This window comes from Azohydromonas australica DSM 1124 (assembly GCF_000430725.1).
Taxonomy (GTDB): Bacteria; Pseudomonadota; Gammaproteobacteria; order Burkholderiales; family Burkholderiaceae_C; genus Azohydromonas; species Azohydromonas australica.
Map to the genome: position 1 here is coordinate 56,023 of NZ_KE387204.1, position 56,317 is coordinate 112,339.

At 71.3% G+C, this 56,317-nt stretch carries 48 protein-coding genes and 3 pseudogenes (1 of these 51 cut by a window edge); 18 read left to right on the forward strand and 33 right to left on the reverse strand.

Annotated features, from left to right (window positions below):
- The first annotated feature begins 176 nt into the window (after positions 1-176).
- From H537_RS44750 to H537_RS44755, 3 genes are all read left to right on the forward strand, one after another.
- Positions 177-2,033 (forward strand): sensor histidine kinase, encoded by a 1,857-nt coding sequence (locus H537_RS44750; protein WP_238446761.1) that lies wholly within the window; start codon positions 177-179, stop codon positions 2,031-2,033.
- Positions 2,030-3,472 (forward strand): sigma-54-dependent transcriptional regulator, encoded by a 1,443-nt coding sequence (locus tag H537_RS0122130; RefSeq protein WP_051243094.1) that lies wholly within the window; start codon positions 2,030-2,032, stop codon positions 3,470-3,472. The genes H537_RS44750 and H537_RS0122130 overlap by 4 nt, the downstream gene beginning before the upstream one ends.
- 448 nt (positions 3,473-3,920) lie before the next feature.
- The gene (locus H537_RS44755; RefSeq protein WP_051243095.1) at positions 3,921-4,895 is read left to right on the forward strand and encodes a transglycosylase SLT domain-containing protein; all 975 of its coding nucleotides are present in this window, start codon (positions 3,921-3,923) and stop codon (positions 4,893-4,895) included.
- Positions 4,896-4,961: 66 nt separating this feature from the next.
- Here the strand turns inward: H537_RS44755 and H537_RS44760 are convergent, their stop codons facing one another.
- Positions 4,962-6,041 carry a hypothetical protein gene (locus H537_RS44760; RefSeq protein WP_051243096.1) on the reverse strand — a complete coding sequence of 360 codons (1,080 nt, stop codon included), beginning with the start codon at positions 6,039-6,041 and terminating at the stop codon, positions 4,962-4,964.
- Between the two features lie 111 nt (positions 6,042-6,152).
- A complete protein-coding gene (locus H537_RS0122145) occupies positions 6,153-7,226 on the reverse strand; it encodes a hypothetical protein (protein WP_051243097.1) in 1,074 nt (357 codons plus the stop codon).
- An 81-nt stretch (positions 7,227-7,307) separates the two neighbouring features.
- Between H537_RS0122145 and H537_RS0122150 the strand changes: the two genes are divergently transcribed.
- Positions 7,308-9,239, forward strand: coding sequence for an acyl CoA:acetate/3-ketoacid CoA transferase (locus tag H537_RS0122150; RefSeq protein ID WP_028999590.1), 1,932 nt, complete (start codon positions 7,308-7,310; stop codon positions 9,237-9,239).
- A 15-nt stretch (positions 9,240-9,254) separates the two neighbouring features.
- Here the strand turns inward: H537_RS0122150 and H537_RS0122155 are convergent, their stop codons facing one another.
- The 12 genes from H537_RS0122155 to H537_RS0122210 form a co-directional block, all read right to left on the reverse strand.
- The gene (locus tag H537_RS0122155) at positions 9,255-10,478 is read right to left on the reverse strand and encodes a YbfB/YjiJ family MFS transporter (protein WP_084150874.1); all 1,224 of its coding nucleotides are present in this window, start codon (positions 10,476-10,478) and stop codon (positions 9,255-9,257) included.
- Between the two features lie 355 nt (positions 10,479-10,833).
- Positions 10,834-11,364, reverse strand: coding sequence for an STAS domain-containing protein (locus H537_RS0122160; protein ID WP_043459623.1), 531 nt, complete (start codon positions 11,362-11,364; stop codon positions 10,834-10,836).
- The gene (locus tag H537_RS0122165; protein ID WP_043459625.1) at positions 11,357-12,523 is read right to left on the reverse strand and encodes a SpoIIE family protein phosphatase; all 1,167 of its coding nucleotides are present in this window, start codon (positions 12,521-12,523) and stop codon (positions 11,357-11,359) included. Before H537_RS0122165 ends, H537_RS0122160 begins: the two co-directional genes overlap by 8 nt.
- 49 nt (positions 12,524-12,572) lie before the next feature.
- Positions 12,573-12,956 (reverse strand): response regulator, encoded by a 384-nt coding sequence (locus H537_RS0122170; RefSeq protein WP_028999594.1) that lies wholly within the window; start codon positions 12,954-12,956, stop codon positions 12,573-12,575.
- Positions 12,953-15,013, reverse strand: a complete 2,061-nt coding sequence (locus H537_RS44765) for a PAS domain S-box protein (RefSeq protein ID WP_051243098.1) — start codon at positions 15,011-15,013, stop codon at positions 12,953-12,955. Before H537_RS44765 ends, H537_RS0122170 begins: the two co-directional genes overlap by 4 nt.
- 136 nt (positions 15,014-15,149) lie before the next feature.
- On the reverse strand, positions 15,150-15,602 hold the full coding sequence (gene rpiB, locus H537_RS0122180) for a ribose 5-phosphate isomerase B (protein ID WP_028999595.1): 453 nt from the start codon (positions 15,600-15,602) through the stop codon (positions 15,150-15,152).
- Positions 15,603-15,623: 21 nt separating this feature from the next.
- Entirely contained in the window at positions 15,624-17,390 is a 1,767-nt protein-coding gene (gene dhaL, locus H537_RS0122185) for a dihydroxyacetone kinase subunit DhaL (RefSeq protein ID WP_028999596.1), read from the reverse strand.
- A complete protein-coding gene (locus H537_RS0122190; protein ID WP_028999597.1) occupies positions 17,390-18,268 on the reverse strand; it encodes a sugar phosphate isomerase/epimerase family protein in 879 nt (292 codons plus the stop codon). Before H537_RS0122190 ends, dhaL begins: the two co-directional genes overlap by 1 nt.
- A 16-nt stretch (positions 18,269-18,284) precedes the next feature.
- Positions 18,285-19,544: a TRAP transporter large permease gene (locus tag H537_RS0122195; protein ID WP_028999598.1), complete on the reverse strand. Its 1,260-nt coding sequence runs from the start codon at positions 19,542-19,544 to the stop codon at positions 18,285-18,287.
- A 1-nt stretch (position 19,545) separates the two neighbouring features.
- The gene (locus H537_RS0122200; RefSeq protein ID WP_043459627.1) at positions 19,546-20,070 is read right to left on the reverse strand and encodes a TRAP transporter small permease; all 525 of its coding nucleotides are present in this window, start codon (positions 20,068-20,070) and stop codon (positions 19,546-19,548) included.
- A 246-nt stretch (positions 20,071-20,316) separates the two neighbouring features.
- Positions 20,317-21,300, reverse strand: coding sequence for a TRAP transporter substrate-binding protein (locus tag H537_RS0122205; protein ID WP_028999600.1), 984 nt, complete (start codon positions 21,298-21,300; stop codon positions 20,317-20,319).
- An 88-nt stretch (positions 21,301-21,388) separates the two neighbouring features.
- Positions 21,389-22,138: an SDR family NAD(P)-dependent oxidoreductase gene (locus tag H537_RS0122210; RefSeq protein WP_028999601.1), complete on the reverse strand. Its 750-nt coding sequence runs from the start codon at positions 22,136-22,138 to the stop codon at positions 21,389-21,391.
- Between the two features lie 131 nt (positions 22,139-22,269).
- Between H537_RS0122210 and H537_RS0122215 the strand changes: the two genes are divergently transcribed.
- Positions 22,270-23,157, forward strand: coding sequence for a LysR substrate-binding domain-containing protein (locus H537_RS0122215; RefSeq protein ID WP_028999602.1), 888 nt, complete (start codon positions 22,270-22,272; stop codon positions 23,155-23,157).
- A 166-nt stretch (positions 23,158-23,323) separates the two neighbouring features.
- Positions 23,324-23,746, forward strand: coding sequence for a hypothetical protein (locus tag H537_RS0122220; protein ID WP_028999603.1), 423 nt, complete (start codon positions 23,324-23,326; stop codon positions 23,744-23,746).
- A gap of 73 nt (positions 23,747-23,819) precedes the next feature.
- Here H537_RS0122220 and H537_RS0122225 read toward each other — a convergent pair whose 3' ends face one another.
- The 4 genes from H537_RS0122225 to kynU form a co-directional block, all read right to left on the reverse strand.
- On the reverse strand, positions 23,820-24,119 hold the full coding sequence (locus tag H537_RS0122225; protein ID WP_028999604.1) for a hypothetical protein: 300 nt from the start codon (positions 24,117-24,119) through the stop codon (positions 23,820-23,822).
- A 224-nt stretch (positions 24,120-24,343) separates the two neighbouring features.
- Entirely contained in the window at positions 24,344-25,789 is a 1,446-nt protein-coding gene (locus H537_RS0122230) for a DUF3999 family protein (protein WP_028999605.1), read from the reverse strand.
- The gene (locus H537_RS44770; protein ID WP_051243099.1) at positions 25,786-28,680 is read right to left on the reverse strand and encodes a DUF2339 domain-containing protein; all 2,895 of its coding nucleotides are present in this window, start codon (positions 28,678-28,680) and stop codon (positions 25,786-25,788) included. The genes H537_RS0122230 and H537_RS44770 overlap by 4 nt, the downstream gene beginning before the upstream one ends.
- Before the next feature lie 64 nt (positions 28,681-28,744).
- Positions 28,745-29,995: a kynureninase gene (gene kynU / locus H537_RS0122240; RefSeq protein ID WP_028999606.1), complete on the reverse strand. Its 1,251-nt coding sequence runs from the start codon at positions 29,993-29,995 to the stop codon at positions 28,745-28,747.
- A gap of 141 nt (positions 29,996-30,136) precedes the next feature.
- Here kynU and H537_RS0122245 point away from each other — a divergent pair, with 141 nt between their 5' ends.
- The 7 genes from H537_RS0122245 (at position 30,137) to H537_RS0122275 (ending at position 34,958) form a co-directional block, all read left to right on the forward strand.
- Positions 30,137-31,870, forward strand: coding sequence for an ABC transporter ATP-binding protein/permease (locus H537_RS0122245; protein ID WP_028999607.1), 1,734 nt, complete (start codon positions 30,137-30,139; stop codon positions 31,868-31,870).
- Positions 31,871-31,881: 11 nt separating this feature from the next.
- Positions 31,882-32,346 carry a GNAT family N-acetyltransferase gene (locus H537_RS44775; RefSeq protein WP_051243100.1) on the forward strand — a complete coding sequence of 155 codons (465 nt, stop codon included), beginning with the start codon at positions 31,882-31,884 and terminating at the stop codon, positions 32,344-32,346.
- Between the two features lie 196 nt (positions 32,347-32,542).
- Complete coding sequence (locus H537_RS44780) at positions 32,543-32,971, forward strand: gamma-glutamylcyclotransferase family protein (RefSeq protein ID WP_051243101.1); 429 nt, start codon at positions 32,543-32,545, stop codon at positions 32,969-32,971.
- 80 nt (positions 32,972-33,051) lie between these two features.
- The gene (locus H537_RS0122260) at positions 33,052-33,462 is read left to right on the forward strand and encodes a carboxymuconolactone decarboxylase family protein (RefSeq protein WP_028999608.1); all 411 of its coding nucleotides are present in this window, start codon (positions 33,052-33,054) and stop codon (positions 33,460-33,462) included.
- A gap of 29 nt (positions 33,463-33,491) precedes the next feature.
- Positions 33,492-33,941 (forward strand): GNAT family N-acetyltransferase, encoded by a 450-nt coding sequence (locus H537_RS0122265; protein WP_043459629.1) that lies wholly within the window; start codon positions 33,492-33,494, stop codon positions 33,939-33,941.
- Between the two features lie 126 nt (positions 33,942-34,067).
- The gene (locus tag H537_RS0122270; RefSeq protein WP_028999610.1) at positions 34,068-34,517 is read left to right on the forward strand and encodes a CopD family protein; all 450 of its coding nucleotides are present in this window, start codon (positions 34,068-34,070) and stop codon (positions 34,515-34,517) included.
- Positions 34,518-34,526: 9 nt separating this feature from the next.
- On the forward strand, positions 34,527-34,958 hold the full coding sequence (locus tag H537_RS0122275) for a hypothetical protein (protein WP_028999611.1): 432 nt from the start codon (positions 34,527-34,529) through the stop codon (positions 34,956-34,958).
- Between the two features lie 15 nt (positions 34,959-34,973).
- Here H537_RS0122275 and hutI read toward each other — a convergent pair whose 3' ends face one another.
- The 6 genes from hutI to ahr form a co-directional block, all read right to left on the reverse strand.
- Positions 34,974-36,209, reverse strand: coding sequence for an imidazolonepropionase (gene hutI, locus H537_RS0122280; protein WP_028999612.1), 1,236 nt, complete (start codon positions 36,207-36,209; stop codon positions 34,974-34,976).
- Positions 36,210-36,214: 5 nt separating this feature from the next.
- Positions 36,215-37,765, reverse strand: coding sequence for a histidine ammonia-lyase (gene hutH, locus H537_RS0122285; RefSeq protein ID WP_028999613.1), 1,551 nt, complete (start codon positions 37,763-37,765; stop codon positions 36,215-36,217).
- Between the two features lie 49 nt (positions 37,766-37,814).
- Entirely contained in the window at positions 37,815-39,506 is a 1,692-nt protein-coding gene (hutU, locus tag H537_RS0122290; RefSeq protein ID WP_028999614.1) for a urocanate hydratase, read from the reverse strand.
- Between the two features lie 93 nt (positions 39,507-39,599).
- Complete coding sequence (locus H537_RS0122295; protein WP_043459631.1) at positions 39,600-40,133, reverse strand: acyloxyacyl hydrolase; 534 nt, start codon at positions 40,131-40,133, stop codon at positions 39,600-39,602.
- A gap of 156 nt (positions 40,134-40,289) precedes the next feature.
- Positions 40,290-40,502 carry a hypothetical protein gene (locus H537_RS0122300; RefSeq protein WP_028999616.1) on the reverse strand — a complete coding sequence of 71 codons (213 nt, stop codon included), beginning with the start codon at positions 40,500-40,502 and terminating at the stop codon, positions 40,290-40,292.
- 99 nt (positions 40,503-40,601) lie between these two features.
- Positions 40,602-41,618 (reverse strand): NADPH-dependent aldehyde reductase Ahr, encoded by a 1,017-nt coding sequence (ahr, locus tag H537_RS0122305; protein ID WP_028999617.1) that lies wholly within the window; start codon positions 41,616-41,618, stop codon positions 40,602-40,604.
- 667 nt (positions 41,619-42,285) lie between these two features.
- Here ahr and H537_RS44785 point away from each other — a divergent pair.
- A complete protein-coding gene (locus H537_RS44785) occupies positions 42,286-42,558 on the forward strand; it encodes a hypothetical protein (RefSeq protein WP_064736023.1) in 273 nt (90 codons plus the stop codon).
- A gap of 143 nt (positions 42,559-42,701) precedes the next feature.
- On the opposite strand, the gene H537_RS0122315 is transcribed toward H537_RS44785, so the two are convergent.
- On the reverse strand, positions 42,702-43,238 hold the full coding sequence (locus H537_RS0122315) for an MOSC domain-containing protein (RefSeq protein WP_028999618.1): 537 nt from the start codon (positions 43,236-43,238) through the stop codon (positions 42,702-42,704).
- 6 nt (positions 43,239-43,244) lie between these two features.
- Positions 43,245-44,993: a ProQ/FINO family protein gene (locus tag H537_RS49585; protein ID WP_051243102.1), complete on the reverse strand. Its 1,749-nt coding sequence runs from the start codon at positions 44,991-44,993 to the stop codon at positions 43,245-43,247.
- 81 nt (positions 44,994-45,074) lie between these two features.
- On the opposite strand from H537_RS49585, the gene H537_RS44800 reads away from it, so the two are divergent.
- Positions 45,075-47,294 (forward strand): helicase-related protein, encoded by a 2,220-nt coding sequence (locus tag H537_RS44800; RefSeq protein ID WP_043459633.1) that lies wholly within the window; start codon positions 45,075-45,077, stop codon positions 47,292-47,294.
- A 30-nt stretch (positions 47,295-47,324) separates the two neighbouring features.
- Here H537_RS44800 and H537_RS56855 read toward each other — a convergent pair.
- The 6 genes and pseudogenes from H537_RS56855 to H537_RS44810 form a co-directional block, all read right to left on the reverse strand.
- Positions 47,325-47,417 (reverse strand): annotated as a pseudogene (locus H537_RS56855) (PEPxxWA-CTERM sorting domain-containing protein); the annotation flags it as partial.
- 42 nt (positions 47,418-47,459) lie between these two features.
- A pseudogene (locus H537_RS55855) lies at positions 47,460-48,494 on the reverse strand (hypothetical protein); the annotation flags it as partial.
- Positions 48,495-48,800: 306 nt separating this feature from the next.
- Positions 48,801-48,893: pseudogene (locus tag H537_RS56860) on the reverse strand (PEPxxWA-CTERM sorting domain-containing protein); the annotation flags it as partial.
- Positions 48,894-50,279: 1,386 nt separating this feature from the next.
- Positions 50,280-51,413 carry a DUF3466 family protein gene (locus H537_RS54575; protein ID WP_169517069.1) on the reverse strand — a complete coding sequence of 378 codons (1,134 nt, stop codon included), beginning with the start codon at positions 51,411-51,413 and terminating at the stop codon, positions 50,280-50,282.
- 11 nt (positions 51,414-51,424) lie between these two features.
- The gene (locus H537_RS54580) at positions 51,425-51,592 is read right to left on the reverse strand and encodes a hypothetical protein (protein WP_169517070.1); all 168 of its coding nucleotides are present in this window, start codon (positions 51,590-51,592) and stop codon (positions 51,425-51,427) included.
- A 67-nt stretch (positions 51,593-51,659) separates the two neighbouring features.
- Positions 51,660-54,293 (reverse strand): sensor histidine kinase, encoded by a 2,634-nt coding sequence (locus tag H537_RS44810; RefSeq protein ID WP_169517071.1) that lies wholly within the window; start codon positions 54,291-54,293, stop codon positions 51,660-51,662.
- Positions 54,294-54,451: 158 nt separating this feature from the next.
- Between H537_RS44810 and H537_RS0122350 the strand changes: the two genes are divergently transcribed.
- Entirely contained in the window at positions 54,452-54,643 is a 192-nt protein-coding gene (locus H537_RS0122350; protein ID WP_028999622.1) for a hypothetical protein, read from the forward strand.
- Between the two features lie 277 nt (positions 54,644-54,920).
- Positions 54,921-55,595, forward strand: coding sequence for a hypothetical protein (locus tag H537_RS0122355; RefSeq protein ID WP_043459636.1), 675 nt, complete (start codon positions 54,921-54,923; stop codon positions 55,593-55,595).
- Positions 55,596-55,680: 85 nt separating this feature from the next.
- On the opposite strand, the gene H537_RS0122360 is transcribed toward H537_RS0122355, so the two are convergent.
- Positions 55,681-55,929: a CBU_0592 family membrane protein gene (locus H537_RS0122360; protein ID WP_043459767.1), complete on the reverse strand. Its 249-nt coding sequence runs from the start codon at positions 55,927-55,929 to the stop codon at positions 55,681-55,683.
- Between the two features lie 331 nt (positions 55,930-56,260).
- On the opposite strand from H537_RS0122360, the gene H537_RS56565 reads away from it, so the two are divergent.
- On the forward strand, positions 56,261-56,317 hold the start of the coding sequence (locus H537_RS56565) for a methyl-accepting chemotaxis protein (RefSeq protein ID WP_051243104.1). The gene runs 1,530 nt beyond the window's last position; only the first 57 of its 1,587 coding nucleotides appear in the window; it begins with the start codon at positions 56,261-56,263; its stop codon lies beyond the right edge, outside the window.

The following is a 56,317-nucleotide window of genomic DNA, read 5'->3' on the forward strand; positions in this document are numbered from 1 at the left end:
GCCGCACCCTGAACGGCGAGACCGTCGCCGAGGCCGAGGAGCCCGAAGCCGTGCTCGACGCGCAGGAAGCGCACATGCCCGCGGCGGCCCGCTGACCGCGGCTTTGCGCCTATGCTGCGCGCCGCCGTGGCCAGCCTTTGGGGCCGGTCGCGCGGCGCGCAATGCTTTGGAATGACGTGAAACCCCGCACCCTGCTCGCCTGGAGCACCGCCGGCCTGGCGCTGGTGGCGGCCGCGGCCTTCACCGGCCACCGCCTGGCCTGGCGCAGCGGCCTGGCCTCGCTGCAGCAGCAGGCCCAGCACCGGCTGGAGCTGGTGACCACCGGGCTCGACGCGCAGCTCGCGCGCTTCGACTACCTGCCCTCGCTGCTGGAGACCACGCCGCAGGTGCTGCAGCTGCTGCGCACGCCCGGGGACGAGGGGCTGCGCCGCGACGTGAACGCCACGCTGCGCGGCATCAACGCCACCGCCGGCGCCGACATGCTCTACGTGATCGGCCGCGACGGCCTGGTGCTGGCCGCGGGCGACGCCGGGCAGCCCGGCTCGCCGCTGGGGCTCGACCTCTCCTTCCGGCCCTACGTGCGCGACGCGCTGGCGCGGCAGCGCGGGCGCTTCTTCGGCGTGGGTGTCTCCAGCGGCAAGCCGGGCTACTACCTGTCCTTCGCGCTGGCGCCCAAGCCCGGCTTCGAGGCGCCGCAGCAGCCGCCGCTGGGCGTGGCGACGGTGAAGGTCAGCCTGGAGGCCACCGAGCAGGCCTGGCGCAAGCTGCCCGGGCAGGTGCTGGCGCTGGACGAGCACGGCGTGGTGATCCTGGGCACGCGCGACGACTGGAAGTACCGCCCGCTGCAGCCCCTGCCCGCCCCCGTGCGGCAGGAGGCCGCGCGCACGCGCTCCTACGGCGGCGCGCCGCTGCAGCCGCTGGACTGGCGGGTGCGCGAGACGCTGCCTGATACGGGCGGACAGCTGCTGGCGCTGCAGGGCGGGCGCTACCTGGCTACGGAGCGGCTGCTGCAGCGCACGCCCTGGCGGCTGGTGGTGCTGGACGACCTGGCGCCGCTGCAGGCCGAGGCGCGGCGCATGGCGCTCACCGGCGCACTGGCCGGGCTGCTGCTGCCGCTGCTGGCCTTCGCCTGGATGCAGCGCCGGCGCGTGCTGGTGCAGCAGCGCGCCAGCCGCGTGGCGCTGCAGATGGCCTACGACAGCCTGGAAGCGCGCGTGGTGGAGCGCACCGCCGAGCTGCGCGCGGCGCAGAACGAGCTGGTCCATGCCGGGAAGATGGCGCTGCTGGGCCGCATGTCGGCCGGCATGGTGCACGAGCTGAACCAGCCGCTGGCGGCCATGCGCACGCTGGCCGACAACGCCTGCGTGCTGCTGCAGCACGGCCGCACCAAGGACGTGGAAGGCAACCTGCAGCGCATCGCCCGGCTGGTGGACCGCCTGGGCGCGCTGACGCAGCGCCTGAAGACCTTCGCCCACAAGTCGCAGCTGCCCGCCGCGCCGGTGGCGCTGCAGCCGGTGGTGGGCAACGCGCAGTTCCTGCTGTCGCGCCGGCTGCGCGAGGCGGGGGTGGAGTTCGCGGTGGACATCGACCCGCCCGGGCTGAAGGTGCTGGCCGACGAGGCGCGCACGGAGCAGGTGCTGGTGAACCTGATGGCCAATGCCGTGGACGCCATGGAGAGCCGCGCCGCGGACCCCGGCGACCCGCTGCCGCCGCGGCAGCTGAGCGTGCGCGCCCGGGCGGACGGGGCGAACGCGCGCATCGAGGTGGAGGACAGCGGGCCGGGCATCAGCGGGGACATCCTGCCGCGCCTGTTCGAGCCCTTCGTCACCAGCAAGCCCGCCGGCCAGGGCCTGGGGCTGGGCCTGATGATCTCGGCCCACATCGCGCGCGAATCGGGCGGGACGCTGCAGGCCGAGAACCGGGCCGAGGGCGGCGCGCGCTTCATCTTCACCTTGCCGCTGGCGCGGGCCGAAGCCGCCGCTGCGGCATCCTCCCCGCCTGACCTTCCCGTTTCCGACCACCACGCCACATGACCGCTGCCGACGCCCTGAACCCCGCCGACTCCACCCCCATCCGCGTCCTGCTGGTCGAGGACGACGAGGACGTGCGGCTGGGCAGCGCGCAGGCGCTGATGCTGGCGGGCTTCGACGTGATCGAGTGCGGCAGCGTCGAGGAGGCGCGGCCGCACGCGACGGCCGGCGCGCCGCTGGTGGTGCTGTGCGACGTGCGGCTGCCGGGCCTGAGCGGGCTGCAGTGGCTGCCGGAGCTGCAGGCGGCGGATGCGCAGCTGCCGGTGATCCTGGTCACGGGCCACGGCGACATCGCCATGGCCGTGGACGCCATGCGCCAGGGCGCGTGGGACTTCATCGCCAAGCCCTGCAGCGCCGACACCCTGGTGGCGGCCGTGCGCCGCGCCGCCGACAAGCGCCGGCTGAGCCTGCAGGTGGAGCAGCTGCGCGCGCAGCTCGAAGGCCGCCGCGGCGTGGAGGCCACGCTGCTGGGCGGCTCGCTGCTGATGGAGCGCGTGCGCGCCAAGGTCGCGGCGCTGGCCGCCACCTCCGCCGACGTGGTGATCTACGGCGAGACCGGCACCGGCAAGGAGCTCATCGCCCGCTGCCTGCACGAGCAGGGGCCGCGCCGCAACGCCAACTTCGTGGCGCTGAACTGCGGCGGCCTGCCCGAGAACCTGGCCGAGACGGAGCTGTTCGGCCACGAGGCCGGCGCCTTCACCGGCGCGAGCAAGGTGCGCATCGGCAAGCTGGAGCACGCCAAGGGCGGCACGCTGTTCCTGGACGAGATCGAGAGCATGCCCATGGGGCTGCAGGTGAAGCTGCTGCGGGCGCTGCAGGAGCGCAGCATCGAGCGGCTGGGCTCCAACGTGCCACGGCCCATCGACTGCAGGGTGGTGGCCGCGGCCAAGGAGGACCTGCAGCGCGCCAGCGAGCGGGGCACCTTCCGGGCCGACCTGTACTACCGCATCGGCGTGGCCTTCATCGAGCTGCCGCCGCTGCGCGCTCGGCGCGAGGACATCCCGCTGCTGTTCGAGCATTTCACGCTGCAGGCCGCCAGCCGCTACCACCAGAGCGCGCCGATGGTGACGCCGGCGCAGCTGGCGGCGCTGATGGCGCATCCCTGGCCCGGCAACGTGCGCGAGCTGCGCAACGTGGCCGACCGCTTCGTGCTGGGCCTGCTGGACGACAGCCTGCTGCCCGGCGGCGGCGTGGCCCCGTCCGCCGCGGCGATGGCGCCGCCCCCGGGCGTGCCCGCGGCGGCGGGGGCCGAGCCGGCCGCGACGCGCACGCTGCCGGAGCAGGTGGAGGACTTCGAGCGCGCCGTCATCACCCAGGCATTGCGCCGGCACGGCGGCGAGATCAGCGCCGCCGCGCGCACGCTGGGCGTGCCCAAGCAGACGCTGCACGACAAGCTCAAGCGGCTGAACCTGTCGGCGGCGGCGTTCAAGGCCGAGGGCTGATTTCCTTCCGGGCCGCGCTCGGCGGTCCGCCCGGCCGCGCGCCTGATGCGCGTGGCCCACAGCCCATGCCGGGCTGGCAGCATTTCCTGCCCCTTTCGGCCCCGTTCATCCGCAGGGCCCCGCGGCCTCGGGCACGGCCTCCTCCCGGGTTGATTTCCGCGGCTGCGCCGCCTAATTCATCACCCCAGAGAGGGATGGCGCCCTCTTACGGCGGCAGTTGAGGCCGCCTTGCACCGCCCTCGCTTGCCGCGCACCGGTCGCCGCATCAATCGTTTGCTCCGGGGGTTGTCCGCGACTGCGGGGATGCCGAACCTCCCTTCCTCCGCTGTACGACGCCCCTGGCGCCGCCCATGACCTCACCACGGCCGCCTGTCAATCGCTCCAAGTACCGATTCCCTGCCTGCCGTTCGCCGCTTCGGCCGTTTCACCGCTTGAGGAGCCAGCGCCCATGAGTCCTGCCGTGCTGAAACGCTGCGCCGCAGCCGCCCTGCTGATGTTGTCCGGCGCCGCCGCGCTGGCCGCCGCGCCGCGGGAGGACGCCGAATCGCGCATGCGCATGGCACTGCTGCTGCGCGCCGATGCCGAGCGCTACGAGAAGGGCGACGGCGTGCCGCGCGACGACGCCTTCGCTGCGGCGATGTACTGCCGCGCCGCGCGCGCGGGCGATGCGGAGTCGCAGTTCCGCCTGGGCTGGATCTACGCCTACGGCCGCGGCGTGCCGCGCAACGACGCCTGGGCCGCGCACATGTTCCAGCTCGCCGCGGACAAAGGCATTCCGCAGGGCGCGGAGATGCTCAAGCGCATGCTCAGCGGCGTCGCGCCGGAGCAGCCCGACTGCATGCTGCCGCCGGCGCCGCCGCCGGCCGTCATCACCATGATCAACGGCAACGCGCGCCCGGGCCTGGTGACGGACCCGGCGCAGCGCACGCGGCTGTTCGATACCGCGCCGAAGAAGATGGTGGAGCTGGTGAAGAAGCTCGCGCCGCAGTACCGCATCCAGCCCGAGTTGGCGCTGGCGATCATGCAGGCCGAGTCCAACTTCAACCCGGCCGCCGTCTCGCCCAAGAACGCGCAGGGGCTGATGCAGCTCATCCCCGCCACGGCCGAGCGCTTCAACGTGCGCGACCCGTTCGACCCGGTGCAGAACGTGCGCGGCGGCCTGGCCTACCTGCGCTGGTTGCTGGCGTACTTCGAGGGTGATCTGAAGCTCGTGGCCGCCGCCTACAACGCCGGCGAGGGCACGGTGGACCGCCACCTGGGCGTGCCGCCCTACGAGGAGACGCGCGGCTACGTGGACCGGGTGCTCTCGACAGCAGGCCTGACGAACCATCCCTTCGACGCCAGCGTGACGCGCCCGTCGCCGCGGCTGGAACTCATCCGCAAGCCGCGGGTGGAGACGGTGAGCCAGCGGCGGGGGCGGTAGGCCGCCGGCGGCTTGCGCCCTTGGCCGCCGGGGTCGGCGCCCTCCCCGGCACGCCGTCGGCACTCCTCACGGATTGCCGCCCACCTTCTGCTCCTCCACCTGAAACACCTCCGGCGTGTTCGGCCCCACGCGCACCTTGATCCACTGCATCCTGGGCGCGCCCCAGGTCTGCACGCGCGTGAGGTTGGGCAGCGGCGGCTCGGTGGAGCCTTCGCGCATCCAGGGCCGGTCCACCAGGAACACGTGGTCGTCGCCCTGCAGCAGCAGCACCGGGCGGCCGAAGGCCGCGGCGCGCTCGCGCAGCTTGTCCAGCACCGGCTGGAAGCCCAGGCGCTCCAGCGTGCCCGGCGCGGCCTCGAAGCGCGGATTGGCGTGCCACGCCAGCACCACGCCCGCCGCGCGGATGCGCGTGGCCTCGTCGAACACCCGGTCCAGCCACGCCAGGTTGGCCGCCTGCCGCGACTCGACCTCGGCGCCGCGCAGCGCGTTGGTGCCCTTGACGCCGTCGCTGGGGTCCAACGCCATCCACGACACCAGGCCGTTGCGGCTGCCCACCACGTGCAGCGTGGCCACCACCACGCCCTCGCGCTCGAACATCACGTTCTCGACGAAGGCCGCGTGCGCCGGCTGCTCGCGCGCCTGCGAGCGCACGGACATCGGCCGCTGGCCCAGAGTGCGCCCCGGCTCCGGATAGGCCAGGCGCCGCAGCAGCGCCAGCCGGTCGGTGGGCACGTAGCTGCCGTTGCTGGGGCGGTGGCAGTCGGTCCACTCGTTGTCGCCGGGGGTGTAGACCAGCGGCGGCGCCACCCGCCGCAGCTGCTGCAGCCGCCCGCGCAGCAGGTTCTCGTCGCAGCGCTCGCCGCCGCCCTTGATGTCGCCCACGTGCAGCACGAAGGCCAGGTCCCGGTCGGCGTTGAGATCGTCGATGAGCGTGTCCACGGGCTTCACCTCGCGCGGGCTGTAGGGCATGTCGCCCATGAGCGCGAAGCTGAAGCTGCCGCGCTGCGGCGCGCGCTCGCGCACCGTTGCGGCATCGGGCTGGGCACAGCCGCCCAGCAGCGCCGCCACCAGCGCCAGCCCGGCCAGCAGGCGCCGCGGTACGGCACGCGGAGCGGCGGTCGAAACTGAAGGATGGTGACGGTGCATGCAGGACTCCCAGGAAATCAGCCGCGTATGCTGCCAGCGCCGGCGACGGCGACCTTCGCGGAAGCGGCGGCGGCGCCCGCCTTCACGCTGCCGGGCGCCCGGCAGCCGCTCTCACGGATTGCCCTTCACCCGCCGCGGCACGACGTCAAACACCTGCTGCGCGCCCGGCGCCACGCGCACCTTGACCCAGTGCACGTGGGGACTGCCGTAGCTCTGCACGCGGGTCACGTTGGGCAGCCGCGGCTCGGCCGCACCCTCGCGGTTCCAGGGCTGGTCCATGTGAAAGCCGTGGTAGTCGCCATGCAGCAGCAGCACCGGGCGCCCGAAGGCGGCGGCGCGCGTGCGCAGCCGCTCCACCACCGCGTCGAAACCCTGACGCTTCGGGATGCCCGCCTGCATCTCGATGCGGAGGTTGGCGTGCATGGCAACCACCACCGCCGCGGCGCCGCGGCGCTGAGCCTCGCCGAACAGGCGGTCCAGCCACGCCAGGTTGGCCGCCTGCCGCGTCTCGAACTCGGTGCCGCGCTGGGCGTTGGTGCCGCTGACGTTGTCGCGGTAGTCGACGCCCACCCACGGCAGCAGGTCGTTGCGGCTGCCCACCACGTGCAGCGTGGCGAAGAGCACGCGCTGGCGCTCGAACATCACGTTCTCGACGAAGGCGGCGTGCGCCGGGTCCTCCAGCGCCTGCGAGCGCACCGCCATGGGCTGCCGGCCCAGGCTGCGCCCGGGCTCGGCGAAGAACAGCCGCCGCAGCAGTGCCAGGCGCTCGGTGGGCACGTAGCCGCCGTTGAGCGGGCGGTGGCAGTCGGTCCACTCGTTGTCGCCTGGGGTGTAGACCAGCGGCGCGCGCACCTGCTGCATCTGCCGCAGCCGCTCGCGCAGCAGGCCGTCGTCGCAGCGCTCCGCGCCGCTCTTGATGTCGCCCACGTGCAGCACGAAGGCCAGCTCGGCATCGGCATTCAGGGCCCGGATCAGCGCGTCCACCTGCGGCACTTCGCGCGTGCCGTAGGGCACGTCGCCGATGAGCGCGAAGGCGAAGCCGCCCGGTGCTGACGGCGCCGGCGCGGCGCCAGCGCCCACCCAGCCGCCGCCCAGCGCCGCGGCGGCCCCCAGCCCGGCGAGCAGGCGCCGCCGCGCCGTACGCGGGACATCGGAGGCTGGGTGGGCGGGGCGGTCGTGAACCATGCGGTAGGCGCGGGCTGTGAATCGGGCCGCGTATGCTGCCAGCGCCGGCGACGGCGACCTTCCCAGTCCCAGGAGAAGCGCATGCGACACAGGGAAACGACCTTCCGCCCCGCCGACAAGGTGGTGACCGCCGAGGAGGCGGTGCAACTCATCCCCGACGGCGCCACGGTGGCCACGGGCGGCTTCGTGGGCATCGGCTTCGCCGAGAACCTGGCGGTGGCGCTGGAACAGCGCTTCACGAGCACCGGCACGCCGCGGGACCTGACGCTGGTCTACGCCGCCGGACAGGGCGACGGCGCCAAGCGCGGGCTGAACCACCTGGCGCACGAAGGGCTGCTCAAGCGCGTCATCGGCGGGCACTGGGGCCTGGTGCCGGGGCTGCAGCGGCTGGCGGTGGAGAACCGCATCGAGGCCTGGAACCTGCCGCAGGGCGTGATCTCGCAGCTCTTCCGCGACATCGCTGCCGGCAAGCCGGGACAGCTCTCGCGTGTGGGCCTGGGCACCTTCGTGGACCCGCGCCACGGCGGCGGGCGCGTCAACAGCCGCAGCACCGAGGAACTGGTGCGGCTGATCGACCTCGATGGCGAGGAGGTGCTGCTCTACAAGACCTTCCCCATCGGCGTGGCGCTGCTGCGCGGCACCACGGCCGACCTGGACGGCAACGTCACCATGGAACGCGAGGCGCTGACGCTGGAGGTGCTGTCCATCGCCATGGCCGCGCGCAACAGCGGCGGGCTGGTGATCGTGCAGGTCGAGCGCCTGGCCGAGCGCGGCTCGCTGCACCCGCGGCAGGTGAAGATTCCCGGCGTGATGGTCGATTGCGTGGTGGTGGCCGAGCAGCCCGAGCTGCACATGCAGACCTTTGCAGAGCCCTACAACCCGGCCTATGCCGGCGAGGTGCGGCTGCCGGCGCAGCGCGTGGCGCCGCACGCGGACACCGGCAGCGCGCCGCTGGACGCGCGGCGCATCATCGCCCGCCGCGCCGCGCTGGAGCTGCGGCCCGGGGCGGTGGTGAACTTAGGGATAGGCATGCCTGAAGGCGTGGCGGCGGTGGCGGCGCAGGAGCGGGTGATCGACCTCATCACGCTCACGGCCGAGCCCGGCGTGGTGGGCGGCATCCCGGCGGCGGGCCTGAGCTTCGGCGCGGCGGTGAACCCGCACGCGGTGATCGACCAGCCCTACCAGTTCGACTTCTACGACGGTGGCGGGCTGGACATCGCCTTCCTGGGCCTGGCGCAGGCCGATGCGCAGGGCAACCTCAACGTCAGCCGCTTCGGCACGCGGCTGGCGGGCGCAGGGGGCTTCATCAACATCAGCCAGAACGCGCGCAAGGTGGTGTTCGTGGGCAGCTTCTGCGCCGGCGACGGCTCGGTGGCGAAGTTCGTGCAGGAGGTGGAGCAGCGCACCTACGCCGGGCGCGAAGCCCTGCGCCGCGGGCAGGAGGCGCTGTACGTGACCGAGCGCTGCGTGTTCCGGCTGCACGAGCGCGGGCTGCAGCTGGTGGAGATCGCGCCGGGGGTGGACCTGGAGCGCGACATCCTGGCGCGCATGGCCTTCGTGCCCGTCATCGAGGCGGCGCCGCGGCAGATGGAGGCGTGCATCTTCGCGCCGGGTCCGATGAAGCTGCGCGAGCGGCTGCTGGCGCGCCCGCTGGCCGAGCGGCTGCACCTGGACGCGGACAGCGGCACCTTCTTCGTGAACTTCGAGCGCCTGGCGGTGCACAGCAGCGAGGACATCGAGGCGGTGGAGCGGGCGATCACGCAGCGCCTGGAGCCGCTCGCGCGCAAGCTGTGCGCGGTGGTGAACTACGACCATTTCCAGATCGACGCCGCGCTGGAGGACGACTGGGCAGCGATGGTGCAGCGCACGGCCGGGCGCTTCTACTCGAAGGTCACGCGCTACGGCAGCGCCGGCTTCGTGCGCGCACGGCTGGCACCGGCGCTGGCGGCGCGGGGGGTGGATCCGCAGGTGTATGCGACCGCCGAGGAGGCGCGGGAGCAGCTGAAGGGCTGAGGCGGGCGCGCCGCTTCAGGCTTGCGGCTTCAGCGGCCGCTGCCCCAGCGCCAGCACCGCCCCCAGCGCCAGCGCCGCGGCGGAGCAGATGAAGCCGCGCGGCAGACCGCCGGGGCCGTCGGCGAGCCAGCCCACCAGCGTCGGGCCGGCGATCTGCCCGGCGGCGAAGACGATGGTGAAGGCCGCGATGCCCGCGGGCCACAGCGCCGGCGGCAGGTTGCGCCGCACCAGCGCCGTGGTCGAGGCCACCACCGACAGGAACACCGCGCCGAACACCGCGCCCGACACGAACACCGGCAGCGGATGGGCGCTGAGCACCGGCAGCAGCGTCGCCAGCGCCAGCAGCCCGTTGAGCAGCGCCAGCGCCCCGCCTGCGCGGGCGCGCTGCAGCAGCCCGGCCCAGAGCCACGACGAGGCCACCACGCCCGCGCCCAGCAGCACGTAGAAGCCGGTGCGCCAGCCCGACGAGAGGCCCTGCTCGCGCAGCAGCGCGATGATGAAGCTCATGTAGCCGATGTAGCCCAGGCCGAACATCAGGTAGCCGGCCAGCGCGAAGGCCAGCGGTCCCCAGTGCAGCCGCTCGCGCGCCCCGGCGGCGGCGCTCGCACCGGGCGCGGCACGCAGGCGGCGCGTGGTCGCCGCGGTGGAGAGCGTCGCCGCCAGGGCCGCCGCGCCCAGGGCCAGCCAGGCCCAGGGCCAGTCCGGCGGCGTGGCCACTGCCAGCGGCACCAGCAGCGCGGAGGCGACGATGCCCAGCCCCGTGCCGCCGTAGTACAGCCCCAGCAGCAGCCCCGCGTGCCCGGACTGCGCCGCCAGCCGGGCCGCCATCAACCCGCCGGAGACGAAGCTCGCCGCGCTGGCCACGCCGGTGAGCAGCCGCAGCGCGGCCAGCAGCGCGTCGTGCCGCACTGCGCCGTGCAGCGCCAGCAGCAGCGCCGCCGCGAAGCCGCCCCCCAGCAGCAGCCCGCGGGCGTCGTGCCGGGCCAGCGCGCGCGGCGCCAGCAGCGCGCCCAGCAGGTAGCCGGCAGCGTTGGCGGTGTTCATCGCGCCGCCGGTGAACCAGTTCCAGTGCAGGTCCGCCGCCATGGGCGGCAGCAGCAGCGCATAGGAAAAGCGCGCCAGGCCCAGCGACACGGCGGCGGACAGGGCCAGGCCGAGGGCGGGCGCGAGGGAGGCGGCGAGCGGGTCGGCGCCGGGAGCGGCAGCGGCGGCTTGGGAAGGCGGCAGGGGGCGGCTCATGAGGGGCATTGTGGGCGGCCCTCTACTTCGCCATTCCCGCGCAGGCGCATTGCCGCTGTCCAAGAAAAGACGAAACGTTTCCGCAGGACGAAGTACGGGGGCGGCCTCTCTACTCCGTCATTCCCGCGCAGGCGGGAATCCAGGCGGCCCCACGTCAGCGCGGAGCCTGGATGCCGCGAACCAGCATCCAAGCCCCGACATTCGTCCCGATCTGCTGGCGGCGACTTGGGGACCGCCTGGACTCCCGCCTCCGCGGGAGTGACGAATCAAGGGGCGAAACGTCTCGACCAGCAGGATGCGACAGAGCTTTGAGTCCCCCGAACAGCACGCTGCAAGCTCACTTCAGTCTTCCCTTTCACGACACCCCGCCCCGCCTTTCCGCCTGTTCCAGCTCCAGGATCGCCACCACGTCCTTGAACTGCTCGCGGTTGCGCTCGTTGAGGTTCATCAGCGCCTGGTGCGCCTCCAGCACCGTGCTGGCCAGGGTTTCATCGTTGGCCTCGTCCGCGTCGCCTTCCGCGACGGTGAAGCCTTCGAGCACGACGGGCTTGCCGTCCGGGCCGACCAGGTTGAACTCCTCGTCGAAGCCCATGCTCATCAGCACCTCGCTGATGTCGGGCCGGCCGGTGACGAGGGTGGCGCGCGGGGCGCCCACCTGGCGCAGCCGGTTGTTGAGCCGCGCCAGCAGCCCCAGGTGCGTGCTGTCGATGGCTTCCGTCTCGCTCAGGTCGATCACGAAGCCCGCCGGCGCCGGGTCCTCCTCGAACAGCTTGCGCAGCCAGGCGTCCAGCGCGGGCGCCAGCGGGTAGCGCACCTCGCCCAGCAGGCGCAGCACGTGGATGCCGCCGCTGCGGGCGTGAAGGATCCGTCCTCCGGCTTCAGGCATGGTGATCGATCTCCAGCAGGGCGATGTCGTCGATGCGCTCCACGGGCTCCTGCAGCCCTAGGCGCTGCATGAAGTCCTCCAGGCGCTGTGCCGCATCGCCCACCTGCGGCAGCAGCGCCTCGGCGCGGCGCGTGTCCTGCGCCGGCAGCAGCTCCAGCACCCCGTCGGAGGCCAGCAGCAGCCGGCACCCCGGCGGCAGCCGCACGCACTCCTCCGCGTAGCGCGCGCTCTCGAACAGGCCGATCGGCCGCCCCCGGTGTGCCAGGAACCGAGCCGACTGCCCGTCGTGCAGGATCGGATACGGGAAGTGCCCCGCGTTGCTCCAGCACAGCGAGTGCTCGCGCCGGTCGATGACGCCGTAGAGCATGGTGGCGTGCTTGTCCAGTTCCTCGGCGCAGAAGTCGCGGTTGAGCTGCGACAGCGCGAGCGCCGGGTGCAGGATGGTCGGGTCGCGCTCGCGCGCATGGGCGCGCAGGTAGCGCCCCACCAGCGTCTTGAGGATCACCGCCACGAAGGCCGAGGCCGCGCCGTGGCCGGCCACGTCGGCGAGGTAGAAGCCGATGCGGTGCTCGTCCAGCGGGAAGTAGTCGATGAAGTCGCCCGAGAGGTAGGCCGAGGGCAGCAGCCGCCGCGTGAAGCGGTACTCGCCGAAGGCCAGCCCGTCCGGCGGCAGCAGCCGCTGCTGCAGCGAGCGCGCGGCCTCCTCGTCGTCCTGCAGCTGCCGCACGGTGTGCGCGAGCTGGCGGTTGATGGCCTCCAGCTGCGACTGGTAGTCGCGGTTCTGGCGGATGAGGCGGGCGCGCTCCAGCGCATGCGTGATGGCGGTGTCGAGCACGCCGAAGTCGGCGATGGGCTTGGTGATGTAGTCCCAGGCGCCGCACTTGAGCGCCTGCACCGCGTCGCCCACCTGCGCCGCGCCGGAGATCACCAGCACCGGCGTGTCGGGCGCGCGCGCGTGCAGCGCCGCCACCACTTCCAGCCCGTCCATGTCGGGCAGGCCTAGGTCGCACAGCACCAGCTCGGGCTGCTCGCGATCGAAGGTTTCCAGCCCGCTGCGGCCGTCGGCGGCCTGGATCACCTCGTGGTCGCAGTCCTCCAGGTACGCCGCCAGGCTGCGGCGGATGCCGCTGTCGTCGTCGATGCTCAGGATGCGGGTCATGTGCGGCAGCAAGGCAAACGCCGGGCCTCGGAGCGCCGCGGCCGCGCGCTCACTGCGCCCCGGCCAGCCGCCGCACCGTGGCCGCCAGCGGCGTCATGTCGCGCAGCGGCTTGTGCAGCAGCGGGATCTCGCCCAGCGCCCCCAGCTCGTCGGGCAGCTCGTACTCGGCCGAGCCGGTGTGCATGGCGAAGCGCAGCCCGGGACAGCGCTCGGCCAGCCGCGCCACGGTGGTGGCGCCGTCGATGCCGGGCAGGCGCACGTCCATGATGCAGACGTCGTAGCAGCGGCCCGTGCCCACGTGCTCCAGCGCCTCCTCGCCCGAGGTCACGACCGTGACCTCCATGCCGTCGTCCTCCAGGAAGGCCTGCACGCACAGCGCGATCACGGGCTCGTCGTCCACCACCAGCACCCGCAGCACGGCGTCGCCGCTCATGGCCGCAGCCCTCCCTGGCGCAGCGGCAGCCGGATCGTGAAGCAGCTGCCCTCGCCCGGCGTGGACTCCAGCGCCAGGCTGCCCTTGTGGTGGTCGGTGATGATGAAGTAGGACACCGACAGCCCCAGCCCCGTGCCGATGCCCACCGGCTTGGTCGTGTAGAAGGGCTCGAAGATGCGCCGCTGCGCCGCGGTCTCGATGCCCGGGCCGTTGTCCTCGATGTCGATGCGCACCGCGTCGTCCTCGCGCGCCGTGCGCAGCGTCAGCCGCGAGGGGCGCCGGCCGCCCTCGGCCATGGCCTGCGCCGCGTTCTTCACCAGGTTCAGCAGCACCTGCTCGATCTCCGTGCGCGCGCAGGGGACCGCGGGCAGCTCGGGGTCATAGTGGCGCACCACCTCGATCTGCTTGAAGTCGTACTGCTTCTTGAGGTCGTAGTCGCTGGCGGCCAGGCGCACCACGGCGTCGAGCATCTGGTCCACGCGCTCGGGCGCGAAGTTCGATTCGGCGCGGCGACTGAAGGCCAGCATGTCGGCCACGATGCGCCCGGCGCGCTCGCCGGCCTCCTGGATCGCCTCGACGAAGCTGTCCAGCCCGCGCGCGCCCAGGTAGCGCTGCAGCGCGTCCAGGTCCAGCCCCACCTCCTCGGCGATGCGGCGGTTGGCCGGCAGCTCCACGCCCAGGCGGCGGCGCAGGTTCTGGCAGCTCTGCAGGATCACGCCCAGCGGGTTGTTGATCTCGTGCGCCATGCCCGCGGCCAGGCCGCCCACGGACATCATCTTCTCGGTCTGCACCATCATCTGTTCCATGCGCACGCGCTCGCTGACGTCGTCCACGCGGATCACGGCGCCCACCGCGCCGTTGGCGGTGAGCGGGTAGGTCATCACGTCCACGAAGCGCGTCTCGCCCTCGTGCACCACGGGCTGGCGCTCCGCGCGCACCGGCGCGCGCTCGGCGATGGCGCGGCGCACGTTGTGCATCTGCTGCGCATACTGCGGCAGCAGCTCGGCGAAGCGCCGCCCCAGCGCCTGCGCCGCGGCCATGCCGGTGACGCGCTCGGCCGAGGCGTTCCACTCCGTGACGCGGCCCTCGCCGTCCACGCTCACCAGCATCGACGGCATGGAGTCGATGATGTTCTTGAGGTAGGCACGCATGCGCTGCAGCTCGTGCTCGCTGCGGCGATGGCTGGTGAGGTCGTGCATGGCGCCGACCATGCGCAGCGCCCGTCCCGAGGCGTCGCGGATGACGTAGCCGTGGTCGTCGATGTAGGCCCAGCTGTCGTCGGCGCGCAGGAAGCGGTATTCCTCGTGCCAGCCGGTGCCGCCGCCCTCGACCACGGCATGCATGCCCATCACGACGCGCTCGCGCTCCTCGGGATGGATGTGCGCGGCCCACCAGTCCAGCGAGGGCTCGACGGCCTCGGCCGGGTAGCCGAACAGCGCCGTGACGGCGTCGTTCCAGCGCAGCGTGCCGGCGGCAAGGTCCCAGTCCCACACCGCGTCCACCGTGGCGCGCGCGACGATGCGGAAGCGCTCGTCGCTCTCCGAGGCCGAGGCCTCGGCGCGCGCGAGCTCGTCGGTGCGCCAGCCCAGCTCCAGCTGCGCCGCCGCCAGCTGCCCCAGCGTGCGCAGCGCGCGGCGCTGGGCGTCGCTGAGCAGGCGCGGACGGTGGTCGGCCACGCACAGCAGGCCCGAGAGCTCGCCGTGCAGCGGCAGCCGCACCGCGGCGCAGAAGCGCACCCGCAGGTCGCCGCAGGCGAAGGCCTTGCCGCCCAGGCGCGGATCGGTCTTCACGTCCGCGACCACCAGCAGCTCCTGCTGCTGCGCCAGGGCGCGGAAGGGGGCGGTCAGCGGACAGTCGCCCCCGCTGTCCAGCCCGGCACGCCCTACGAGGCGCGGGCCCTGCCCGTCGGTCAGGCTGACAGTGGCGATCGGCGCCGCGCACACCAGCGCGGCCACGGCGGCCAGCTCGTCCAGCACGGCGGCGGACGCGGTTTCGGAAGGGGGATGGTCCGGCGCACGCAGGGCGCTGGCAGGTTGGGAGTGGGGCAGCACGCTCATCGGAATGCGGGGATTGTTCCCCCGCCCCCGCTGCCCCGCTAAACCGGGCGCGGAATGCAACCGGTGCCAGTCCGGTTACAGCCTGTCAGCGGCGCCCGGGGTGCCTGGAGGCTTCCCGGCGGCCGGCAGGCCCGGCTCAGGCCGCGGCCCGGGCGCTGTCGAAGGCGTTGATGAGGTCCACCTTGGGCTGCGAGCGCCCGCCGTCGAAGCTGGCGCGCAGCCAGGTGTCGACGATGGCCTTGGCCAGCTCGGGGCCGACCACACGCGCGCCGATGGTGATGATCTGCGCGTCGTTGCTGCGGCTGGCGCGCTCGGCGGAATAGGTGTCGTGGCACTGCGCGGCGCGGATGCCGGGCACCTTGTTGGCGCAGATGGCCATGCCGATGCCGGTGCCACACAACAGCAGCGCGCGCGGGAAGTCGCCCGCGGCCACGCGCTGCGCGACCTCGAAGGCCATGTCCGGGTACAGCACGGGCTCGTTGTCGTGGGTGCCGAAGTCCGTCACCTCGTGGCCCTGGGCCAGCAGGTGCGCCTTGAGCGCGTTCTTCAGGTTGCAGGCCGCTTCGTCGCAGCCGATGGCGAGTTTCATGGTCGTGTCTCCGAAAAAGCTTCAGTTCGCCAGCTGTTCCTGCAGCGAGCGCCCCATCGCCTGCAGCAGCAGACAGCAGGAGGTGGCGCCGGCGTCGAGCACGCCGATGGAGCGCGCACCCAGCCGCGCGCTGCGGCCGATGCGCGCCTGCAGCGCGCGCGTGGATTCCTTGCCCGCCTCGGCCGCGTCGCTCATCGCCTGCAGGCAGGCGCCGAACGCCGCACCGCCGGCCAGCGCCTCGCGGTACGCGGCCAGCGCCGGCGCCAGCGTGTCGATGAGCGTCTTGTCGCCCACCTGCGCGTTGCCCAGCGCCTGCACGCGCGCCACGGCCGCGGCCAGCGCGTCGCCGAAGAGGGCCGCGTCCAGCCGCTCGTGCGGCACCAGCGTCTCGGCCAGGCCGAGGAAGAAGTGGCCGTACAGCGGCCCCATGGAGCCGCCGATGTCGTCCATCAGCGCTTGCGACAGCTGCACCAGCGCCAGCGGCAGCCGGCGTGCATCGGGCCCCATCGCGTCCAGCCGCGTGGCGCAGCCCGCGAAACCCTTGCTCATGTTGATGCCGTGGTCGCCGTCCCCGATGAGGCCGTCGATCTCCGACAGGTAGCCGCGGTTCGCGTGGATGGTGGCGATCAGCGCGCGCACCACCCCGCCGGCCTGGTCCAGCGGCACGGAAGCGCCCACCACCGCGCGCGCGGCCACCGGCAGCGCGCTGGCGGCCTGCCGGGCGGGCCTTGCGCCCTGCCCCGCCGCCACGGCCTCGCGCGCCGCGTACTCGACCGGCGCCGCCGCCGCGCCCGCCACCGTGAGCCCCACCGCGCTGCAGGGCGCCTGCAGGCACTGCAGCAGCTCGTCGTCCACCTTCATGAGCGTGAGCGTCACGCCCATCATCTCCAGCGAGGTGAAGAGGTTGCCCACCTTGTTGAAGACGACGTCGATGCCGCGCGCGGCCAGCCGCTTGGCCACCTCGCCGTAGAGGATGTACTGCTCCATCAGCGGCGTCGCGCCCAGCCCGGAGAGCAGCACCGCGACGCGGTCGCCGTCCTGGAACGGCAGGTCCGGCAGCACCACGTCCAGCATCAGCGCCGCCATCTCGGCGGCCGTGACGGTCTGGCGCACGTCGATGCCGGGCTCGCCGTGGTGGCCGATGCCCACCTCCATCGTCCCATGCTCGATGTGGAAATTGGCCTTGCCCACCGCCGGGATCACGCAGGCCGACAGGCCGATGCCGATGCTGCGGGTGTTGGCGATGGCGCGCTGCGCCACGGCGATGACCTCGTCCAGCGAGCCGCCCAGCGCCGCCTTGGCCGCGCCCACCTTCCACATCAGGATCTCGCCGGCCACGCCGCGGCGCTTGGCCTCGTCGCCCTTGGCGGCGGAAGGCACGTCGTCGTTGGCGACCACGGTCTTGACGGTGATGCCCTCGGCCGCCGCCATCTCGCGCGCCATGCGCACGTTCATGTTGTCGCCGGCGTAGTTGCCGTAGAGGCAGGCCACGCCCGCGCCGCCGTCGGCCGCGCGCATGGCGTCGAGGAAGCTCTTGGCGGTCGGGGACGAGAAGATCTCGCCCACCGCCACGGCGTCCAGCAGCCCGTCGCCCACGTAGCCCAGGAAGGCCGGCTCGTGGCCCGATCCGCCGCCGGTGACCACGCCCACCTTGCCGCGCTGCGGCGCCGCGGCGCGCTTGACCACGCGCGGATTGGCGGTGGCGGCCACCTCGCCGGCATGCGCCAGCAGCCAGCCCTGGAGCATGTCCTCGACCACGAGGTCGGGGTTGTTGATGACGCGGTTCATCACGCGGCCTCCTCGGCGGTCTGCAGTTGTTCGTCGACGAAGCGCAGCGCGGTGGCGAGCACGCGCTCGATGTCGGCCAGCGGCACCGGGTAGGCGCCGCGGCTGGGCTTGGCATCGGGCCCGCGGTGCAGGCGCAGCGGGATCTCGATGCTCAGGTCCAGCGCCGTGGCCGCGATGCCCTGCAGGATGCGGCCGCAACCGACCTGGCCCTCGCCCAGCGGGGTGAAGAAGTAGCCGTCGGCGTTGGCGCGCACGTCCTTCACGTGCGTGTGCAGGCACTGCGGCATGGCGGCCAGCGCGTCGGCCACCGTGTCCACGCCGGGGCGGTGCGAGATGGTGTTGCCGGCGTCGTAGTTCAGGCCCACGCGCGGCGAGCCGATGCGCCGCAGCAGCGCCGGGCCGTCGGCCGCGACGTTGAGCAGGTTGTCCGAGCCGTCGCCGGGGTTCTCCAGGCCGATCCACATGTCGAGCGCTTCCGCATGCCGCACCAGCGGCTCGATGTTGGCGAAGAAGCGCTTCTCGTTGGCCAGGGCCGCGGCGTTGGTGTTGATCACGCGGGCGCCGATGCGCCGCGCGAAGTCCATGCGGCCCTTGAACACCTCCACCGCGTCGGCGCGGCCGAGGTCGATGTGCGAGGAGAAGGCGTGGCAGCGGATGCCGTGCTCCTTCAGCCACGCCGCGTACTGCGCGGCCTGCGCCGGGGTGAAGGCGCTCTCGTCGAAGGGCTCGGTGTAGCCCACGATGAAGGCCGGCTCCACGTGCGTGGCGCCGAGGGCGGCCAGGCTCTCCAGCACGCGCGGGAAGGCGTGCCCATCGTAGGGCGCGGCCGAGATGGAGACGATGCGCTCGGCACCGTCCTTCTTGGGAAGGTGGTTCATGGCGGTGGAGTTCTCTTCAGCGCAGGGTGAGCGCGGGCACGTAGGCGAAGCCCAGCAGCAGCAGGATGGCGATGCCGTAGAAGGGGATGAGCTCCTTGACCACGTCGCCGATGCGCACCTTGGCGATCGAGCTGGTGATGAAGAGCGTGGTGCCGATCGGCGGGTGGTACAGGCCGATGGAGAGGTTGACGATCATCATGATGCCCAGCTGCACCGTGTCCATGCCCACGGCCTGCGCCAGCGGCACGAACATGGGCGTGAGCAGCAGCACGGCCGCGGGCAGGTCGATGAACATGCCGGTGGCCAGCATGATCAGGTTCATCGCCAGGATGATCAGCCAAGGCGACTGCAGCGTTTCCTTGGCGAACTGCGTGAAGGCCGCGGGCAGCTGCTCGTAGGTCACGATCCAGCCCACCACGCTGGAGGCCATGATGATCAGCAGCACCACGCCGGTGGAGATGCCCGCCTCGATCGCGGCGTGCTTGAGCTTCTTGAGGTCCAGGTCGCGGTAGACCAGGCCCGAGACCACCAGCGCGTAGAGCGTGGACATCACGCTGACCTCGGTGGGCGTGGCGATGCCGAAGCGCAGGAAGATGATGATCAGCACCGGCATGGCCAGCGCCGGGCCGGCGTGGGCGAGCTGCTTGAGGAAGGTGCCCCAGTTGAAGGGCGTGGTGTCGCGCGGGAAGCCGCGGCGGCGGCCCTGGACGTAGCACACGGCCATGAAGCCGCCGCACATCAGCAGGCCCGGCAGGATGCCCGCGACGAACAGCGCACCGATCGATGCGCCCGAAACCAGCGCGTACACGATCATGGGGATCGAGGGCGGGATCAGGATGTCGATGGTCGCGGCCGCGGCGAGCGTGCCGGCGGCAAACGGCGCGGGGTAGCCCAGGCGCTTGAGCCAGGGGATGAGCATGGAGCCGATGGCCGAGGCGTCGGCCACGGCCGAGCCCGAGACCCCGCCGAAGATGGTGCTGGAGAGCACGCCGACCTGGGCCGGGCCGCCGTGCACGCGGCCGATCATCATGGACAGCAGGTTGACCAGGCTCTGGCCCAGGCGGCCGCTGACCATGAGCGCGCCGGTCATCATGAAGAACGGGATGGCGATGAGCGGGAAGCTCTGCGTCTGGGCAATCATCTGCTCGATGGCCAGGTGCACGGGCACCTTGTCGAGGATGAACAGGCCGCCCACGGCCGAGAGCACCAGCGCGTGCGCGATGGGGATGGACGCCAGCGCCGTGGCGATGAACAGGACGATGATGAGGGCGGTCATGTCAGGCTCCGTGGACGAGGGCTTCGGCCTCGGACTGCGGGTCATGCGGCTGGCCGCGCTCGGCCCAGATCTCGGGCAGCTTGCACAGCGTCACCACGGCCAGCAGCGCGAAGCCCAGCAGCAGGCACCACACGCTCACCGAGCCGGGCACCTGCAGGATGGGTGTCTTCTCGTCGGCGGCGATCTCCGCCAGCGGCCAGGCCATGGCGGCCAGCGCGGTGTAGAGGGCGGCCACGGTGAGCGAGCCCAGCGTCAGCACCCAGCGCCGCGCGGCGGGGGCGAGCTTCTGCGTCACCAGCACCACGGCGATGTGCGAGCCGTGCTGCGCGGCCAGGACGACGCCGGCCATGATCATCCAGGGGAACATCAGCTCGGGCAGCTCCGAGGCCCAGGCGATGCTGGTGCCCATGGCATAGCGCAGCGCCACGTTGGCGCTCAGGATCACGAACACCACGCTCAGCGTGAGGTACAGGACGCCGCGGCAGGCAGCGCCGATGCCGCGGTCTATGAAGTGAAGAATTGACATCACGGTCTCTCAAGGTCGGTTACCGATAGCCGAGCCGTTCGCCTACTGCTTCGTCATTCCCGCGCAGGCGGGAATCCAGGCGGTCCCACACCAGTACGTAGAGGTCATGCAGGCACGCCACTGGTTAGGTGTCGGTACGCCGACCCGTGAGCCTCGGGCTGACTTGGGGGCCGCCTGGATTCCCGCCTTCGCGGAAATGACGAATCGGGGTGTGCGGCGTGCCGGTTTCTGGCTGACAGGCTTCGCTTACTGCGCCTGCACCTGCTGGATCACGCGCTTGAAGAACTCGCCGTTGGGGCCCGCGGTCCACTTGTCGTAGACCGTCCGGGTGGCGTCCACGAAGGCCTTGCGGTCGACCGTTTCGATCTGCACGCCCTTGCCCTTGAGCTCGGCCACGAGCTTCTCGTCGGCCTCCTTGGAGAGCTTGCGCTGCAGCTTCGTGGCCTCGGCCGCGGCGTCCTTGAACACCTGTTGGTCGGCGGCGCTGAGCTTGTCCCACGAGCGCTTGCCCATCAGGAAGGGGTTGCACTCGTACTTGTGGCCCGTGAGCGTGAGGTACTTCTGCACCTCGTAGAGCTTGGCCGAGGCGATGTTGGTCAGCGGGTTCTCCTGCCCGTCCACCACGCCCTGCTGCAGCGCCACGTAAAGCTCGGCGAACTTGATCTGTTGCGTGTCCGCGCCCAGCGCCTGCATGATGTCCACGGTCATGCCGTCGGGCGGGGTGCGGATCTTCAGGCCCTTCATGTCCGCGGGCGCCTTGACTGGCCGCTTGTTGTTGCTGACGTGGCGAATGCCGTTGTCCCAGTAACCAAGCACCACCATGCTCTTGGCCGCGGTGCGCTTGGCCAGCTCCTCCCCGATCGGGCCGTCCAGCGTGGCCCAGGCCTTCTGGATGTCGGAGAACAGGAAGGGCAGGCCCAGCGCCGCGTACTCCGGCACCACCGTGGAGAGGGCGCCCTGGCTGTTGGCCGACAGGTCCAGCGTGCCCGAGCGCAGCGCAGTGACCATGGCAGCATCGTCGCCGAGCTGTGCGGAGTGGGCGACCTGGATCTCGATGCGGCCGTTGGTCTTGGCCTTGACGATCTCGGCGAACTTCACCGCCGCCTCGTGGCGCGGGTTGCCCGGCGCGGCGCCGTGGCCGAGGGTGAGCTTGACGTTCTGGGCCAGGGCGGGGAAAGCCAGCGTGGCGGCCAGCGCGAAGCTGGCGGCAGAGAAGGTCCTGCGCTTCATGGGGTGTCTCCTGAGGGCCGTCTGAGCGGCGCTTGTCTTTGGTGAGTGCGGTCGGGGCGCGAGGCCCCGTGGTGTCCCGGACGCGGGATCAGTGGATGAGCATGCCGCCGTTGACGTCCAGCGTGATGCCGGTGCAGTACGCGGAGAGCTCGCTGGCGAGAAAGACGCACGCGCCGGCGATGTCCTTGGGGTGGCCCAGGCGGCCCAGCGGGATGCCCTCGGCGATCTCGGCCTTGCGGGTGTCGTCGAGCTTGCCCTTGAGGATGTCGGTGCCGATCAGGCCCGGGGTGATGCAGTTGACGCGGATGCCCGCGCCGGCCAGTTCCCGCGCCATGGCGCGCGCCAGGCCCAGCACGCCGGCCTTGGCCGCCGAGTAGTGCGGGCCGCCCAGGATGCCGCCGCCGCGCTGCGCGGAGACGGAAGAGATGCAGATGATCGAGCCGCCGCGCTGGCACTCCATGGCCGGGATCACGGCCTGCGACGCCAGCAACGTGCCGCGCAGGCTCACGTCCAGTACGCGGTCGTAGTCCTCGCCCGTGATGTCCACGGTCTTGCGCGGCTGCGTGACGCCGGCGTTGTTCACCAGGATGTCGATGCGGCCGAAGGCCTCCAGCGCCTGCGCCACGGCACGGTCCACCTGCGCCTTGTCGGTGACGCTGGCCACGACGCCCAAATGCCCGTCACCGAGCTGCGCCGCGGCGGCGGCCGGGTTGGCGGACTCCAGGTCCATGATGACCACGTGGGCGCCCTGTTCGGCCATCAGCCGCGCGGTGGCGAAGCCCAGGCCGTTGAGGCCGGCACCGCCGGTGATGAGGGCAACCTTGTTCTTCAGCAGCATGCGTGTCTCCGAAAGGTGGGGTGGGGTCTGCGATGGGCGCCATTGTGGAAACCGCCTTGCTTGAGCACAAACGATATGATTTCAAGGATGGTTGATGTTTCGTCATCCTTGGGTTTGCACTGATTTACCCCATGCCTTCCGCCTTTCCTCCCCTGTCCAGCCTGGTGGCCTTCGAGACGGTGGCGCGCCGCCTGAGCTTCACGGTGGCCGCCAACGAGCTGCACCTCACGCCCTCGGCCATCAGCCACCAGATCGCCAAGCTGGAGGATTTCCTGGGCGTGCGGCTGTTCGAGCGCACGGCGCGCAACGTGGAGCTCACCGAGGCGGGGCAGGACTATCTCAAGCGCGTGGCTGGCGCGCTGGCGGCCATCAGCGCGGCCACCGACAACGCGCGCAAGGGCGTGCGCAACTCGCTGCACGTGCACTCCACGCCCAGCTTCGCGACGCTGTGGCTGATGCCGCGGCTGGCGGACTTCGCCAAGGTGCACCCGGGCATCTCGCTGTCGCTGTCCTCGTCCGTGGTGCATTCGGACTTCTCGGTGGGCCAGGCGGACATCGACATCCGCTACGGCCTGCCGAACTGGCCGCTGCTGACGGTGCAGCCGATCTTCGACGAGCAGATCACGCCGCTGGCGAGTCCGGCCTTCCTGAAGCGCCATCGCATCGAGGCGCCGGAGGATCTGCTGCACGTGCCGCTGATCCAGTCCACGGTGAGCGTGGTGCAGTGGCCGGACTGGTTCGCGAGCCGTGGCGTGGCCGACTCGCCCGCGGGCTATGCCTACCGTTTCGACCGCGCCTTTATGACGCTGGACGCTGCCGTGCAGGGTTTGGGCGTAGCGCTGGAGAGCACGTCCATCGGCGATCCGCACCTGCGCAAGGGGCGCCTGCGGCCGGTGTTCGAACCGGGCTGGTCGCTGCCGGTGCAGGCGCATTTCCTGGTCTACCCGGCGCGCCACGCCCAGCGCAGCGAGGTCGTGAGCTTCGTGGAGTGGCTGCGCGAGCGGGCCGGGAGCCCTTGAGGAGAAGCGGCCGGCGGGCCGCGTTCACCTGCATGGCCTTGTGCCAAAACAAGCCGTTGCCTGCCCGGGTGAGCACACTGAGGCCTTGCGTGGTGCGCCAGTTGTTCCGGTTGTTTCTGCTGCGCCCCTGCCCATGTCCGCGTTCAGCTTGTCACGGGAGATCCGCATGCTCGATGCCGTTGTCAAGAAAACCGTCACCACTGTCGAAGTGGACCCGCGCGACCTCTATTGCCCCACAGGCATCGAGGTCGTGCCCGGCGCCCGCTACCGCTTCGAGGCGGAAGGAAAGTGGAAGGACGCCTGGATTACCTGCGGCCCCGAGGGCTGGCCGGGGCTGTTGCTGGAGGCGTGGAACCGCCTGCCCTGGCGCCGCGTGTTCCTGCTGTGCGGCACGGTAGGCAAGAACCTGCAGCGAGCTTTCCCGGTGGGCGAAGGCTGCGAATGGACTGCGCCGGCCGAGGTGGCGGGCTGGGACGACCGTCAGCTCTACTTCTTCGCCAACGATTGGCCCAACAAATACGACAACAACCGGCCGTTGCCGTCCGAGCAGGGCGGGCCGCTGCGCGTCACGGTGACGCGGCTGTCCTGAACCCGGGTTGGCACGGCCTTCTGCGGTGCCGCGTCGGCAGCGCTCTGCGCTCCAAGCGTTGCGCCCGCGGGCCTCAACGTCCCTTCAGCGGCCCCGGATTGGCCTTCAGGTAGGCCGCCATCTCCTCCGGCGAGACCAGGTTGTCGCGGTTGGTGTCCACCTGGGCCCAGTCGCGCGTGGCCGGCGCGGCGCCGCCCGTGCCGGCGCCGGTGACCTGCGGCGTGACGCCCGTGGGCGCGCTGGTCGTCGTGGCCGCCTGCCGCATGGGGGTGTCGGCGGTGGTGCGGGTGGAGGCGCAGCCCACCAAGCTTGTGGCGATCACGCCCGCCGCGGACAGCAGGCAGGCAAGGCGCAGGGCCGTCAGTCGCTTCATGTCGGTCTCCTCTTGGTTGCTTGGGGCCAGGCACCACGCCCAGCCGATCCGCTCCCGGCACAAGGGTGCGGTCGGCCGGCATGGAGCAAATTGGACGCCACGGTGCGTCACGGGTTGCAAGCAGCGTGAGCGTCTGCCGGCACGCTGCAACTTAGGCCCTGGGCCGGACGCCGGGAAGCAGGGCTGAACAGAGGCAGGTTTCGGAAAAACCTGCAGCCTGCGGCTCAGCGCGGCGGGCCGGCGTCGGGGCGCTTCATGTCCCGCCCCAGCCGCCAGGCGAGCACGCCCAGCACCGCCACGGCCAGCGTCAGCAGCCCCCACAGCAGCCACTGGCGCCGCTGCGCGGGCGGCGCGTCGCGCAGCGTGTCCAGCCAGCCGGCGGGTGCGGCGGCTTGCGGCGGCAGCGCACCCAACGTCGCCTCGGCCAGCCTGAATTCCGCGCCCGGTTTCCAGTCCGGCACCAGGGTGGACAGCGGCAGCGCAGTGTCCGCCGCGCGCTCGCGTCCCACGGCCAGTGTGAAGGGCGCGGCGCCCCGGGCGGCGAACACCAGTTGCGGCGCGCGCCACCACAGCGTGGCCTCGGGGGCCGCGGCGGGTGGGCGCACGCGCTCGTCCAGCACCAGCCGCCATTCGCGCGTGGCGCCGCCGTCCAGTGCCAGCGGCGGCGCCTCCAGCGTGCGGCCCTCGCGCTGCAGGCGGTAGGCGGTCAGCGGCGCCACCGGACGCCAGTCCGCGTCGAGGCGGCCTGGGGCGGGGGCGGGCCGGCGTTGCAGCTGCAGCGGCGCCACGGCGTTGTCCTCCGCCAGGTGGACCTGCAGGCGCTGCGCCGGCAGCAGCGCACCGGCGTCCAGCCGCCAGGCGCGCTCGCCGTCGGGCTGGAGCTTGAAGCGGGCGCTGTCCAGCGCGGCCTGCGGCGCCTCCGTGCTGAGCTCGGCCAGCACGGCGCGCAGCTCGAAGGCGCCGCCACTGACCACCAGACGCAGGTAGCGGTGCTCGGCCAGCAGATCCCGCAGTTCGATGCGCGCCTGGCGCACGGCGCTGGCGCCGGCCTCGCCGGGCACGTCCACCAACGTGGCCGAGCCCACGGGCTGCCAGGACTGCGCGTCGCGACTGGCCTGCACCGTGGCGCGGCGCTCCAGGCCCGCGGCCGTGGCGGGCCAGTCCAGGCGCAGCGCGGCGGGACGCTCGCGGCCCAGCGGCTGCAGGTCCAGCAGCCAGGCCTGCACGCCAGCCGGCGCCGGTGCGGAGGCCGCATGGCTTTGCACGTCCAGCACCGCGCCGTCGGCGCGCAGGCGCAGCGTGAGGGGTGCCGGCGCCGCCGCCGGCTCGCCCACCGGGCCGGGCCAGGCAAAGCGCGGCAGCGGAACCTCGCGCGTGGACGCCGCCGCGGACGCCGGCATGCCGGCCCAGGCCAACGGGACGGGCTCGCCGGCGGCGTTGAACACGCGCACGTCGGCCCAGCCTGCGCTGCGCGAGGCCTGCAGCACCGCCAGCGGCAGCGCCACGCGCTGCAGGCCGCCCGCGTCGGCGGCCGGCGCCAGCGGGGCGGTGGCGGCGTAGCGGGCGGGGCTGTCGTCCTGCGGCTGGGCGCGCGCGGGAGCGGCCGGCGGCAGTGCGACGGCGCCGCAGGCCAGCACGCCCAGGAACGCGCGCGTGATGCGCGGGCTCATGACGACGCTCCTTCGCGCCGCACCGCGGCCGCCCCGGCGGGCGGCAGCGGCGAGACGTAGCCGATCACCAGCATCAGCGCGCCCACGCCCAGGAAGGACACGATGCGCTGCAGCGCGCTGGTGTGGCCCAGGTCCACCAGCATCAGCTTCACCACGGTCAGCCCCAGCAGCGCGGCGCCCGCCAGCCACACCGGCCGCGCCAGCGCCGCCGGCACGCGCCGGGTGGCCAGAAACATCGCCGCCAGCGCGGTCAGCGTCCAGGCGATGGTCAGTGTGGTCTGCACCAGCCCGCTGTCCAGTGCGCCGTCGAACCACATCGGCGTGCCGGCCCAGTGGTGCAGCGTGCGCACCAGCAGGCTGTCCAGCCACCAGAAGGCCAGCAGCGCCGCCAGCAGCAGCACCCCGCGCGGCGAGGCCGTGGTCCGCAGCCCCTGCGCCTGCCACGCCCGGCGCAGCCGCAGCGCGTACAGCAGCATCAGCCCGTGGCCCAGGTCGATCGGGTTGAGCAGCGGCAGGTAGGGCAGCGGCGCCATGCCGCCGTCGGCGAAGGTGTTCACGCCCACGCTCCACGCCGCCATGAGCGCCAGCCAGGGCGCGGCCCAGCCGCGCAGCCAGGCGCCCGGGTGGACGATCACCGGCCAGCGCCCGCGCCGCAGCGCGGACAGGGCCGCCCAGGCCAGCGCCGTCGGGCCGGCCAGGACGACGGCGGCGGTCCAGGCCTCGTGGCGCGGCACCAGGGTGCGCATGGCGGCATGCGCCCACAGCGCGGCGCCGGCCAGCGCCATCCAGCCCACCGCCACGTGCTCGGCGCCGGTGCTGCGGCGCCAGCGGTCGGGCGCGGGATCGGTGTCCAGCCGGCGCAGCACCCAGGCCGCGGAGGCGATCCAGGCCAGCAGCGCCACCGTGCCCCAGGGCCACCACCAGTCCCAGCTGCCGGTTGACATGAACTGGAACGTGAAGAGGCTCAGCGCGAACAGCGGGATGCCCAACCCCAGCGTGGGCCGCGCCGCCACCGACAGCGGCGGCCAGCGCAGCGGCGCGTGCAGCGCTTCGAACAGCAGCGCCAGCGCGGCCAGTGCCAGCAGCCCGGACTGCGATCCGTCAGGCCAGGCGCCCCAGCGCGCCAGCGTCAGCTCGCGCAGCACCCCGGCCACCAGGTGCAGCGCGCCGCCGGCCAGCATCGCCCCGTGCAGCGTGCGCAGCCCGCCCGGCGTGGCGCGCAAAGTAAAACGTCCGCCGTCGGCCGGCCAGTGCGCGGCCGACGGCCCCAGGCGGTAGAGCTGCAGCGCGGTGAACAGCGCCGCGACGGCGATCGCCACCAGCCCGGCGAAGCCGGCATTCAGGAAGGGAGCCGCCCCCGCCGGCGGCGCCTGCACCCAGAACGCGCCCAGCGCCAGCACCTGCAGCGCCACACCCAGCGCCAGCGCCCAGGCGCGCTGCTGGCGCAGCGCGACCCAGGCCACGCCGGCGCCCTGCAAGGCCCAGGCGATGCCGGTCCAGCGCGCGTCGTCCAGCGCCAGCGGTGGCACCAGGGCCAGGAACACGACGCCCAGTGCCAGCATGCCCTCCGTCACCAGCCGCAGCCGCTCGCCCAGGCGCCGCCACAGCCAGCGTCCCAGCAGCAGGTACACCGCAGCGAGCACGGCGGCCGAGAGTGCCAGCGCGTTGGGGATGTCGCGCACCATGCCGGCCTGCAGCCCGAAGGCCGCCAGCGGCATGCCGAAGAGCAGGGCGCCGTCCACATAGGCAGCGCGTGGCTGACCGGCGGCCGCCGGCGCCTCGGCCAGGCGCAGTGCATACTGCACGGCGATCCACAGGTACAGCGCCACGTGCGCGACCAGGAAGGGCTCGGTGCTCGCCAGCAGCCCCGGCCGCCAAGCGCTCAAGCCCCAGCCCACGCCGATGCCGAAAGTGAAGGTCAGGCCCACCAGGTTCAGCAGCTTCCACGCCTTGTGGCGCGCGATGAAGGCGATGCCCAGGTTGAGCAGCAGGTAGTAGCTGAAGAGCGTGACGTGGCTGCCCTGGCCGGTGCTGGCCAGCACTGGGGCGAGGAAGCCGCCGATGGTGCCCAGCACCGCCAGCGGCAGCGCGTCCTGCCGCAATGCCAGCAGCGCGGCCACCGCGCCCAGCGCCACCAGCAGCGCGAAGGCCAACACCGGCGGCAGCAGCCCGTACAGCCGCAGTGCGGCGAAGAGCGTCAGGTACAGCACGCCCACGCCCGCGCCCTGCAGCGACAGCCCGTAGCCGCGCCGCCGCTCGCGCAGCCGCCAGCCCACGAGCACCAGCGCCACCGCGCCTGCGGCCACGCCGGCCAGGCGCAGCTCGATGGGGATGAGCGAATGCTCCGCGGCGTAGCGCAGCAGGAAGGCCACGCCCAGGAACAGGATCAGCACGGCCAGCCGCACGATGGTGTTGCCGCCGGTGAACCAGGCTTTCAGCGTGCTGCCCAGCGAGCTGGTGACGCCCACGGCGCGCTCGTCCGGTTCGGCCAGGACCGTGGAGGCGGCCGGCGAGGGCGGGATCTCCAGCGCGGGCGAGGCCAGGGCGACTTCGGCCGCCAGCACCGGTGCGGCGGCAACCGGCTCGGCCACGGCGTCCTCGGGCAGCGACGGCGCGACGGGTGCAGTCACGGGCTGGATGGGTGGCGAAGGGGCCTCGTCCTGCACCGGCTGCGGCGGCTGCGCTTGGGCGGGCGCCGGCGCGGCCGTCTCGGCACGGGGTGCCTGCAGCGCCGCGCGCAGCTGCCTCAGCTCCGCCTCCAGCCGGCCCTGGCGGCGCAGCAGCCACACCCCGAAAGCGGCCAGCAGCCCGATGGCGAAGGGCGCTCCGAAGCCTTCAGCCAGCGCCGCACCGACCATCACCGCCAGCAGCAGCGGCAGCCAGGTTTTCATGAACTGCCCTCCCGTCGTTGTTCGAGTCTGCGTGCCGGGCCTCAACCGGCTGGTGGCCAAAGTTTCAGGTCACCGCCGACCGCGTTTGAAACCGCGCCTGCTTCCACGCCTCGCCGTCCAGCACCGCGCGCAGTGCCTCCACCGCGTCCCACACGTCGATGAAGCGGGTGTACAGCGGCGTGAAGCCGAAGCGCAGGATGCCGGGCTCGCGGTAGTCGCCGATGACGCCGCGGTCGATGAGCGCCTGCATCACCGCGTAGCCCTGCGGATGTTGCCAGCTCACCTGGCTGCCGCGCCGGGCGTGCTCGCGCGGCGTGATCAGCGTCAGCGGGTGCACGGCGCAGCGCTGCTCGACCAGCGCGATGAACAGGTCCGTCAGCGCCAGCGATTTCTGGCGTACCGCCGCCATGCCGGTGCGCTCGAACACTTCCAGCCCGCACTCCACCAGCGCCTGCGACACGATGGCCTGCGTGCCGCACAGGAAGCGGCCCACGCCGGGATCGGGCCGGTACTGCGGCTCCATGGCGAAGGGCTCGGCATGGCCCCACCAGCCCGACAGCGGGGATTCGAACTCGCCATGCCAGCGCGGCGCCAACCACAGGAAGGCCGGCGCGCCCGGGCCGCCGTTGAGGTACTTGTAGGTGCAACCGACGGCGCCGTCGGCGTCGGCGCCGCGCAGGTCCACCGGCAGCGCGCCGGCGGAGTGCGCAAGGTCCCACAGCATCAGCGCGCCATGGTCGTGCGCTTGCCGCGTCAGGGTCGCCATGTCGTGCAGCGCGCCGGTGCGGTAGTCCACCTGCGTGAGCATGAGCACGGCCACGTCGTCGCCCAGCGCGGCGGGGATGGCTTCGGGCGAGTCCACCAGCCGCAGCGCGTGGCCCTGCTGCAGCATGGCGATGAGGCCCTGGGCGATGTGCAGGTCGGTGGGGAAGTTGCCGCGCTCGGCGACGATCACGCACCGGCGCGCGTCGCGCCGGGCCTGCAGCCGCAGCATGGCGGCCAGCACCTTGAAGAGGTTGACGGAGGTCGTGTCCGTTACCAGCACCTCGTTGGCGCCGGCGCCGATGAGCGGCGCCAGGCGGTCGCCCAGGCGGCGCGGCAGCGCGAACCAGCCGGCGGTGTTCCAGCTGCGGATCAGCCCTTCGCCCCATTCCTGCTGCACGACCTGCGCCGCGCGCGCGGCGGCGCTCCTCGGCCGCGCGCCCAGCGAGTTGCCGTCGAGGTAGACCACGCCCGGGGGCAGCTCGAAGGCGTCGCGCAGGGGCGCCAGGGCGTCCTGGGCATCCATTTGCAGGCAGTCGTCGCGGGTAGGCATGGCGGTCGCTCCAGGCAGGGTGCACCGGCCACTGTACAGGCCACGGCGGGGAGGATGGCCGAATGGCCCGCGCGGAGTCGTCCGCAGGGGGCGCTGCGTCGATCCCCTCTAAGATGAACCAGGGACTCTTGCGCCAATTGGATGAGCACGGAACCACTACAACCCGGCTTCAACGCCCGCCTGCTGCAGCGCTTCAAGGCCATCGCGGCGCCTTACTGGACCTCCGACGAACGCTGGCACGCGGCCGGGATGCTGGCGGTGCTGGTGGCGCTGCTGCTGGCGCAGACGGGCTTCGCGGTGGTGTTCAACCAGGAGACGGGCGAGTTCACCTCGGCGCTGGCCGCGCGCGACGCCGACCGCTTCTGGGCCGCCATCCGCCGCTTCCTGCTGGCGCTGAGCTTCGCGGTGCCGGTGTACGCGCTGTACTACTTCGTGCGCGACACGCTGGGGCTGCGCTGGCGGCGCTGGATGACCTTCCACTTCCTGGGCCACTACCTGGAGCATCGCGCCTACTACAAGCTCAACGCGATGCCCGGGCTGGACAACCCGGACCAGCGCATTGCCGAGGACATCAACAGCCTGACCTCGCAGTCGCTGTACTTCTCGATGATCGTGCTGGGCTCGGTCATCCAGCTCGTGGCCTTCACCGGCGTGCTGTGGAACATCTCGCGGCTGCTGGTGGTGGTGCTCATCGGCTACGCCATCTTCGCCACGCTCTTCACCGCCTCGGTGTTCGGCAAGCGGCTGATCCCGCTGAACTTCGTCCAGCTGCAGCGCGAGGCGGACTTCCGCTTCAACCTCGTGCGCGTGCGCGAGAACGCCGAGCCCATTGCGTTCTACGACGGCGAGCCGCGCGAGATGACGGCGCTGCAGCGGGTGTTCAACTTTGCCTACCGCAACTACCAGAAGGTGCTGCGCTGGCAGTTGCGGCTGAACCTCTTCCAGTACGCGCACAGCTTCCTCACCCTGGCGCTGCCCAGCGTGGTGGTGGCCAAGGACGTGCTCGACGGCACGCTGGAGGTGGGCGCCGCGGTGCAGGCCGCGGGCGCCTTCGCGGCGATCCTGAGCGCGCTCACGGTGGTGGTGGAGCACTTCGAGGGCTTGAGCCGCTTCGGCGCCGGCATCGAGCGCCTGCATGGTTTCCAGGAGGTGCTGCAGCAGCAGGCCCGTCCGGGCAACGGCAACGGGCAGGAGAACGGCACGGACCACGTGCAGCTGGTGCACGGCGCTCAGCTGGCGGTGGAGCACCTGAGCGTGCTGACGCCGCAGCGCGAGCAGGTGCTGATCAGCAACATCAATTTCCAGGTGCGCCCGCACGAGGGCTTGCTGATCGTGGGCCCCAGCGGCTCGGGCAAGAGCTCCTTGCTGCGGGTGATGGCGGGGCTGTGGAACACGGGTCATGGACGCGTGGTCCGGCCGTCCAGCGCCGACATGCTGTTCCTGCCCCAGCGCCCGTACCTGCCGCCGGGCGATCTGCGCACGCAGCTGCTGTACCCGCACCCGGAGCGCGAGATCAGCGACGAGGAGCTGCTGCAGTGGCTGCAGCGCGTGAACCTGCCGACGCTGGCGGACCGCGTGGGCGGGCTCTCGGCCGAGCGGGACTGGGGGAAGCTGCTGTCGGTGGGCGAGCAGCAGCGCCTGGCCTTCGCGCGCGCGCTGGTGGCCAAGCCGCGCTACGCGCTGCTGGACGAATCCACCAGCGCGCTGGACGCGGCCAACGAGGAGCTGCTGTACGCGCAGCTGGCCGAGCTTTCCATCACGCCAGTGAGCATCAGCCACCGGCCCGCGCTGCAGAAATACCACCGCCAGGTGCTGGAGCTGCAGGGAGAAGGGCGGTGGCGGATGGAGGGGGCGGAGGGGTATCGGTGGGGGTGAGGAAATATTCAATGCTGACCATCCAGCCGCTCCCGCAAGCCAGGCATCTCAAGCCGATCGTCAGCCACTGGCTTTTGTCCGAGTGGCCCGACTGGTATGGCGAAGAAGGTCCAGGTGATTTGAGTGCGGACGTCGAGGCATTTGCAACTTCCCATCTCGAACTGCCAATTGGATTCGTGGCCTTCGATGATGCAAAACCGGTGGGTTTCGGCGCGCTCAAGGCGGAATCGATTCCAAGCCACAGCCATCTGACACCTTGGGCCGCTGCGGGTTTTGTCTTGCCCGAGCGCCGGGGGCAGGGCATCGGCGCGCTTTTACTGCAAGCCATGGCGGCTCATGCCAAGACATTGGGGTACGAACACGTGTACTGCGCCACCAGCACATCGGTCAGCCTGTTGCACCGGGCCGGGTGGCACGTGGTCGAGAAAATCGTGCATGCAGGTGAGCCCATGGTCATTTTCCGCAGCGGCGCCTGAAGTTCTGTACCTGGGTGAATGGATAAAACAAGGGCTGGTCTTTATATTGCCGCCCTGCTCACGTTCTGGCCTGGTTTGGCCAGCGCCAATGCCGGCGGTGGCAAGTTATATCCTGCTGCGCTTGAGCGCTCCTTCTTTCCTGTTGACATCCGCTCGATAGGATGGCTCTTCACGATCAACCTGCATCGCTTCAACCATGTCCCTGCTCTTCGTCTACGGTTCCCTGAAACAGGGCTTTCCCAATGAGCACGTCAATACCGGTCGCCGCGTGGCTGGGCAGTACCGCACGCGGGAGCGGTATCCGCTGTACCTGCTGGGCGAGGGCGAAGTGCCGTGCGTTTTGACGCCAGCGGGCAGCGGGCACCAGGTCATTGGCGAGCTGTACGAGGTGAATGACGGAGATCTCCAGCGCATGGACCGCCTGGAGCGCATCGGCGAGCCGCAAGGCTACGAGCGCATTGAAATCACCGTAGAGCGTTTCGACGTGGCGGCGGGCGAGGCCCTGTCCGTCTTCGTGTATTTGAAGCAGGAATGCTTCATCCCACCGTCCACTCAACGCATTGGCCCGCTGGCCGAATACCGGGCCGAGCACACGGCGCGCTTCCACTGGATCGGCGCGGCCTGAACGACGCCGGCGCGACGCTCCAACGGCATGTGCTTCGCCGGCCTTTCTGATTTCCATCCCATTTCCGCGACCACATCTCCATGGCCACCATCAAGCAACCTTCGAATCCCGAAGCCGATCCGCGCGTGAAAGCCGTTTTCGACGACATCCGCGCCACCCGCAAGACGGATTTCGTCAACAACCTCTGGCGCTCGCTCGCCTTCAATCCCGCGCTGCTGGAAAGCACCTGGGCCGAGGTGAAGCAGGTGATGGCCACGCCGTCGCACCTGGACCCGCTGACCAAGGAATTGATCTACATCGCGGTGTCGATTGCCAACTCCTGCAGTTATTGCGTCCACTCCCACACCGCCGCGGCCCGCGCCAAGGGCATGACGGACGAGCAGCACGCGGAGCTGCTGGCCATCGTCTCGCTGGCGGCCAAGACCAATCACCTCGCCAACGGCCTGCAGTTGCCGCTGGATGCGGCGTTCGACGCCGGCGCGGCTGCATAACCTGGCGCCGCTTTTCGCAGCGCAGGCTGATGGACCTTTGCATCGAGAAAGCGGCGCAGTCCGACATCCCGGCGCTGTGCGAGCTGCTGGCCCTGCTGTTTTCGCAGGAGGTGGAATTCCACCCGGACCCGGCGGCCCAGCGCCGGGGGCTGGCCGCCATCCTGAGCGATCCCGGCATCGGGCTGATCCTCGTGGCCCGGCAGGGCGGCGCGATCACGGGGATGGTGAACCTGCTGTTCACCGTTTCCACCGCGCTGGGCGAACGCGTCGCGCTGCTGGAAGACATGGTGGTGGCGCCGGCGCATCGCGGCAGCGGCGTCGGCGACCGGTTGCTGAAGGCGGCCATCGAGCAGGCCCGGCGGCAGGGGTGCTGCCGCATCACGCTGCTGACCGACCGGGTGAACGAGGCGGCCCAGCGCTTCTATGCGCGCCAGGGATTTCAGGCCTCAACGATGCTGCCGATGCGCTTGCCGCTGTAAAGCGGCGGCGCGGATGGCCGAAGAAGCGGGTGACCGGCCGGGCAGCCCCCGTGCCCTCTGTAGACTGCGGCCCCTCGCCCGGCGTCGCCACCCGTCGCCCGCCGCCCATCCCCACCACCCGCCACCATGCCGCGTCAACCGCTGATCTTCTTGCACCTGCTGGGCGTGATCGTCTGGGTTGGCGGCATGTTTTTCGCGTACTGCTGCCTGCGGCCCGCGGCGGCCGAGGTGCTGCAGCCGCCCCAACGGCTGCCGCTGTGGGCGGCCACCTTTTCACGTTTTTTGCCCTATACGGCCGTTGCCGTGGCCGTGATGCTCACCACGGGTTTCACGATGCTGCTCCAGACGGGTTTTCAAAATGCGCCGCCCGGCTGGCACGCGATGCTGGTTTTGGGTTTGGTGATGGCGGCGATATTTGCCTACGTCTACGGCGTGCTGTTTCCTGCCCTGCGCCGTGACTGCACTGCCGCCGCCTGGCCTGCCGCCGGGCAAGTTCTCAACCGCATTCGTCGTCTGGTCGCGCTCAACCTGGTGCTGGGAATTTGCACCGTGGCAGCGGCCATGACGGCGCGCTGAAAGGCCATCGTGTTCAACGTCGCCACGGCCAAAGCCGTGAAGCAGATGTTCGATTTCATGGAGCAGATCGCTCCGCGCTTCGAGGCGGCTGGTTTCGGCGTGGAGGGGGTGTTCCACAAGCGCTGGGCCGACGGCGATTACGGCATGTACATCAAGTACCGGAACGAGCCGGTGCTTTACATGGGGATCTGGTCCGAGCTGTGGCGCGACCGCGGCTTCTCGCTGTGCATCGGCGTGCACCGGGGCCGCTGGTCGCCGCAGGTGGTGGCCCGCTTCCAGCGCCGCTTTCCCGACTGCGAGCCCTATCCGCCCAACGACGAGCATCCCTTCCTCGTCAAGGGCGTGGACCCGGTGATGCTGATGGGCGACGCGGTCACCAACGTCTCGCGCTGGCTGCTGCAGGGCTATCTGGTTGGGGTGCGCGAACAGCCGCGGCGTTGAGTCGCCGCGCCGCCGTCAGCCTGGCAGCGGGCGGCAACGTCCCTGGTAGACCACCTGCCGGCAGGCGTTGAAACCCAGCGTGGCGCACAGCTGCGCCGGGCGCTCTACCTCCCACAGCGCGAAATCCGCAGCCTTGCCGATTTCCAGGCTGCCCGTTTCCCCGGACAGGCCCAGCGCCGCGGCGGCGTGGCAGGTGGCGCCGGCCAGGGCCTCGGTGGGCGTCAGGCCCAGCAGCAGGCAGCCCAGGTTCAGCGCGGCCAGGATCGACGGCATGGGCGAGCTGCCGGGGTTGCAGTCGCTGGCCAGCGCCATCGCCACTCCGGCGGCGCGCAGCTTGGCGACCGGCGGGCGCCGCGTCTCGCGCAGGAAGTGAATCGCCCCGGGCAGCAGCACGGCCACGCTGCCGGCGGCGCGCAGCGCGGCGATGCCGACATCGGAAACCTCCTCCAGGTGGTCCGCCGACAGCCCGCCGAAGCGCCCGACCAACTCGGCCCCGCCCAGGTCGGAGAGCTGGCCGGCATGCAATTTCACCGGCAGCTTCAACCGCCGCGCGGTCTCGAACAGCCGCTCCACCTGCGCCGTGGAAAAGGCGATGCCCTCGCAGAACGCGTCCACCGCGTCCACCAGGCCTTGCGCGGCCAGGGCGGGAAGCATGTGGTCGCACAGCAGCGCCACGTAGTCGTCGGCGCGGCCGGCGTACTCCGGCGGCAGCGCGTGCGCGCCCAAAAAGCTGGTCTTCACCCGCAGCGGCAGCTCACGCCCCAGGCGGCGCGCCACGCGCAGCATGCGCGCCTCGCTCTCCGGCTCCAGCCCGTAGCCGGACTTGATTTCCAGCGTCGTCACACCCTCGCGCATCAGGTTGCGCACACGCGGCAGGCTTTGCGCCAGCAGTTCCTCCTCGCTGGCGGCGCGCGTGGCGCGCACGGTGTTGAGAATGCCCCCGCCGCGCCGCGCGATGGCCTCATAGCTCTGGCCCTGCATGCGCAGCTCGAATTCCTCGCTGCGCTGCCCGGCGTGCACCACGTGGGTGTGGCAGTCGATGAAGCCCGGCAGCAGCCAGGCGCCGCCGCCGTCATGCGTCGACGCGGCCGTGGCGCCCTCGGGCAGCGCGGCGCGCGGGCCCAGCCAGGCAATGCGCCCGTCGCGCACGGCCAGCGCGCCGTCGCGCACGGTGGCGGCCGGGTCGGCGGGCGCGAGCGGCAACAGGTGGACGTCGAGCCAGAGGGCGTCCCAAGTGGCAGTGGTGCCCATCGCGCTCAGTCCTCCCACAGCGCCGCCAGCACCCCGGGCAGCGCGCGCGAGACCTCGCCCTGCAACAGCAGCGCGCGGGCGGCCTCGATGTCGGGCGCCAGCAGCCGGTCGCGGTCGTAGTGCGTGACGGCGCCGCGCAGCAGCGCATGCAGCTGCTGCAGCGGCGCCGAGGTGGCGAGCGGATGGTGGAAATCCACGCCCTGCGCGGCGGTCAGCCACTCGATGGCGACGATGGTGGCGCTGTTGAGCGCCATCTCCTGCAGCCGCCGCGCGGCGAAGGTCGCCATGCTGACGTGGTCTTCCTGGTTGGCCGAGGTGGGCAGGCTGTCCACGCTGGCCGGGTGCGCCAGGCTCTTGTTTTCCGACGCCAGGGCCGCGGCCGTGACATGGGCGATCATGAAACCGGAGTTCAGCCCCGCGTCGCGCACCAGGAACGGCGGCAGCCCGGAGAGGTTGGCGTCGATCAGCAGCGCGATGCGCCGCTCCGCCAGCGCGCCGATCTCGGCAATGGCCAGCGCCATCTGGTCCGCCGCGAACGCCACCGGCTCGGCGTGGAAGTTGCCGCCGGACAGTGCCTGCTCGCCGAAGAGCAGCGGGTTGTCGGTGACGGCGTTGGCTTCCACCAGCAGCGTGCGCGCGGCCTGCAGCAGCAGGTCGCGGCAGGCGCCCATCACCTGCGGCTGGCAGCGCAGGCTGTACGGGTCCTGCACGCGCTCATCGGCCATCAGGTGCGACTGCCGGATCGCGCTGCCGGCCAGCAGCTCCCGGTACGCCCGCGCCAGCGCGATTTGCCCGGGCTGACCGCGCACGGCGTGGATGCGCGCGTCGAAGGGCGCGTCGCTGCCGCGCGCGGCGTCCACCGACAGCGCGCCCACCGCCACCGAGGCCTCCAGCACCCGCTGCGCCATGAACAGCCCGTGCAGCGCCAGCGCGGTGGACACCTGCGTGCCGTTGATCAGCGCCAGCCCTTCCTTGGGCGCCAGCGCCAGCGGTACGAGGCCCGCGTCGCGCAGCGCCTGCGCCGCCGGGCGGCGCACGCCGTCCACGCGAACTTCGCCCTCGCCCATGAGGGCCAGCGTCATGTGCGCCAGCGGCGCCAGGTCACCCGAGGCGCCCACCGAGCCCTTGGCGGGGATGCAGGGGCTGATGCCGGCGTTGAGCAGCCCCAGCAGCGACTCGATCACCACCGGCCGCACGCCCGAGTGGCCGCGCGCCAGGCTCGCGGCCTTGGTGGCGAGCACCAGCCGCACCACGGGCTCCGACAGCGCCTCGCCCGTGCCCACGGCGTGCGAGAGGATCAAATTGCGCTGCAGCAGCGCGAGCTGGTCGTCCGGGATGTGCGTGTGCGCGAGCTTGCCAAAGCCGGTGTTGATGCCGTAGGCCGGCTCGCCGCGCGCCAGCAGCGCGGACACGGCCTCGGCCGAGGCCCGCACCTGGTCCCAGGCGCCCTCGGGCAGGGCCACGACGGCGGGCCCGGCCCAGAGGCGGCGCCAGGTCCGCAGCGGCACACGGCCGGGATCGAGCAGCAGGCGGGACGGATCGGGGGAGTCGGGCAAGGCGTGCCTTTCGTGGGGTGAAAAGGGCGGTAGAGGGGGCTGCAGGCGCTCAGCCGAGCATGGGCAGCTTCAGGCCGTGGCGGCGGGCGCAGTCCTGCGCGGCCTCGTAGCCGGCGTCGGCATGGCGCATCACGCCGCTGGCGCAGTCGTTGACCAGCACGCGCGCCAGGCGCCGTGCCGCAGCCTCGGTGCCGTCGGCCACGATCACCATGCCAGCGTGCTGCGAGTAGCCCATGCCCACGCCGCCGCCGTGGTGCAGCGAGACCCACGTCGCGCCGCCGGCGGTGTTGAGCAGCGCATTGAGCAGCGGCCAGTCGGAGACGGCGTCGGTGCCGTCGCGCATGCCCTCGGTCTCGCGGTTGGGGCTGGCAACGGAGCCGGTGTCGAGGTGGTCGCGGCCGATGACGATGGGCGCCTTGAGCTCGCCGCGCGCCACCATCCCGTTGAAGGCCAGCCCCGCGCGGTCACGCTCGCCCAGGCCCAGCCAGCAGATGCGCGCCGGCAACCCCTGGAACGCGATGCGCTCGCCCGCCAGCGACAGCCAGCGCTGCAGGCCGGCGTCGTCCGGGAACAGCTCGCGCACCTTGGCGTCGGTGCGGCGGATGTCCTCCGGGTCGCCCGACAGCGCCACCCAGCGGAACGGGCCCTTGCCCTGGCAGAACAGTGGGCGGATGTAGGCGGGCACGAAGCCGGGGATGTCGAAGGCGCGCGCCACGCCGGCGTCCAGCGCCACCTGGCGGATGTTGTTGCCGTAGTCCACCGCCGGCACGCCCAGCTCGCGCAGCGCCAGCATCGCCTGCACGTGCTGCGCGCAGGAATCGGCCGCCGCCGCGCGCAGCGCCGCGTGCTGCGCCGGGTCCTGCTGTGCCGCCTCCCAGCGCTCCACGCTCCAGCCCAGCGGCAGGTAGCCGTGCAGCAGGTCGTGCGCGGAGGTCTGGTCGGTGACCAGGTCCGGCTTTGCCTGCCCGTCGCGGGCCCGGCGCGCCAGTTCGGGCAGCACTTCGGCGGCGTTGCCCAGCAGGCCGATGGAGACGGCCTCGCCGCGTTCGGTGTGGTGGCGGATGAGCGCGAGCGCGTCGTCGAGGTCGCGCGCCTGCTTGTCGAGGTAGCGGGTGCGCAGCCGGGCGTCGATGCGCGGCTGGCGGCATTCGATGACCAGGGAACAGGCGCCGGCCAGGCTGGCGGCCAGGGGTTGCGCGCCGCCCATGCCGCCCAGGCCGGCGCTGAGGATCCAGCGTCCGCGCGCGTCGCCGCCCCAGTGCTGGCGCGCGGCCTCCATGAAGGTCTCGTAGGTGCCCTGCACGATGCCCTGGCTGCCGATGTAGATCCAGCTGCCGGCGGTCATCTGGCCGTACATGAAGAGGCCACTGCGGTCCAGCTCCTCGAACTGCTCCCAGGTGGCCCAGCGCGGCACGAGGTTGCTGTTGGCGATGAGCACGCGCGGCGCGTCCGGGTGTGTCCTGAACACGCCTACCGGCTTGCCCGACTGCACCAGCAGCGACTCGTCGTCGCCCAGTTCGCGCAGGCTGGCCAGGAGCTGGTCGAAGCAGCGCCAGTCGCGCGCGGCGCGGCCGATGCCGCCGTAGACCACCAGCCGGTGCGGGTCCTCCGCCACTTCGGGGTCGAGGTTGTTCTGCAGCAGCCGCCAGGCGGCCTCGGTCTGCCAGCTGCGGCAGTGCAGTTGCGCGCCGCGCGGCGCGCGAACCACGCGCTCGGGATCGAAACGGGGGTCGGAAGGCATGGCGCACTCCTTTGGGCAGTTGGGCCGCCGCGCCGGGTGCGCGGCCTGCGCGCCCGGGCGTGTGCCCAGGGTACGCCCGCCGCGGCGCGCGGACTACAGCGGGATGCCCAGGCGCAGCTGCCAGAAATCCACCGCCGGGTTCGGCTCGTTCAGTCCGCCGTTGGAGAAATGTTGAAACCGCAACGAGACTTCCATCCCGCCGGTGCTGCGCCAGCCCGCGCCGAGGTGGTCGCCGAAGGTGAGATTGCTGCCCACGCGCTTGTCCACCGTGCGGAAGCGCGGCGTGACGTAGTTGAGCCCGATGCCGGCCTCGACGAAAAAGCCCGCGGGTGCGCCGCCGGACCACCAACGCAGCGCCGGGGTGTAGCCGAACTGGGTGAAGTTCTCATGGCCCTCGGGCACGTCGGAGCGCCAGCGGCCCAGTGCAAGCTCGTGGTAGCCGCTCAGCAGCCCGGAGCCCAGCGGGCGCGACCACGACCAGTCCCGGGTCAGGCCCAGCGTGACGGCCTGGGTGTCCGTCTGCCGGCCGTACTGCACGAAGGCATGGTCGGGGGCCCAGGGCGAGTCGCCAGGGGCGGCCAGCCCTGCGACCGGACACAGCAAGAGACCGGCCAGGATGTGTCGCATTCGTTTCTCCCACAGTTGTTGAGGCGGCAACGCTGGCCACCGTTTCAGGACGATAGCGCAGGCCGGTCTGCCTGGAGTACGGTCCGGTCAAGGTGCGAGCCGCCTCGGGCGGCCGGCCGGAAGGCCGGTCCGCGCGTGGGCGTGGTGGCCGAGGCCTCAGTCGAGCAGCTCGATGTCCTGGCTGCTGACGAAGCGCTGCCACTCGGCGCGCGGGATGGCAGCGCTGCCGCGGTAGTCGCCGTCGTTCCAGCTCAGCGTCACATCCTGGTCGCCCTCTTCGTACTCGACCAGGCCGGGCCGGATGGGCAGCTGCGGGCCGTCGCCCTCGCGGTATTCGACGCAGCCGGTGATGCGGGCGGTCTTGTTCATGGTGACTCCTTGCCGAAGGGAAACCTCGATTGGAGCAACCGGTGTGCCGCGACACCCGGGGCGCGCACGGGAGAGGGCAGGGACGGGCCGGGGGCGCGCTCAGTCGAAATCCGCGTCCAGCACGACGCGGTAGCGAGCCTTGCCGGCGCGCAGGTGCGCCAACGCGTCGTTGACGCCGCTCATGGGGAAGCGCTCCACCAGGGCCTCGATGCGGTGGCGCGCGGCGAAGTCCAGCATCGCTTCGAGGTCGCCGCGGGAGCCCGTGGGCGAGCCCGAGACGCTCTTGGCGCCGCCGATGAGCGTGAAGGCCGAAACGGCGACGGGCTGCGGCACCGCGCCCACCACGTGCAGCCGCCCGCGCGGCGCCAACGTGGCCATCAGCGCTTCCCAGTCCAGCGCGGCGTTGGCGGTGTAGAGGATGAGGTCGAGCGTGCCGGCGATGGCCGCCAGCGCGGCCGGGTCGGTGCTGTCCACCACGCGGTGCGCGCCCAGCCGCAGCGCCTCGACGTGCTTGGAGCTGCTGGAGCTGAAAGCCGTCACCTCGCAGCCCCAGGCCGCGGCGAACTGCAGCGCCAGGTGGCCGAGCCCGCCGATGCCCACCACGCCCACGCGCGCCGTGGGCGCGATGCGCAGGTCGCGCAGCGGCGCGAACACCGTGATGCCGCCGCACAGCAGCGGCCCGGCGCTGGCCGGATCCAGCGCATCCGGCAGCGGCAGCACCCAGGCCCAGTGCGCACGCACCCGGTCGGCGAAGGCGCCGGCGCGGCCGACGATGGTGGGCTGCGCGCGCGGGCACAGCTGCTGGTCGCCGCCCAGGCACCAGCGGCAGTGCATGCAGCTCGACGCCGTCCAGCCCAGGCCCACGCGCTGGCCGATCTCCAGTCCGAGCGCCTGCTCACCCAGCGCCACCACGCGGCCCACCGCCTCGTGTCCGGGCACCAGCGGCCACTGCGTCTGTCCCCACTCGTCGTCCAGCATGGACAGGTCGGAATGGCACACGCCGCAGTGCTGCACTGCGATTTCCACCTCCTGCGGGCCCAGCGGTCCCGGGTCGAAGCAGTAGCGCTGCAGCGGCTGGCCGGCCGCGTGCGCAGCCCAGGCGGTGAACAGGGTCATGACGTCATCGGCGTGAGGCAGGGACGCGGCACGCGGCAAGGGCTGTACCCAGAACGTGGTGCGAGGAGTGGATGGCCGCCGTCATATGTCGGCGAACGTCCCGCACGGCATCGCACGGTCGACGCTTAGGGCGAAACATACAGCTGGCTGTGGGCTTTTGTGAACTAACAACCAAGCGTTTCGTGCTGTGACCCCGGTGAATTCAACGCGCGCCTGGATTCACCAGAACCTGGGTTCACCTCGAAGCTTGACTTGAGCCTCCTCAGCCCGCACCGGTTGGACGTCGACCGGTTGACTGGCTTCGGTGTTGTGTTGACCAGCCAGCTGAGACAGGGCTCGGCTCGAAATGCACTCCTTTTGCGCCGTTGAGTGACTTGGTGGACCCTTGGTTTGCGTTGTTGGGCGTGTGGCTCGCTGTGGAAGGTGGGAAGAAGATTTGGAAGGGAAATGCAGAAAACCCAGGGAAATTCCCCAGATGGAACTCAACGAGAGGTTGCTATTGCTCAAACCTTGTGGCGTTAGTTCAAAGCCATAGTGAACACAATGGTCGAGCGGTCCATGGCAAGTGGCTTCGCGCTGGACGAGCAGGACTTGCGGCGTCGCATGCATTTCCTGGGTGGCAAAGCGCCGCACGCCTTAGACAATGGATTCGCACTGGGGGTGAGCTATGACCAAGGACACGACCACACGCATCAAGGACAACGGCCTGCGCTACGCCAGCAAGGTGTCAGGCTCGCCCTTCAGCGGACGCGGCCAGACGCGCTCCTGCTTCAAGTGCGGGCAGCACCGATCGGCCGACCAGCTCATGAGCCAGCGCCTGCTTGGCCGCATGCACATGGTGTGCAAGCCTTCGTGCAAGGCGCTGGCGCTGCTGTCACCGCTGTCCCAGGAAGCGATAGAGGCACCTCCCATTGGGACGGTGCCGGACGCGTCAAGCTGACGCGTCACGTCGGGCGGGCCTCCCGCCGCGGCCCTGCACGTACCCGGTACCGCCCTGGCCCGCCGGGACGATGCCGACAAGAAGCCTCAGCGTGGCGCCGAGGCTCCAGGGGATGCGCTCTTCGATTGAAGACTGAAGGCCATTCAGGCGGCTGAATCGCCGGCTTCCGAACCCGGCGCAGCGACGCAGCGCACCACATCACCCACGCGCAGCCGTCCACCGCGCAGTACCCGTGCCGTGACGCCGCCGTGGCCCCGCATCGCGGCGTAGCCGCCGGGGCCCAGGGCTTCCTCCATGCGCGAGCAGGGCTCGCAAGGGCCCGTCACTTCCAGCTCGATCTCGTCGCCCAGCCACAGCCGCAGCGGCACCTGCGACAGCGGGCTGCGCGCAGCCAGCAGGTTCAAACCTGATACGACCAGGTTACGCCGCAGCAGCGAAGCCTCCAGCGCCGGCCGGCCTAGCAGCGCGGCCAGCACCGGCAGGTGCTCGTACTGCAGCAAGGTCACCTGGCGGCGACCGCCGCCTCGGCCACCTGCAGTGCGGTCACCCTCCAGGCCGCGCCCGGCCACGGCCAGCGCCTCCTGCACGCCCAGCGCGGCCACGCCGCGCGCGGGGCGCAGCCAGATCGACTCCAGCCGCCCCGCCTGCGGGACACGCGCGACGAGTTCGCGCAGCAGCATCCCGGCTCAGGGCTGCGGCGCCTCGCCGCCCTCGGGCTGCGGGGCGGCTTCTGCCGGGGCAGCGGGTTGCGCTGCATCGGCTGCCACCGGCTCTGCGGCCGGTGCCGGACGCGGCTGCTGGCCCTGGCCCTGCGGACCACCACGCTCCTGACGTCGCTGCCCCGGCTGCCCGGAGCCGCCTTCGCGGCGTCCACCCGGCGCGCCGCCCTCGCGCGGACCGCGCTCCTGGCGCTGCGGCTGTGCGGCACCGCCTTCCTGACGCGGCGCCTCGGAGGCGCGCGCGGCCTGGGCCTGGGCGATGCGCTCGCGCGCTTCCTGGCGCGCCAGCGTCAGCTGGGCTTCCAGCGCCTCGGCCTTGATGCCCTTGAGCACGCAGAAGTTGGACGGCGACAGCGTGGTGCGCTCGAAATCGCGCAGCAGCAGCGCGCGCTCGCGGCGTTCCGGATCGGTCTCGCGCAGCGCCGGCTCGGCCTCGCGGCGCGGCCCGTCGAAGCGCTCGCCCCGGTGCTCGCCGCGCGCATGCGCCGGCGCGCCGTCATGGCGGCGCGGTCCCGGCCCGCCCTGGCGCTCGCCGTCGCGCTCGCGGCGCGGGGGACGCTCATCGCGGCCCCGCTGCGGCTGCGCACCGGCGCCGGCGCCTTCCTGGCGGCGCGGCTGGCCCTGGGGTGCGCGGCGGTCGTCAGACCCGCCCTCGCCGTGGCGGCGCGGACGCTGTTCGCCTTCGCGGCGCGGACGGTCGCCTTGGCGCGGCGGACGCTCCCCTGCGGCCTGGCGCGGCGCTTCGCCCTGGCGGGCTTCCTCGCCTTGCGGGCGGGGCTGGCGCGGCTCGCCGGAACGCGGCCCGCGCTCCTGTCGATCCTGTCGCGGCTGTCCGCCCGGACGGCCTTCGCGGCGCGGCCCCTGTGGGCGCGCCGCGCCGGGTTGCCCGGCGCCTTCGCCGCCCGGCTGGCCCTGCGCGCGGCCGGCCGCGGCTTCGGCCTGGCGGCGCGCCTGGCGCAGCTCACGCCGGCGCGCGACTTCCTGCTGCGCCGCCTCGCGGTGCTCGTCGCTCACTTCGCCGGCGGGCTGGCCGTCCAGGTCGAAGCGCTCCTTGGAACGGGTGAGGGCGACCAGGTACGGGGTGCTGCCGGTGTGGCGGCGCAGGAAGGCCGAAAGCAGCCCCTTGGTGAATCGGCCCGGCGCGCGCTGCTGGATGTCGGCCTGGATGCGCAGCTTCAGCGGCTTGACGGGGCCATTGCCGCCGAACAGCGCCGGGAACAGCTCGGCGAGGTCCTTGGCGGCGGCGGCCAGGTCGAAGCGCGGGGCAGCGGGGCCGGCGGCGGCTTCGCTGCTGGCAGGAGCTGCGGCCTCGTCCGGAGCGGCGGCTTCAGCCGCCTCGGCCGAGGCAGCGACTTCCGCCGGCGCCGTGCTGTTTCCGGCCGCGGCGCCGTCGGTGCCGGCTTCAGCCGTCGGCGCCGGGCTGGCTTGCTCGGTACCAGCCGACTCGGCCGGCGTCGCGACTTCGGTGGCGGGCGCCGGGGCGGCCTCGGCCTCGGCCGGCGCGGGCGCCGCCTCGGAAGCCGTGGTCACGTCCGGCGTGCTGGCCTGGACCGCCGCGGCCTCGGCGCCTTCCGGCGCGGCCTCGGTCGGAGTCGTCAGGGCTGCCGGCGTGGCGCCGGGCTCCAGGCCCGGCTGGGACTGGACGGCGTCGGGCCGGTGGGTCGGTGCCGCTGCGTCGGCGGGAGTCGGCGTGGCGGGCGTCTCGGGATTGGTCATGTCAGCTCAAGAACGAGCAAGAAAAACCGCGGATTGTGCCGCTGCCGGGCGTGCCTTTCTTCAGGCCCACAATCCGGCCGCATGAGCGAAGTCCAAGAACAAGCCCTCAAGCTGCCTCAGCCGCACCACGCGGCCCGCATTCCCAGCCACGTTTCCCCCGCGGAAGTCGAGCGCATCCGCCGCGCCGCCTACCTGCTGCCGCAGGTGGTCAAACCGGCCGATTTCACCGATGACGACGGGGATAAACCGCCACCGGACCTGGAGCGCATGGGCTACATCCAGCTCGCCCGCGCCGCGGCCGGCGCGCGCCCAAGCCGTTGGATCCATCCTTCGCAAATTGACGCCGCACTGCACCATCTCAACGACGTGGGTAACGGGCCCGAGGTCCGCGGCCTGATGCTGGAGCGCGGCGCCGCGCTGGAGCAGTTGGGCATCACGCGCCGCGGCGCGCAGTGGGAGCGGCTGCTGCACCACCCGCTGCTGCTGGAGGATCCAGGCTGGACGCTGCAGGTCGCGCACCGCGCGCCGGTGCCCGAAGCGCCGGTGTGGGATTTCCTGCGCACCGGCGACCGCCGCGTGCTGCTGGCCGCCCTGGGCCAGCCCGCGCCCTATGAGCACGCCCAGACCCTGCTTGCGCACCTGCGGCAGCTGGTGGAGCGCAGCGCCTCGGGCCATCCGCGCCAGCTTGCCTCGCTGCTGCCGCGGCTGCAGGCCGAGTGCGACGTGCCGATGGCGCTGCCCGCGCTGCAGGCCGCGCTCACCCGCGCGCAGGACCGCTGGGAGCACCGCGCCGCCGAGATGGACACCCTGGCCGGGCTCACCTCCGAGCTGGCCTTCCGCGGCTACCCGGACAGCTTCGGCCTGGCGCGGCAGATGCAGCGCAGCGTCACCCTCTACGTTGGCCCGCCCAACAGCGGCAAGACCCATGCTGCCTTCGAGCGCCTGGCGCAGGCGATGGACGGCGCCTACCTCGCGCCGCTGCGGCTGCTGGCCCTGGAAGGCCGCGACCGGCTGATGGCGCGCGGCGTGCCGTGCTCGCTGCTCACCGGCGAGGAGAACGTGCCCGCGCCCGATGCGCGCGTGGTCTCCAGCACCATCGAGATGATGAGCACGCAGCAGCCCATCGACGTGGCGGTGATCGACGAGGCGCAGATGATCTTCGACGGCTCGCGCGGCTGGGCCTGGACCCAGGCCATCGCCGGCGTGCCGGCCAACGAGGTGATCGTCATCTGCTCGGCCTACGCCGTGCCCGCCATCGAGCGCCTTTTGAAACTCTGCGGCGAGCAGTGCAAGGTGCGCCACTTCGAGCGCAAGCAGCACGTGCAGCTGCTGACGCAACCGGTGCCCATCGGCAGCCTCAAGCGCGGCGACGCGGTGGTGGCCTTCAGCCGGCGCGACGTGCTGATGCTGCGCGACCAGATCGCCGACAACGGCCACCCGGTGTCGGTCATCTACGGCGCGCTGCCGCCGGAGGTGCGCCGGCGCGAGGCCGAGCGCTTCGCCGAGGGGCACTCGCACGTGCTGGTGGCCACCGACGCCATCGGCATGGGACTGAACCTGCCCATCCGCCGCGTGCTGTTCTCGACCATGAACAAGTTCGACGGCCAGACCGAGCGCCCGCTGGGCGTGTCCGAGGTGCACCAGATCGCCGGCCGCGCCGGGCGCTACGGCATGCACGACGAGGGTTTCGCCGGCGTGCTGCGCGAAGCCGAGCCCACGGCGCTGCGCAGCCTCAAGGACCTGCTGCCGCGCCAGCCCAGCGCGCCGCGCGACTTCAAGGCCCCGGTGGCGCCGGGCTGGTGGCACGTCAACACCATCGCGCAGCGCCTGGGCGTCACCAAGCTGCGCACCGTGCTGGGCATCTTCATCGAGCAGCTCAGGCTCGACGACGCGCACTTCGCCGTCGCCGAGCTGGACCAGATGCTGGAGATCGCCGGCTTCCTGGACGAGGCCGGCGGCAAGCTCTCGCTCAAGGAGCGCTTCCTCTATGCCCAAGCGCCGGTGGACACGCGCACCGCCGCGCTGGTGGAGGAGTTCCTGGACTGGGTGCACAACCACGCCGTGGCCGGCGAGGCCGGCACGCCCGGCTTCCTGCGCGAGGTGGACGAGCACAGCCGCCTGGACCGCATGGAGCAGGCGCTGCGCGGCTGCAGCCTGTGGCTGTGGCTGGACCTGCGCTTCCCCGGCGTCTACGGCGAGGTGGATGCGGTGCAGGACCTGCGTTCGCGCCTGAACGACGGCATCGAGCGCCACCTCAAGGGCAAGAAGCCGCTGTGGCAGCGGCGGGGCCGGGCGCGCTGAGCGGCGGCCGGGCAGGGCGCCGGGCCGGTTTCAGCCCCCGCGCCCCGGCCGCCGCCGCGCCACCGTGCCGACCACGCCCAGCCCAGCCAGCAGCAGCGCCCAGCCTTCCGGTTCGGGCACGGGCGTCAGCACGTACGAGTCATAGACCAGGAAGCTGGAGAAACCCCGGCCCGTGATCTGTCCCCGGTCGTTGATGGCCACGGCATCGGAGAGAAACCAGTGCTTGGCTTGCCAGGGCACGAGCAGGTCGTTCAGGCTGACGGTCTGTCCATCGCGCCACAGGAAAGCCTCATGGCAGCTGTTCTCGGAGCACCCGCTGCCCCCGGACCGGCCCACGGCCCAGCCCTGGTTGTTCATATCCGACACGACGGTTGCTTCCGACTTCTCGGGCGGGGTGGGCAAGCTGGCGATCTGGGTCACGCGGCCGTCGGCCTCGTAGATGAAGGCCCTGCTGATCCGCTCCTGCGCGGCGTACGTGTTCGCGGCCATCTGCCCGGCATTGTTGATGGCCACCATCTGCGCGGCCGGGGAATCAGGCGTGGGGTTCTGTAGGTATTTCAGCTCTTGGCCGTCGTACATGAAAGCGCGTTCTTCATAGGCTCCGCCGGGCGCATCGAAAACCGCGTTGCCCACCACGGCGCCAAAGTCGTTGAGCGACTCCGCATTCGATGAGAGGGCGCCGGAAACGTCGATATACCGCGAACGCGTGCCGTCGAAAAAGAACGCCTTTCCGCTGGCACGCCCCACGACCTGTCCCGAGGCGTTGATGTCCATGGCGTAATCGTCACCGCTTCTGTTTTCGACCCGCAAATCCCGGTATTGGCCATGCTGGTAGAGGTATGGAATTCGCCCGGCGGCGTCCGGCACCGAGTAACTGCCGACGATCTGGTTGCGGTCGTTGATGCCGTTGGCATAGGAGCTGCTGAAAGCCTCTGTGCCGGGCAAGGGCTGCGCCCCGTTGCTGCGGAGAATGTGGGCGATGGGGTAGGTGGAAAATATCTCCTCCGTTGCCCTGTAACCCGTGCCGACCACCACGCCGCGGTTGCTGATGGCGGTAGGGTTGAAGAACTCCTCCTCATAGACAGGGACGCCGAAGTCCGCCAATTTGACCCGGTAACGCAATTGGGCCTCGGCACCCAGGGTGGTAAATGCCAGCGTGGCCGCCAAGGCCGAACCGGTCAGGAAACGATATTGAGGCATCGTTGCTTCCTTTCAAACGCGCTCGGTAAACAGGCCTGCTTGTCCGAACGAACTGGCGCAAAGTATCAGCGTAGCTGCTTCAGTCCGTTCCTGGACAGCCCGCGATCGGGCCAGCCATTTCTCATGATTTGGCACTGCTGTTTCATGCGGCACTCACCATATTCAAAATATGGTGTTGAAGGGGAGTAATTTGGTGCCTGGCCTCGATAACCCGTTCCCAAGCACCACCTCAAGGGCAAGAAGCCGCTGTGGCAGCGGCGGGGCCGGGCGCGCTGAGCGGCGACCGGGCAGGGCGCCGGGCCGGTTTCAGCGCCTGCGCCCCGCCCGGCGCCGCGCCACCGTGCCGACCACGCCCAGCCCGGCCAGCAGCAGCGCCCAGCCTTCCGGTTCGGGCACGGGCGTCAGCACGTACGAGTCATAGACCAGGTAACTGGAGAAGCCCCGGCCCGTGATCTGTCCCCGGTCGTTGATGGCCACGGCATCGAAGAGATTCCACCGCTTGGCCTGCCAGGGCACGAGCAGGTCGTTCAGGCTGACGGTCTGTCCATCGCGCCACAGGAAAGCCTTGTAGCAGTTGCCCTCGTTGCAATCGATGCCCCCGGACCGACCCACGGCCCAACCCTGGTTGTTCAGGTCCGACACGATGGTCACTTCCGGCTCCCCGGCCGGGCTGGGCAAGCCGGCGATCTGCGTCCATCGGCCGTCGGCCCCGTAGATGAACGATTTGGAGGCCGCATCATCCGGGTTGAACGTGCGCGCGGCCATTTGTCCTGCGTTGTTGACAGCCACCATCTCCGGGGACAGCGAATCTGCAAGCGGGTTCTGCAGGTATTTCACCTCGCGTCCGTCGTAGACGAATGCGCGGGATTCATAGGCGCCGCTGGAAACATCGAAAAACGCATTCCCTACCACGGTGCCGTGGTCATTGAGCGATTTCGCCTGCGATGACACGGCGCCGGGAATATCGATGTACCGCGAGCGCGTGCCGTCGAAAAACAGCGCCTTTGCGTTGGCGCTCCCCACGACCTGCCCCGAGGCGTTGATATCCATCGCATCACCACTGCCCGTCCCCTTTTCAACGCGCAGGTCCTGGTACCGGCCATTGTGGTAGAGATATGGGACCGCCCCAGGGGTGTCCGGCAACGTGTAATTGCCGACAACCTGGTTGCGGTCATTGATGCCGTAAGCGTAGGAGTTGCCGAAGGCGTCCGTGCCGAGCAAGGGCCGCGCTGCGTTGCCGCGGAAAATATGGGCGATCGGGTCGGTGTCGTACCACTCGTCTCCTCGCCTGTAGCCGGTACCGGCCACCACGCCGTGGTTGTTGATCGCGGCAGGGCTGAAAAATTCCTCTTCGCCCACAGGCTCACCGAAGTCCGCCAATTTGACCCGGTAACGCAATTGGGCCTCGGCACTCAGGTTGGTAAATGCCAGCGTGGCCGCCAGGGCCGAACCGGTCAGGAAACGATATTGAGGCATCGTTGCTTCCTTTCAAACGCGTCCGGTAAACAGGCCTGCTTGTCCGGACGAGCTGGCGCAAAGTATCAGCGTAGCTGCTTCAGTCCGTTCCTGGACAGTCCGCGATCGGGCCAGCCATTTCTCATGATTTGGCACTGCTGTTTCATGCGGCACTCACCATATTCAAGATATGGTGGTGAAGGGGAGTAATCCGGTGCCCGGCCTCGATAACCCGTTCCCGAGCGCCACCTTAAGGGCAAGAAGCCGCTGTGGCAGCGGCGGGGCCGGACGCGCTGAGCGGCGGCCGCGATAGGCGCCGGGGCGGGCTTCTCAGCCCCGGCCTGCAGCCCGGCGTCGCGCCAGCGTGCCGACGACGCCCAGCCCGGCCAGCAGCAGCGCCCAGCTCTGCGCTTCAGGCACGGGCGTCAGCACAAAGCCCACGTAGGAGCTCAAGTAATAGCCGTTGCCCGCAATCTGCCCCCGTTCGTTGATGGCCACCGCGTCGGTGAGCTGCCACAGCTCGGCCTGCGCCGGGGACAGCAGGTCGTTCAAGCTCAGCGTTTGCCCGTCGCGCCACAGCACCGCCTCGTCGCAGGTGTACTCGTTGCATGTATCGCCCGAGGACAGGCCAACTGCCCAGCCCCGGTCATTGAGGCCCTGCACAATGGTCCGTTCCTGCCGCCCGTGCAGGCTGGCCAGCTCGGTAAACCGGCCATCGGCCTCGTAGAGGAAGGACCTGTAGCGTTGGCCATCCGGGTTGAAGATGTGGGCAGCCATCTGCCCGACATTGTTGATGTCCGCCATCTGCGCGGTCTGGAAATCCTGCAGCGGGTTTTGCAGGAATTTCACGCCGTGGCCGTCGTGCACGAAGGCACGATCTTCGAGGCCATCGCCGGGCGCATCGAAAAGGGCGTTTCCTACCATGACGCCCTGGTCGTTGACGCCTTCCGCAATCGACCCCACGGCACCGGGAATGTCGAGATACCTGGAGCGGGTGCCATCGAACAAAAATGCCTGCCCATTGGCGCGCCCCACGACCTGTCCCGCCGCGTTGATGTCCCTCGCATAATCCCATCCGCTCACGTTTTCGACACGCAAGTCCCGGTATCGCCCCTGCGTATAAAGATAGGGTATTTGGCCGCCAACACCGTTTGAACGGTACTGGCCGATGACCTGGCCCCGGTCATTGATGCCAACGGCACTGGAGTCATGGAACGCGTCGCTGCCGGGCAAGGGCTCCAGGTGGTTGCCCTGGGAAATATGGGCAGTACCGATGAGCTCGACCCATTCGTGCTCTATTTCCGTCTGCCGGGTGCCTACGACCACGCCGCGGTTGTTGAGGCCAAAGGCGCTGAAATACTCGTCATCAGTGACGGGCCCATCGTAGGTCAGCGCCTCGACGCGGTAGCGCAGCTGGGGTTGAGCCTGGGCCTGCATGGTGGCCAAAGCCAGCGCGGCCGTCACGGCCAGGCTCCTCAAGGAACAGCGTTGAAACATGGGTATTTCCCTTCAAATTCACCCGCGCGGCGGTATTTGGAAGCGGCGCGGCCTGGTACAAGCCGGCAGCCTAACTTTTTCCCGCCGGCGCAGGCCAGCCCGCAATTGCGCTGGCCCGTCAGCAAACTTTGGAACTCTTGTTTCACTCACCTCTTTGCATATTGAAAAGAGGGGTTCGGCAACGGCGTTCGCCGGGCGGATTCAAAACCCGCTTCAGGCGGGCGCCTCCTGCGCCACCTCCATCGGCAGCATCACGGTGAAGGTGCTGCCCTGGCCTGGCGTGCTGTCCAGCGCGAGCTGGCCATCCATCATCGTCACCAGCCGCCGCACGATGGAGAGTCCCAGCCCCGTGCCGCCGAAGCGCCGCGTGGTGGAGCTGTCGGCCTGGGTGAAGGCCTCGAAGATGCGCGCCTGCAGCGCCGGCGCGATGCCGATGCCGGTGTCGATCACGTCCAGCCGCAGCACCACCCGCCCCGGGCCGCCGGGCATGGCGCGCACGCGCAGCGTCACGCTGCCCGCCTGGGTGAACTTCAGTGCGTTGCTCAGCAGGTTCAGCAGCACCTGCTTGAGCCGCAGCGGATCGCCGCGCAGCGCCAGCGGATCCTCGGGCGCGTCCAGGCTCAGCGCCAGCTTCTTCTGGTCGGCATGCACCCGCACCTGCGCCATCACCTCCCGCAGCAGCGTCTCCAGCGCGAAGGGCACCTGCTCCAGCCGCATCTCGCCGGCCTCGATCTTGGAGAGGTCCAGCACGTCGTTGACCAGCGCCAGCAGCTGCTCGCCTGCGCTGGCGATGTGGCCCACGAACTCGCGCTGGCGCCCCTCCAGCGGCATCTGCTGCAGCAGGTGGCTCAGCCCGATGACGGCATTGAGCGGGGTGCGGATCTCGTGGCTCATGTTGGCCAGGAAGGCGCTCTTGGCACGGTTGGCGGTCTCGGCCTGCTCGGTGCGCTGCTGCAGCTCGGTCTCCAGCCGCTTGCGCTCGGACAGGTCCACCGCCACGTAGATCAGCCCCACGGTGCGTGCGCGCTCGTCGCGCAGCGTGCGCACGTCCAGCAGCACCGGCACCGGCGTGCCGTCGGCGCGCCGCAGCTGCCACTCGCCGCCCTCCGCGCCGTGCGCGGACAGGAACACCTCGCCCGGCGCCAGCGGCCGGCCCAGCTCGGCCTGCAGCGCTTCGCGGCGCGTGCGCAGCTCGTCGGCATCCAGCAGCAGCGCGGTGGCATCGCACCCCAGCGCCTGGGCCGCGGCATGGCCCGTGAGGCGCTCGGCGGCAGGGTTGAAGAGCGTGATGCGGTCCTGCGCGTCGGTGGCGACGATGGCGCTGCCTGCGCCATCGAGGATGGCGCGCTCGCGCGCCGACAGCACGCGCAGCTCCAGGGTGCGCTGCTGCACCTGCTGCTCCAGCGTGGCGTTGAGCTCCAGGATGCGCGCCTGCGCCGCGCGCTGCTCGCGGATGTCGCGCAGCGTGCTGGCCAGCCCGCGCACCTTGCCGTCCTCGTCGCGGATGGCCACCAGCGAGTGCGACACCTCCACCGCACGCCCGTCGCGGTGCCGCAGCTCGGTGTCGAAGGGTGGCACCGGCGTGCCCAGCATCGCCCGCTCGCCCAGGCGCCGCGCCTCCTGGCGCCGGCCATCGGGCAGCACCAGCTCGTAGAGGTCGCGCCCAAGGGCATCGGCAGCGCTCCAGCCCAGCAGCCGCTCCGCGGCGGGGTTCCATTCCGTGATCGAGCCGTCGGCGTCGTGGCCAATGATGGCGTCCTGCGCCCCCTCCACCATGGCCGCCATGCGCGCGCGCTGGTACTGGATCAGCCGCTCGCGCCCCACCGCGCGCTGCGCCCCGCCCAGCAGCAGCGCCAGCAGCATCGACACCCCGCCCACCGCCACCGCCGTGGCCACCGGGTCGGGCAGGCTCAGCGCGGCGCGGAAGGCCGGGCGCTCCTGCAGGTCCAGCTCCCAGATGCGGCCGAACACAGCCAGCCGCCGCCGGTGGTGCGGTGAGATGCTCTCGTCGTCGCTCCAGTGCGTGGAGGTGTAGAAGCGGTCGGCGTCCTCGTCGCCCGGCGTGACGTCGCTGAGCGCCAGCGCGAACTCGTCGCCGCCGAAGTCGAAGTCCTGCAGCACCTCGTCCATCACCAGCGGCGCGTAGGCCCACCCCACAATGGCCGCAGCGCGTTGCCCCGGTGGCGGCAGCAGCACGCCGCGGTAGATGGGCAGCAGCAGCAGGAACGAGCGCTGCGGGTTGTCCGAGGCCTGCACGATGGTGATAGGCGCCGTGAGCCGCGCCTCGCCGGTTTCCATGGCCGCCACCGCGGCGGCGCGCCGCTTGGGCTCCGAAGCCACGTCCAGCCCCACCGCCGCCTCGTTGTGCTGCAGCGGCTCGACGTACTGGATGACGTAGCGCTCCTTCGCATGCGGCGTGATCTGGCGGATGCCGAAGTCCGGCACGCCGTCGCGTCGTGCCGCTTCCAGGAAGGCCGCTTCTTGCGCCAACGGCACGCGCCGGATGAAGCCGAAGCCGCGCGCGCCGGGAAACTCGCGCTGGATCTCGCGCGAGAGCCCGTACTCGTGGAAGCGCTCGCGCGTGATGCCGTCGGCACCCGCGGCGATCACGGCGCCGCGCGCGCCGCGCAATCCGTACTCGTAGGTGCGCATGCGGCTGCGCACCTGCTCGGCCACGCGCTCGCCCAGGGCCTGGAAGCGCGCGCGCTCCTGCACGCCATTGGCATGGTGCTGCCACAGCCCCACGCCCACGGCGAGCAGCCAGCCGCCGGCCATCAGCAGCAGCGGCGCACGCAGCGTGTCGCGCAGGGCAGGAGGCTTGAGCAGGGCGGAGGAGTACAGCGGCATGGGTGCGTGGCCGGCGGCCGTGGCGAGGCGGGAATACCGCACCGTGCACATCGCACGCCCGCTTGGTGTCCGTTCTTCGAAGGGCTTGGCGGACGAGTATGCCGCCGCGGTATGCGGCTTGCCGCCCGTCGGGCAAGCCATTGCACAAGGAGCCCGCCATGACTGACGCCCCCAAGGTCCCCAAGGTCAACCCCGACGACAAGGACGCCGTGCGCGCCGCCGAACAGGCCCAGGCCACGCTGGACAACACCTGGAAGGGTTACGAGAACAGCAGCGACCCGGCCCACGACAACCCCTCCGGGCCCTCTGACCAGGAAGGCCCGAGCCACCGCCAGGGTCCGCCGCAGTGAAGCGGCCGGGTTGAGCCCGGTGCGGGGCGCCGTGTTCGCGGCGTTCTGCACCGCTGTCCTTCCGCCGTCGCGGACACGACGGGAAACGGAGTGCGCCACTGGGTCTTCTGCGCCCAACCTGCAACAACGTCCCGGATCGTGAACTGATCCGCACTCGATTTGCCGCACCGGCGCCGGAGTGCCGCGCCGATCCCCTAGCATTCGCCCCTTGAACCGGGCGCCTGGCCCGGGTTGTGAGCACGGCGCCCCTGGCGCCGCGACCTGACGGGGGAAGTCGATGTTGGGGGGAGGAAAGGCGCTGTGCGCGCTGGCGGCCAGCCTTTTGCTGGGGCTGCCGGGCTTGTCCAGGGCATTGCCCACGCACGACAGCATCCATCACGCGCCGGCGCGTGATGCGGCCGCCGACGACCCCGTGCAGCGCTTCGCCCATGGCGTGCTGGAGAGCAACGACCACCGCGGGCGTCCCTTCGTCGTGGTGGACAAGAAGCAGGCGCGCATGGTGCTTTACGCCGGCGATGGCCGCGTGCTGGGCGCCGCACCGGTGCTGCTGGGCCTGCAGCCCGGCGACCACGCGGTGCGTGGCGTGGGCAGCAAGCCGCTGTCGGCCATCCGCCCCGAGGAGCGCACCACCCCCGCCGGCCGCTTCGACACCGAGCCCGGCCGCAACACTGCCGGCGAGCTGGTGGTGTGGATGGACTACGCCGAGGGGCTGGCGCTGCACCGGCTGCGCCCCGCACCCGCGCGCGAGCGCCGCGCCCAGCGACTGGCTTCGGCCTCGCCGGCGGACAACCGCATCTCGCTGGGCTGCGTGGTGGTGGACGCGGACTTCTACGTCTCCGTGGTGCAGCCCGTGCTGGGCCGCCAGCGCGGCGTGGTCTACGTGCTGCCGGAAACGCGCACGCTGGAAGCGGTGTTCGGGCACGAGGTCGTGGCCGGGCTGGCGCAGGACTGAATTTCGAAGAGCGTCCGCGGATTGCACCTGCGAGCCGTCGCGCCACTGTTGCGCGGCGGCCGCCTTGGCACGCCGGGGCCTGTGCCTACCGGCGCTGCTGGCACCGGCGCCACCAGCCGACCACGGTGAGGGCCAGCCAGAAGCACTGCGACAGGAACGCCGCCAGGTTGAAGGACTCCGTCAGCGACACCAGCATGCAGGCCGGGCCGACGATGTTGAGCGCGACCGCGGTCCGGCCGGCCGGCGGGTGGTGCAGCACCTGCACCAGGAAGTACGCCGTCAGGTACGCGACCACGCCGAAGAGACCGATGAGGTCGAGAAAACCCAGCTCCATGTGCGAAGCATAGGCAGCGCCGGCGCGCCCGCTTGGCGGCAAGCGCCGGGTTGCTGACCCGTTGCGACATGCGGCGCTTCATCCGTCGCCTTCGCGGCCTTCCCGGTCAGCACGGGCCCCTGGTGCGCAATTGGCCAAACATGCGTCGGCATTGAGCAAGTCGGCATGCCCATCCTTGGGCGACAGTGGTGTTGCGCGAACCTGGCCAGAGGAGGCAGGACGCGGGAGGGCCGTGCACCGGCGAGAGCGATCTCACCCGGACACCCCTACACCATCACGGAGGCGACGACGGCGGTCCTGAACCGGCCGGCGCCGTAGAGAAGAAGAAAACATGCGGAACCCGAGCAACGGTGGAATTTCACAGTTCCTGTTTTCCCGGCTGTCGATC

What these genes read in the sequence shown, in the direction of transcription:
- H537_RS0122130 (WP_051243094.1), top strand. Translation starts at nt 2,030, where the DNA reads ATGACCGCTGCCGACGCCCTGAACCCCGCCGACTCCACCCCCATCCGC.
- H537_RS44755 (WP_051243095.1), top strand. Translation starts at nt 3,921, where the DNA reads ATGAGTCCTGCCGTGCTGAAACGCTGCGCCGCAGCCGCCCTGCTGATG.
- H537_RS44760 (WP_051243096.1), bottom strand. Translation starts at nt 6,041, where the DNA reads ATGCACCGTCACCATCCTTCAGTTTCGACCGCCGCTCCGCGTGCCGTA.
- H537_RS0122145 (WP_051243097.1), bottom strand. Translation starts at nt 7,226, where the DNA reads ATGGTTCACGACCGCCCCGCCCACCCAGCCTCCGATGTCCCGCGTACG.
- H537_RS0122150 (WP_028999590.1), top strand. Translation starts at nt 7,308, where the DNA reads ATGCGACACAGGGAAACGACCTTCCGCCCCGCCGACAAGGTGGTGACC.
- H537_RS0122155 (WP_084150874.1), bottom strand. Translation starts at nt 10,478, where the DNA reads ATGAGCCGCCCCCTGCCGCCTTCCCAAGCCGCCGCTGCCGCTCCCGGC.
- H537_RS0122160 (WP_043459623.1), bottom strand. Translation starts at nt 11,364, where the DNA reads ATGCCTGAAGCCGGAGGACGGATCCTTCACGCCCGCAGCGGCGGCATC.
- H537_RS0122165 (WP_043459625.1), bottom strand. Translation starts at nt 12,523, where the DNA reads ATGACCCGCATCCTGAGCATCGACGACGACAGCGGCATCCGCCGCAGC.
- H537_RS0122170 (WP_028999594.1), bottom strand. Translation starts at nt 12,956, where the DNA reads ATGAGCGGCGACGCCGTGCTGCGGGTGCTGGTGGTGGACGACGAGCCC.
- H537_RS44765 (WP_051243098.1), bottom strand. Translation starts at nt 15,013, where the DNA reads ATGAGCGTGCTGCCCCACTCCCAACCTGCCAGCGCCCTGCGTGCGCCG.
- rpiB (WP_028999595.1), bottom strand. Translation starts at nt 15,602, where the DNA reads ATGAAACTCGCCATCGGCTGCGACGAAGCGGCCTGCAACCTGAAGAAC.
- dhaL (WP_028999596.1), bottom strand. Translation starts at nt 17,390, where the DNA reads ATGAACCGCGTCATCAACAACCCCGACCTCGTGGTCGAGGACATGCTC.
- H537_RS0122190 (WP_028999597.1), bottom strand. Translation starts at nt 18,268, where the DNA reads ATGAACCACCTTCCCAAGAAGGACGGTGCCGAGCGCATCGTCTCCATC.
- H537_RS0122195 (WP_028999598.1), bottom strand. Translation starts at nt 19,544, where the DNA reads ATGACCGCCCTCATCATCGTCCTGTTCATCGCCACGGCGCTGGCGTCC.
- H537_RS0122200 (WP_043459627.1), bottom strand. Translation starts at nt 20,070, where the DNA reads ATGTCAATTCTTCACTTCATAGACCGCGGCATCGGCGCTGCCTGCCGC.
- H537_RS0122205 (WP_028999600.1), bottom strand. Translation starts at nt 21,300, where the DNA reads ATGAAGCGCAGGACCTTCTCTGCCGCCAGCTTCGCGCTGGCCGCCACG.
- H537_RS0122210 (WP_028999601.1), bottom strand. Translation starts at nt 22,138, where the DNA reads ATGCTGCTGAAGAACAAGGTTGCCCTCATCACCGGCGGTGCCGGCCTC.
- H537_RS0122215 (WP_028999602.1), top strand. Translation starts at nt 22,270, where the DNA reads ATGCCTTCCGCCTTTCCTCCCCTGTCCAGCCTGGTGGCCTTCGAGACG.
- H537_RS0122220 (WP_028999603.1), top strand. Translation starts at nt 23,324, where the DNA reads ATGCTCGATGCCGTTGTCAAGAAAACCGTCACCACTGTCGAAGTGGAC.
- H537_RS0122225 (WP_028999604.1), bottom strand. Translation starts at nt 24,119, where the DNA reads ATGAAGCGACTGACGGCCCTGCGCCTTGCCTGCCTGCTGTCCGCGGCG.
- H537_RS0122230 (WP_028999605.1), bottom strand. Translation starts at nt 25,789, where the DNA reads ATGAGCCCGCGCATCACGCGCGCGTTCCTGGGCGTGCTGGCCTGCGGC.
- H537_RS44770 (WP_051243099.1), bottom strand. Translation starts at nt 28,680, where the DNA reads ATGAAAACCTGGCTGCCGCTGCTGCTGGCGGTGATGGTCGGTGCGGCG.
- kynU (WP_028999606.1), bottom strand. Translation starts at nt 29,995, where the DNA reads ATGCCTACCCGCGACGACTGCCTGCAAATGGATGCCCAGGACGCCCTG.
- H537_RS0122245 (WP_028999607.1), top strand. Translation starts at nt 30,137, where the DNA reads ATGAGCACGGAACCACTACAACCCGGCTTCAACGCCCGCCTGCTGCAG.
- H537_RS44775 (WP_051243100.1), top strand. Translation starts at nt 31,882, where the DNA reads ATGCTGACCATCCAGCCGCTCCCGCAAGCCAGGCATCTCAAGCCGATC.
- H537_RS44780 (WP_051243101.1), top strand. Translation starts at nt 32,543, where the DNA reads ATGTCCCTGCTCTTCGTCTACGGTTCCCTGAAACAGGGCTTTCCCAAT.
- H537_RS0122260 (WP_028999608.1), top strand. Translation starts at nt 33,052, where the DNA reads ATGGCCACCATCAAGCAACCTTCGAATCCCGAAGCCGATCCGCGCGTG.
- H537_RS0122265 (WP_043459629.1), top strand. Translation starts at nt 33,492, where the DNA reads ATGGACCTTTGCATCGAGAAAGCGGCGCAGTCCGACATCCCGGCGCTG.
- H537_RS0122270 (WP_028999610.1), top strand. Translation starts at nt 34,068, where the DNA reads ATGCCGCGTCAACCGCTGATCTTCTTGCACCTGCTGGGCGTGATCGTC.
- hutI (WP_028999612.1), bottom strand. Translation starts at nt 36,209, where the DNA reads ATGGGCACCACTGCCACTTGGGACGCCCTCTGGCTCGACGTCCACCTG.
- hutU (WP_028999614.1), bottom strand. Translation starts at nt 39,506, where the DNA reads ATGCCTTCCGACCCCCGTTTCGATCCCGAGCGCGTGGTTCGCGCGCCG.
- H537_RS0122295 (WP_043459631.1), bottom strand. Translation starts at nt 40,133, where the DNA reads ATGCGACACATCCTGGCCGGTCTCTTGCTGTGTCCGGTCGCAGGGCTG.
- H537_RS0122300 (WP_028999616.1), bottom strand. Translation starts at nt 40,502, where the DNA reads ATGAACAAGACCGCCCGCATCACCGGCTGCGTCGAATACCGCGAGGGC.
- ahr (WP_028999617.1), bottom strand. Translation starts at nt 41,618, where the DNA reads ATGACCCTGTTCACCGCCTGGGCTGCGCACGCGGCCGGCCAGCCGCTG.
- H537_RS44785 (WP_064736023.1), top strand. Translation starts at nt 42,286, where the DNA reads ATGACCAAGGACACGACCACACGCATCAAGGACAACGGCCTGCGCTAC.
- H537_RS0122315 (WP_028999618.1), bottom strand. Translation starts at nt 43,238, where the DNA reads ATGCTGCTGCGCGAACTCGTCGCGCGTGTCCCGCAGGCGGGGCGGCTG.
- H537_RS49585 (WP_051243102.1), bottom strand. Translation starts at nt 44,993, where the DNA reads ATGACCAATCCCGAGACGCCCGCCACGCCGACTCCCGCCGACGCAGCG.
- H537_RS44800 (WP_043459633.1), top strand. Translation starts at nt 45,075, where the DNA reads ATGAGCGAAGTCCAAGAACAAGCCCTCAAGCTGCCTCAGCCGCACCAC.
- H537_RS44810 (WP_169517071.1), bottom strand. Translation starts at nt 54,293, where the DNA reads ATGCCGCTGTACTCCTCCGCCCTGCTCAAGCCTCCTGCCCTGCGCGAC.
- H537_RS0122350 (WP_028999622.1), top strand. Translation starts at nt 54,452, where the DNA reads ATGACTGACGCCCCCAAGGTCCCCAAGGTCAACCCCGACGACAAGGAC.
- H537_RS0122355 (WP_043459636.1), top strand. Translation starts at nt 54,921, where the DNA reads ATGTTGGGGGGAGGAAAGGCGCTGTGCGCGCTGGCGGCCAGCCTTTTG.
- H537_RS0122360 (WP_043459767.1), bottom strand. Translation starts at nt 55,929, where the DNA reads ATGGAGCTGGGTTTTCTCGACCTCATCGGTCTCTTCGGCGTGGTCGCG.